This window comes from Chryseobacterium sp. UYP7, assembly GCF_056279225.1.
In genome coordinates, this window is record NZ_JBWBQW010000002.1 from 115,344 (window position 1) to 173,014 (window position 57,671).

At 34.9% G+C, this 57,671-nt stretch carries 56 protein-coding genes and 1 pseudogene (2 of these 57 cut by a window edge); 35 read left to right on the top strand and 22 right to left on the bottom strand.

Features of this window, described 5'->3' with window-relative positions:
* From ACZ9HT_RS04750 to ACZ9HT_RS04765, 4 genes are all read right to left on the bottom strand, one after another.
* Positions 1-1,421 carry the 5' portion of a TonB-dependent receptor domain-containing protein gene (locus ACZ9HT_RS04750; protein WP_476039313.1) on the bottom strand. 898 nt of this gene lie to the left of the window's left edge, so the window shows 1,421 of its 2,319 coding nt (coding positions 1-1,421); it begins with the start codon at positions 1,419-1,421; the stop codon falls past the left edge of the window.
* 898 nt (positions 1,422-2,319) lie between these two features.
* On the bottom strand, positions 2,320-3,444 hold the full coding sequence (glf, locus tag ACZ9HT_RS04755; protein WP_476039314.1) for a UDP-galactopyranose mutase: 1,125 nt from the start codon (positions 3,442-3,444) through the stop codon (positions 2,320-2,322).
* Positions 3,441-4,517 carry a glycosyltransferase gene (locus tag ACZ9HT_RS04760; protein WP_476039315.1) on the bottom strand — a complete coding sequence of 359 codons (1,077 nt, stop codon included), beginning with the start codon at positions 4,515-4,517 and terminating at the stop codon, positions 3,441-3,443. Before ACZ9HT_RS04760 ends, glf begins: the two co-directional genes overlap by 4 nt.
* Before the next feature lie 610 nt (positions 4,518-5,127).
* A complete protein-coding gene (locus ACZ9HT_RS04765) occupies positions 5,128-6,141 on the bottom strand; it encodes a helix-turn-helix domain-containing protein (protein WP_476039316.1) in 1,014 nt (337 codons plus the stop codon).
* A 110-nt stretch (positions 6,142-6,251) separates the two neighbouring features.
* Between ACZ9HT_RS04765 and ACZ9HT_RS04770 the strand changes: the two genes are divergently transcribed.
* Positions 6,252-6,899: an SOS response-associated peptidase gene (locus ACZ9HT_RS04770; RefSeq protein WP_476039317.1), complete on the top strand. Its 648-nt coding sequence runs from the start codon at positions 6,252-6,254 to the stop codon at positions 6,897-6,899.
* A 730-nt stretch (positions 6,900-7,629) separates the two neighbouring features.
* On the opposite strand, the gene ACZ9HT_RS04775 is transcribed toward ACZ9HT_RS04770, so the two are convergent.
* The 3 genes from ACZ9HT_RS04775 to ACZ9HT_RS04785 form a co-directional block, all read right to left on the bottom strand.
* On the bottom strand, positions 7,630-10,746 hold the full coding sequence (locus tag ACZ9HT_RS04775; RefSeq protein WP_476039318.1) for a PAS domain-containing sensor histidine kinase: 3,117 nt from the start codon (positions 10,744-10,746) through the stop codon (positions 7,630-7,632).
* Between the two features lie 89 nt (positions 10,747-10,835).
* Entirely contained in the window at positions 10,836-11,246 is a 411-nt protein-coding gene (locus tag ACZ9HT_RS04780) for a response regulator (protein WP_476039319.1), read from the bottom strand.
* A gap of 44 nt (positions 11,247-11,290) precedes the next feature.
* On the bottom strand, positions 11,291-12,046 hold the full coding sequence (locus ACZ9HT_RS04785; RefSeq protein ID WP_476039320.1) for a LytR/AlgR family response regulator transcription factor: 756 nt from the start codon (positions 12,044-12,046) through the stop codon (positions 11,291-11,293).
* A 1,029-nt stretch (positions 12,047-13,075) separates the two neighbouring features.
* On the opposite strand from ACZ9HT_RS04785, the gene ACZ9HT_RS04790 reads away from it, so the two are divergent.
* The 4 genes from ACZ9HT_RS04790 (at position 13,076) to ACZ9HT_RS04805 (ending at position 18,090) form a co-directional block, all read left to right on the top strand.
* Positions 13,076-13,594, top strand: a complete 519-nt coding sequence (locus ACZ9HT_RS04790) for a YceI family protein (RefSeq protein WP_476039866.1) — start codon at positions 13,076-13,078, stop codon at positions 13,592-13,594.
* 722 nt (positions 13,595-14,316) lie between these two features.
* Positions 14,317-14,838, top strand: a complete 522-nt coding sequence (locus ACZ9HT_RS04795) for a (2Fe-2S)-binding protein (protein WP_476039321.1) — start codon at positions 14,317-14,319, stop codon at positions 14,836-14,838.
* Positions 14,831-15,847: an FAD binding domain-containing protein gene (locus ACZ9HT_RS04800; RefSeq protein ID WP_476039322.1), complete on the top strand. Its 1,017-nt coding sequence runs from the start codon at positions 14,831-14,833 to the stop codon at positions 15,845-15,847. Before ACZ9HT_RS04795 ends, ACZ9HT_RS04800 begins: the two co-directional genes overlap by 8 nt.
* 5 nt (positions 15,848-15,852) lie before the next feature.
* Positions 15,853-18,090: a xanthine dehydrogenase family protein molybdopterin-binding subunit gene (locus ACZ9HT_RS04805; protein ID WP_476039323.1), complete on the top strand. Its 2,238-nt coding sequence runs from the start codon at positions 15,853-15,855 to the stop codon at positions 18,088-18,090.
* Between the two features lie 84 nt (positions 18,091-18,174).
* Here the strand turns inward: ACZ9HT_RS04805 and moaA are convergent, their stop codons facing one another.
* From moaA to ACZ9HT_RS04850, 9 genes are read right to left on the bottom strand one after another with little or no spacing between them, the layout of a single operon-like run.
* Positions 18,175-19,179 carry a GTP 3',8-cyclase MoaA gene (moaA, locus tag ACZ9HT_RS04810; protein WP_476039324.1) on the bottom strand — a complete coding sequence of 335 codons (1,005 nt, stop codon included), beginning with the start codon at positions 19,177-19,179 and terminating at the stop codon, positions 18,175-18,177.
* Positions 19,180-20,085, bottom strand: a complete 906-nt coding sequence (gene moaCB / locus ACZ9HT_RS04815; RefSeq protein WP_476039325.1) for a bifunctional molybdenum cofactor biosynthesis protein MoaC/MoaB — start codon at positions 20,083-20,085, stop codon at positions 19,180-19,182. It lies immediately after the preceding gene.
* Entirely contained in the window at positions 20,086-20,526 is a 441-nt protein-coding gene (locus tag ACZ9HT_RS04820; RefSeq protein WP_476039326.1) for a molybdenum cofactor biosynthesis protein MoaE, read from the bottom strand.
* Positions 20,489-21,547: a ThiF family adenylyltransferase gene (locus ACZ9HT_RS04825; protein WP_476039327.1), complete on the bottom strand. Its 1,059-nt coding sequence runs from the start codon at positions 21,545-21,547 to the stop codon at positions 20,489-20,491. Before ACZ9HT_RS04825 ends, ACZ9HT_RS04820 begins: the two co-directional genes overlap by 38 nt.
* Before the next feature lie 6 nt (positions 21,548-21,553).
* Positions 21,554-21,784 (bottom strand): MoaD/ThiS family protein, encoded by a 231-nt coding sequence (locus tag ACZ9HT_RS04830; protein ID WP_476039328.1) that lies wholly within the window; start codon positions 21,782-21,784, stop codon positions 21,554-21,556.
* Between the two features lie 6 nt (positions 21,785-21,790).
* Positions 21,791-22,540, bottom strand: a complete 750-nt coding sequence (locus tag ACZ9HT_RS04835; RefSeq protein ID WP_476039329.1) for a sulfite exporter TauE/SafE family protein — start codon at positions 22,538-22,540, stop codon at positions 21,791-21,793.
* A gap of 4 nt (positions 22,541-22,544) precedes the next feature.
* Entirely contained in the window at positions 22,545-23,717 is a 1,173-nt protein-coding gene (locus tag ACZ9HT_RS04840; protein ID WP_476039330.1) for a molybdopterin molybdotransferase MoeA, read from the bottom strand.
* Positions 23,714-24,289 carry a nucleotidyltransferase family protein gene (locus ACZ9HT_RS04845; RefSeq protein ID WP_476039331.1) on the bottom strand — a complete coding sequence of 192 codons (576 nt, stop codon included), beginning with the start codon at positions 24,287-24,289 and terminating at the stop codon, positions 23,714-23,716. Before ACZ9HT_RS04845 ends, ACZ9HT_RS04840 begins: the two co-directional genes overlap by 4 nt.
* Positions 24,286-25,308, bottom strand: a complete 1,023-nt coding sequence (locus ACZ9HT_RS04850; protein ID WP_476039332.1) for an XdhC family protein — start codon at positions 25,306-25,308, stop codon at positions 24,286-24,288. Before ACZ9HT_RS04850 ends, ACZ9HT_RS04845 begins: the two co-directional genes overlap by 4 nt.
* 255 nt (positions 25,309-25,563) lie before the next feature.
* Between ACZ9HT_RS04850 and ACZ9HT_RS04855 the strand changes: the two genes are divergently transcribed.
* From ACZ9HT_RS04855 to ACZ9HT_RS04945, 19 genes and pseudogenes are all read left to right on the top strand, one after another.
* Positions 25,564-26,388 (top strand): 2Fe-2S iron-sulfur cluster-binding protein, encoded by an 825-nt coding sequence (locus ACZ9HT_RS04855; protein WP_476039333.1) that lies wholly within the window; start codon positions 25,564-25,566, stop codon positions 26,386-26,388.
* Positions 26,385-27,377 carry an FAD binding domain-containing protein gene (locus ACZ9HT_RS04860; protein ID WP_476039334.1) on the top strand — a complete coding sequence of 331 codons (993 nt, stop codon included), beginning with the start codon at positions 26,385-26,387 and terminating at the stop codon, positions 27,375-27,377. Before ACZ9HT_RS04855 ends, ACZ9HT_RS04860 begins: the two co-directional genes overlap by 4 nt.
* A gap of 119 nt (positions 27,378-27,496) precedes the next feature.
* The gene (locus tag ACZ9HT_RS04865; protein WP_476039335.1) at positions 27,497-29,788 is read left to right on the top strand and encodes a xanthine dehydrogenase family protein molybdopterin-binding subunit; all 2,292 of its coding nucleotides are present in this window, start codon (positions 27,497-27,499) and stop codon (positions 29,786-29,788) included.
* Positions 29,789-30,398: 610 nt separating this feature from the next.
* A complete protein-coding gene (locus tag ACZ9HT_RS04870) occupies positions 30,399-30,803 on the top strand; it encodes a DoxX family protein (protein ID WP_476039336.1) in 405 nt (134 codons plus the stop codon).
* A complete protein-coding gene (locus ACZ9HT_RS04875) occupies positions 30,796-31,374 on the top strand; it encodes a TetR/AcrR family transcriptional regulator (protein WP_476039337.1) in 579 nt (192 codons plus the stop codon). The genes ACZ9HT_RS04870 and ACZ9HT_RS04875 overlap by 8 nt, the downstream gene beginning before the upstream one ends.
* Before the next feature lie 183 nt (positions 31,375-31,557).
* A pseudogene (locus tag ACZ9HT_RS04880) lies at positions 31,558-31,653 on the top strand (organic hydroperoxide resistance protein); the annotation flags it as partial.
* A gap of 11 nt (positions 31,654-31,664) precedes the next feature.
* A complete protein-coding gene (locus ACZ9HT_RS04885; protein ID WP_476039338.1) occupies positions 31,665-32,660 on the top strand; it encodes an NADP-dependent oxidoreductase in 996 nt (331 codons plus the stop codon).
* 27 nt (positions 32,661-32,687) lie between these two features.
* Positions 32,688-33,821, top strand: a complete 1,134-nt coding sequence (locus ACZ9HT_RS04890) for an NADH-dependent flavin oxidoreductase (RefSeq protein WP_476039339.1) — start codon at positions 32,688-32,690, stop codon at positions 33,819-33,821.
* 26 nt (positions 33,822-33,847) lie between these two features.
* Positions 33,848-35,008 (top strand): iron-containing alcohol dehydrogenase, encoded by a 1,161-nt coding sequence (locus ACZ9HT_RS04895; protein WP_476039340.1) that lies wholly within the window; start codon positions 33,848-33,850, stop codon positions 35,006-35,008.
* A gap of 18 nt (positions 35,009-35,026) precedes the next feature.
* Entirely contained in the window at positions 35,027-36,010 is a 984-nt protein-coding gene (locus ACZ9HT_RS04900) for an aldo/keto reductase (RefSeq protein ID WP_476039341.1), read from the top strand.
* A gap of 33 nt (positions 36,011-36,043) precedes the next feature.
* Positions 36,044-36,730, top strand: a complete 687-nt coding sequence (locus ACZ9HT_RS04905) for a type 1 glutamine amidotransferase domain-containing protein (protein WP_476039342.1) — start codon at positions 36,044-36,046, stop codon at positions 36,728-36,730.
* 117 nt (positions 36,731-36,847) lie between these two features.
* Complete coding sequence (locus tag ACZ9HT_RS04910; RefSeq protein WP_476039343.1) at positions 36,848-37,135, top strand: putative quinol monooxygenase; 288 nt, start codon at positions 36,848-36,850, stop codon at positions 37,133-37,135.
* Positions 37,136-37,463: 328 nt separating this feature from the next.
* Positions 37,464-38,102: an SDR family oxidoreductase gene (locus ACZ9HT_RS04915; protein ID WP_476039344.1), complete on the top strand. Its 639-nt coding sequence runs from the start codon at positions 37,464-37,466 to the stop codon at positions 38,100-38,102.
* Positions 38,103-38,330: 228 nt separating this feature from the next.
* The gene (locus tag ACZ9HT_RS04920; RefSeq protein WP_476039345.1) at positions 38,331-38,774 is read left to right on the top strand and encodes a DMT family transporter; all 444 of its coding nucleotides are present in this window, start codon (positions 38,331-38,333) and stop codon (positions 38,772-38,774) included.
* Positions 38,775-38,913: 139 nt separating this feature from the next.
* Complete coding sequence (locus tag ACZ9HT_RS04925; RefSeq protein ID WP_476039346.1) at positions 38,914-39,501, top strand: Crp/Fnr family transcriptional regulator; 588 nt, start codon at positions 38,914-38,916, stop codon at positions 39,499-39,501.
* A gap of 85 nt (positions 39,502-39,586) precedes the next feature.
* Positions 39,587-40,393 (top strand): SDR family oxidoreductase, encoded by an 807-nt coding sequence (locus tag ACZ9HT_RS04930; RefSeq protein WP_476039347.1) that lies wholly within the window; start codon positions 39,587-39,589, stop codon positions 40,391-40,393.
* Between the two features lie 22 nt (positions 40,394-40,415).
* Positions 40,416-41,792, top strand: coding sequence for an aldehyde dehydrogenase (locus ACZ9HT_RS04935; protein ID WP_476039348.1), 1,377 nt, complete (start codon positions 40,416-40,418; stop codon positions 41,790-41,792).
* A 37-nt stretch (positions 41,793-41,829) separates the two neighbouring features.
* Positions 41,830-42,663, top strand: a complete 834-nt coding sequence (locus ACZ9HT_RS04940; RefSeq protein WP_476039349.1) for an alpha/beta hydrolase — start codon at positions 41,830-41,832, stop codon at positions 42,661-42,663.
* A gap of 13 nt (positions 42,664-42,676) precedes the next feature.
* On the top strand, positions 42,677-43,432 hold the full coding sequence (locus ACZ9HT_RS04945; protein ID WP_476039350.1) for an acyl-[acyl-carrier-protein] thioesterase: 756 nt from the start codon (positions 42,677-42,679) through the stop codon (positions 43,430-43,432).
* Positions 43,433-43,547: 115 nt separating this feature from the next.
* Here ACZ9HT_RS04945 and ACZ9HT_RS04950 read toward each other — a convergent pair whose 3' ends face one another.
* Positions 43,548-43,718: a hypothetical protein gene (locus ACZ9HT_RS04950; protein WP_476039351.1), complete on the bottom strand. Its 171-nt coding sequence runs from the start codon at positions 43,716-43,718 to the stop codon at positions 43,548-43,550.
* Positions 43,719-43,759: 41 nt separating this feature from the next.
* Positions 43,760-43,888, bottom strand: a complete 129-nt coding sequence (locus tag ACZ9HT_RS04955; RefSeq protein ID WP_476039352.1) for a hypothetical protein — start codon at positions 43,886-43,888, stop codon at positions 43,760-43,762.
* Between the two features lie 324 nt (positions 43,889-44,212).
* Here ACZ9HT_RS04955 and ACZ9HT_RS04960 point away from each other — a divergent pair, with 324 nt between their 5' ends.
* The gene (locus ACZ9HT_RS04960; protein ID WP_476039353.1) at positions 44,213-45,274 is read left to right on the top strand and encodes a DUF2855 family protein; all 1,062 of its coding nucleotides are present in this window, start codon (positions 44,213-44,215) and stop codon (positions 45,272-45,274) included.
* A gap of 79 nt (positions 45,275-45,353) precedes the next feature.
* On the opposite strand, the gene ACZ9HT_RS04965 is transcribed toward ACZ9HT_RS04960, so the two are convergent.
* From ACZ9HT_RS04965 to ACZ9HT_RS04980, 4 genes are all read right to left on the bottom strand, one after another.
* Positions 45,354-46,493, bottom strand: coding sequence for a catalase family protein (locus ACZ9HT_RS04965; RefSeq protein WP_476039354.1), 1,140 nt, complete (start codon positions 46,491-46,493; stop codon positions 45,354-45,356).
* 16 nt (positions 46,494-46,509) lie between these two features.
* Positions 46,510-47,859: a Dyp-type peroxidase gene (locus ACZ9HT_RS04970; RefSeq protein ID WP_476039355.1), complete on the bottom strand. Its 1,350-nt coding sequence runs from the start codon at positions 47,857-47,859 to the stop codon at positions 46,510-46,512.
* Between the two features lie 8 nt (positions 47,860-47,867).
* Complete coding sequence (locus tag ACZ9HT_RS04975) at positions 47,868-48,419, bottom strand: hypothetical protein (RefSeq protein WP_476039356.1); 552 nt, start codon at positions 48,417-48,419, stop codon at positions 47,868-47,870.
* 573 nt (positions 48,420-48,992) lie between these two features.
* A complete protein-coding gene (locus ACZ9HT_RS04980; protein ID WP_476039357.1) occupies positions 48,993-49,361 on the bottom strand; it encodes a winged helix-turn-helix transcriptional regulator in 369 nt (122 codons plus the stop codon).
* A 118-nt stretch (positions 49,362-49,479) separates the two neighbouring features.
* On the opposite strand from ACZ9HT_RS04980, the gene ACZ9HT_RS04985 reads away from it, so the two are divergent.
* The 10 genes from ACZ9HT_RS04985 to ACZ9HT_RS05030 all read left to right on the top strand — a co-directional run.
* Positions 49,480-50,031, top strand: coding sequence for a YceI family protein (locus ACZ9HT_RS04985; protein ID WP_476039358.1), 552 nt, complete (start codon positions 49,480-49,482; stop codon positions 50,029-50,031).
* Positions 50,032-50,141: 110 nt separating this feature from the next.
* Positions 50,142-50,633: a VOC family protein gene (locus tag ACZ9HT_RS04990; protein WP_476039359.1), complete on the top strand. Its 492-nt coding sequence runs from the start codon at positions 50,142-50,144 to the stop codon at positions 50,631-50,633.
* Between the two features lie 87 nt (positions 50,634-50,720).
* Positions 50,721-51,083 (top strand): helix-turn-helix domain-containing protein, encoded by a 363-nt coding sequence (locus ACZ9HT_RS04995; protein ID WP_476039360.1) that lies wholly within the window; start codon positions 50,721-50,723, stop codon positions 51,081-51,083.
* Between the two features lie 78 nt (positions 51,084-51,161).
* Entirely contained in the window at positions 51,162-51,917 is a 756-nt protein-coding gene (locus ACZ9HT_RS05000; RefSeq protein WP_476039361.1) for an SDR family oxidoreductase, read from the top strand.
* A gap of 122 nt (positions 51,918-52,039) precedes the next feature.
* Positions 52,040-52,822: an SDR family oxidoreductase gene (locus tag ACZ9HT_RS05005; protein WP_476039362.1), complete on the top strand. Its 783-nt coding sequence runs from the start codon at positions 52,040-52,042 to the stop codon at positions 52,820-52,822.
* Positions 52,822-53,733 carry a helix-turn-helix domain-containing protein gene (locus ACZ9HT_RS05010; RefSeq protein ID WP_476039363.1) on the top strand — a complete coding sequence of 304 codons (912 nt, stop codon included), beginning with the start codon at positions 52,822-52,824 and terminating at the stop codon, positions 53,731-53,733. Before ACZ9HT_RS05005 ends, ACZ9HT_RS05010 begins: the two co-directional genes overlap by 1 nt.
* An 845-nt stretch (positions 53,734-54,578) precedes the next feature.
* Positions 54,579-55,685, top strand: a complete 1,107-nt coding sequence (locus tag ACZ9HT_RS05015; protein WP_476039364.1) for a site-specific integrase — start codon at positions 54,579-54,581, stop codon at positions 55,683-55,685.
* Positions 55,663-56,913 (top strand): hypothetical protein, encoded by a 1,251-nt coding sequence (locus ACZ9HT_RS05020; protein WP_476039365.1) that lies wholly within the window; start codon positions 55,663-55,665, stop codon positions 56,911-56,913. Before ACZ9HT_RS05015 ends, ACZ9HT_RS05020 begins: the two co-directional genes overlap by 23 nt.
* A 138-nt stretch (positions 56,914-57,051) precedes the next feature.
* Positions 57,052-57,291 carry a helix-turn-helix transcriptional regulator gene (locus ACZ9HT_RS05025; RefSeq protein WP_476039366.1) on the top strand — a complete coding sequence of 80 codons (240 nt, stop codon included), beginning with the start codon at positions 57,052-57,054 and terminating at the stop codon, positions 57,289-57,291.
* Positions 57,291-57,671: the 5' portion of a hypothetical protein gene (locus tag ACZ9HT_RS05030; RefSeq protein WP_476039367.1), read on the top strand. Its footprint extends 147 nt past the window's final position; the window shows 381 of its 528 coding nt (coding positions 1-381); it begins with the start codon at positions 57,291-57,293; the stop codon falls past the right edge of the window. Before ACZ9HT_RS05025 ends, ACZ9HT_RS05030 begins: the two co-directional genes overlap by 1 nt.

Genomic DNA, 57,671 nt, shown 5'->3' on the forward strand with positions numbered 1-57,671 from the left:
TCGCCTGAAAATTCTGCGTAGGAAGCCCAGTTTTCTTCATTGAAAAAGTATTTGAAATATTCAGACGAATTTACGTTTCTGTAATCTGTGAAATTATCGGTAACAGCGTCTGCTTTTGTAAAACTCCCTCCAATACCTAATTGGTAATTTTCTGTAATTTTCTTCTCAATATCAACTCTTCCGGAAAAAGCATTCACTGAATATTTTTGTTTTCTAAACTGGCTGAAAATAAATCCAGCATTATCAACATTATTATAAAAGTCAAAATCTACATTATTGCTTTCTCGTGTATATTGCAAACCTGTAAAAATAGTAGCATTAATAGACTTAAGTTGCTTGTTATAATTAAAAATAGAATTGATCGTGGCTCTTTTTCTGTCCTGAGGATTTAGTGTTAATATTTGCGATTTTAGTCCGTTTACTTCGTAGTTGGTTACCGTGTTATTATCACCTTTATCCGGTCTTAAATTTCCATTTATTGTAAATGTTAAATTATCTCCGTCATTCAATTCTTGATATAACCTGGCTCCCAAAATAACTTGCGGACGACTGGTAATTGATGTAATGATGTAGTCTGAATTGATATTTCTGCTGGGAACCGAATAATCGAAACCATTGCTTTCCCAATGTTGCATTTGATTGTAGGATGCATTTAATTTCCACTCTGTTTTATTTTTTTTCTGTTGAAAGTTGGCTGAAAAATTATTGGTGAAACGTTTGTTAAAAACAGCGGCTTCATTTAGCGTCAATTTATAGCCTTCTTTTTTGCTGTTTTTTAATATTATTTTGATTACCGCTTTCCCTTCTGCTTCATATTTTACTGATGGGTTCCTTATTATTTCTACAGATTTAATTTCATCAACAGATACAGCAGATAACACATTAAAATCAACTTTTTGATTATCTATATATAATAGCGGAATACCTTTCCCCACCATTGACAAACCTTCTCCATTTGCATCTACATAAATAAACGGCAATTTACCCAATAAATCTTTGGATGTTGCCACCTTACTTAAAGAGGAATTTGCAACGTCTATAGCAATATTTCCGTTTTGAATCTTAAAAGGATTTCTTGCGCGCGAAATTTTAATTTCTTCGATATTAGAAACCTTTTCATTCAGCATTATACTTAAACTAAGATCTGACGAAAGTTGAAAAGGGGGTTCATTTTGCGTAATACCACTTGATACGATCTGTAAATGATATTGAGCGGCTTTGAGTTGTGAAAATTCAAAATTACCATCTTGGCCAATTGTAGTCTTTACAAGTTCATTATTTGCTGTAAAAAGATAGACTTGTGCTGATGCAATATTATTTTGTTTACCGTCAGTTATGTTACCATTTATTTTAAAATTTTCTTGTTGCGCAAAAACATGTAGACTTAAAAATAAAGTGAAAAGTTTGATTAATTTAGACATTGTTGAAAATGAAATCTTTTATTGGAAATTATTTTTTGCTTTAAAGGAAGACAATTAACAGCGGTACATTATTACATCCGACTCTGGCTTTTTTTTGGTGCGGTTGCAGGTAACTCTCAAATATACGCACATTCCCGATTTAATTATAAGATCTTTTTTACCTTAATCCAGCAAAATATCTAAATGTAAATACTTAAAATGATTTCTTATTCTCTGCATTTCGATCAATGAACAACCAATATTTCTTAGGCCAATGCGCGTTAAACAATTGAGAAAGTTCCGTATCAGTTTATCGGTAGCATGCGCGTCACTGAATTTAACAACTTCGTTCACAATCGTTTAGCAGACTATTTTTTTGAAGCTTCGATTTAAAGCAAATTACTCTGAATCTGCTTGAAAGATCTTAAGTTAACTTTACGCCTCTTTTTTATTAAATTTGATAAAAACGATTTTGGAACAAGAGATGATAACCAATTGTTTCCACAAAAATATATCGCAAAACCATTTAGATTTGCGATATTATTGTGTTAGGCTGAGAATAGTGTTTTCGAAAGTACATCGAAGTTATTGCATAATAAAAACATTTTTACAACAATTTTCGGTCATTAAGCTCAAACAAAGATGTAAAAATATATTACAATTCTATCAACTACTATCTGATGCCGCAGACTAAATCTTCTATCATACCTATCAACCTTACTACTGCGTTTCTACAACGTACTAACAAATTTCTTCCCGTACGGGAGAGATTCCCTATTTCGAGAGCAAACTGGAATACTATCTAGTTTTATAATATGATCCATTAATCAAAATAGATTGATACTTTCTCCGTATCGGTTGATATGATCTGCACCTTAAAACCCAGCCATAAAAAGGTATAAAACGGATTGCATATTTGCTAACTTTCGGACTTATCTGGTTCAAGTTCGTCAAATAAATCCAGAGCATTTCGAAAGGCCTGATCCATATTGAAGTATTTATAGTTGGCCAGTCTTCCCACGAAATAAACATCCTTCAGTTGATCTGCTTCCTCTTTGTACTGCGCATAAATTTCCTGATTTTTCTGATTGGGAACTGGGTAATAAGGCTCGCCTTCATCAACCGTAAATTCTTTCACAATGCTGGTTTTCGAAGACTGCTGATTTCCAAAATGTTTGTATTCTACAATTCGGGTAAAATCAACATCCCGTCCCGGATAATTAACCACAGAGTTTTCCTGAAAATACTCTTGATCCAGATATTCGCGCACAAAATTGATCGACCTGTATTCCAGTTTTTCTTTTAATTTTTCACTAAAGGCGAAGAAACGATCGATCGGACCCGTGTAAAAAAGTTTATCATGTCCTTCTAACTGATCTTGAATTTCAAAAAAATCCGTGTTGAGCAGAATCTGAATATTTGGATGATCCAAAATCCTTTCGAAAAGTTTAGTGTAACCCCCTTTTGGTAAGGCTTGATGAGTATCAGAAAAATAACGGTCATCATAATTATCTCGAACTGGAATTCTTTCTAAAACAGACGCGTGCAATTCTTCAGGATATTTATCCCATTGTTTTTTCGTGTAATGTTTGAACATTTTATCATACAATACCTCTCCTACTCTATTTAAAACTGCTTCTTCTCCATTTTTTGGAGAATCAAAAGGAATCCGATTATTTTGAAGCCATTTCTGCATTTCATTTTCATTCGTAATATTTTCATCGAATAAAGTGTTTACGGTAGTAATGTTCACCGGAATCGGGACTGTTTTATCGTCAACTCTCGCAATCACTTTATGTTGCCACGGATACCATTTAGAAAACTGGTTCACATATTTCCAAACTCCTTCGTCATTGGTATGAAAAAGATGCGCTCCATATTTTGATGTTAATATTCCGTTCTCGTCATAATAATCAAAACAGTTTCCCGCAATGTGATCTCTCTTTTCGATCATTAAAACATTTTTACCAATGGAGGCATATCTTTCAGCCAAAACAGCACCAGAAATTCCGGCACCGATAATTAAAATATCATAATTCTTCATACTAAAATCTCACTTATTATAGCGTTCATCTTTTTTGCAGTAATGTCCCAGGAAGTTTTATTAAGGATTTCGTCATACTTCTCTTTAAGATTTTGATCTGAATTTTTTACTGCTTGTGAAAAATCATTTTCATCTTCGATCAATAATACGCAGTCGCTGTAATCACGAACAACATCAGTAATTTTCGTGGAGATTATTGGTTTGTAAGCACACATATATTCTAAGGTTTTTGTGGGACTTATAAATTTGGTAGAATCATTTAAAGCGAAAGGCATCATGGCAAAGTCAAAATGATTAAGATAGTTTGGCAACTCATCATAAGTTTTCATTCCTAAATAGAAGATGTTTTCTGCTTGCGGTAATTCATGTTCTTCAATCTTGCAGATCGGTCCGATCATAATGAAGGAGTAATCCGGTAGCTTTGCTGCAGACTTCCGAAGCAAATCCAAGTCAATTCTTTCGTCAATAACTCCGTAATAACCTATTATTGGAGTTGGAATATTTTTCAGATCCACCGGAATTTCTTCAGCATTACTTTTAGCAAAATGTTCAATATCAACCGAACTCGGGAAACAGAAAACGTTGTGATGTTTTAATTTTTTCGCTTCATAAAGAGATTTTCCGCCGGTATAAACTACATCTGCCGCTGAAAGTAAATTATTTTCCTGCTGGATCAATTTTTGGGAAGCTCCTTTAAAAAGAGACAGTTCATCCATACAATCATAAACAATCGTTTCAAAGTCGAAAACCTCCAAAACATCGACAAAAGCCGCAGAATAAAACCATCCAACCGGATAAATTTTATTTTTTAAAATGGATTTTAAATAGATCCCTAACTCATCAAGATGATCAATTTGAGGCTGTAAAATATGCAAAGAGGCCGATAACTCTTTAATTTTAAGAAACTGATCGTCGGTTCTTCCAATCGGTTCTTCCACAACTAAAACCTTATATTTTTGTGAAAGTCGAGAGATTAGATGTTGCGGTCTTTGATAAACAAAGTCCCACCGCAGATGACAAAATACGATCATATCATACTCGGCAAGTTCCTTTTTGCTGTTAAATTTATACATAGTTTTTTTCTAATATTTTTAATTTAGTAAAATTACATATTAACGCAGGAAAAATTAGCGCTATGAAAATTATTAAAGATGCATATCCATTTATATGATCTGAATTTTGTTCAATATACTTTTGGAAATTGATGAAGGTTTAGGAAAAATTTTGAATAATAATCCAGGTCTTATTCCAGTAAATTACCACAACCGATTAAGGGAAGTATTTCTGCAGACGGCGATTTAAAAAATTATAATTCCCTAAAAAAATAACTTTTGATCAAAGATGTGCAGTCTTTAAGAATCTCCAATAAATGACCAGCTAATATTAAAGTGAGATAAATTATCTGATATCCTTAGTGGCGTCAGAAATGAATTCTTCAGCAAAAATTAAATAAGAATTGTGCGATTTATATGATAGCTGCAATAATCGCATTGAAACATGGTTTTGTAAGTACAGAATCTGAGGATAATATGTTGTCAAAATGATTTACACTGATCGCACGAAGTCTATTTCATCAGTGTTATAATGATAAATATTTTTATCTAATGCTCACCGCTAAATAATAGAAAGTATTCCTGCAATCTGGAATGGTTAAAAAAAATGATATCAAATTTTAATTATTTTCTACGAGAAAGTTTTCTTAAAATTTTTTGGGGTAATGCCGTACTTTTTTTTGTAAATTTTAGAGAAATAGCTGCTACTTTCTAAACCAACTGCAGCGACAACATCCCTTACATTATATTCTTTATTTCGAAGTAGAATATTCGCCTGCTCTAAACGAATATTTGTCACAAACTCATTAATTGTCGTATTAAATAAATACTTAAAACCTGTTTGAAGTTTATTCGGATTCAGCCCGGTTTGAGTGGATAAATTTTTAACGGATAGATCTCCAGCAATATTATCTTTAATAAATTCTGCAGCTTTTTCTACTCTCTTCAATTCCTGAACTCTTAGAATTGTTCTTTCTTCACTGTGCAATTTATCATCATCAAACTGAACCAATTGATTTACAAGCATTTGAATGGTAACAGATTTTAAATTAAGCTTTCGACCTAAAATGAAATCTTTGTACTCCTCTACTTTACTCAATATATCTTTAAAATATATTCCACAATTATCTACATGATAAAATTGTTTTTTACCTTCTACATCTGTTAAGACTTTTTGAAGTTTTGAATTCCAATTTCCCACCTCGCACTTTTCCATGCTCGTAAATGCTTTTCTGTCAATTTCTACACTCACTACTTCGTGCTGAATACCTTTTTCAAACTCAATGATATGGCCATTTTTACGTTCACTCGCTACAATTGCGCATCTAAATTCTCCTATTGAATTCTTTTTGTGTTCGTTCGCAAATTCATGGGATAACGGACCAAGTAATGAATAGATAAATTTCACAGGATGAATCTCGTCCAAAGTAAATTCCAAGCGAATATCCTCCTTAAAAATTGCTTTGTAAATGATTAGACCTAAACCATTTTCGAAGTTAATTCCCCGAATTTGTCCTTCACCAATATGGTTAGGAACATTCAAATAATATTCGCTACAGTCGTTGTAGTATTTCACATCAAATGATTTTGCCAAACTTATAATGACGTCTTTTAATGGAATGGAATTAACTGGAAAAGTAAACATGATGAAATAGTTTTTTGTAAAACTATGCAAAACCTTTGTAAAAGATGTTAATAATGATCGATGTACTTACAGAAAATGATTATACTTGTGATTGTAATTAAACTTATTTTATGTGCTACTACATTTCAAACAATCTCACTAAAAAAGAAATCAAGGATTCTTTTGGTGTGCAGTATAATGCTCCAGACTTCAAAGGTTCAGGATTTCTGAATGGATTCTCGTATCCTAAAACACCTATCATTATGGATGAAAATCCTGATGAAGCTATATTGGGAGATTGGGGATTAATACCTTTTTGGTCAAAAGATAGAAAAGTTCAGAAAATGACTTTAAATGCAAGAATAGAAACTTTAGCAGAAAAGCCAAGTTTTAAAAATTCAGTTTCTAACAGATGCTTAGTTTTGGTTAATGGTTTTTATGAATGGAAGTGGTTGGATTCTAAAGGAAAGAGCAAGGAGAAATATTTCATCCAGTTAGATAATAATAATGAACCTTTTGCTCTGGGTGGAATTTATAATATCTGGACTGGTAAAAATACCAATGAAACCCTTACAAGCTTTTCAATTGTTACCTCTAATGCCAATGAGTTAATGGCAGAGATTCACAATACAAAGGACAGAATGCCTTTGGTTCTATCTAAGGAAGCAGAAGAAGCCTGGTTATCTGACAGGTCTACAGATAATTTTGCTTTCCCAAATTATAATCCGCAGTTAGTTGCTGTGAATTTAGATGCTGCAAATCCTACAACTCTTTTTTAGGATCAAATATTTGTGGTAAATAATTTATAAAAACCATTTGTCTTCAAGTGGTTTCCTCATTATGTTGCATCAGTCACAAAACTTGGGGAGAAATTAAAATGAAGGATTATTTTTGTTAAGTTCTTCAAATTATTGCTGCCAGAATTCTTAATCAATCATTTCGAAATCTCGAAATTCGAAGAAGAAAAATAAACAGGAGAGAGATTTTCATTTAAAACGTTGATTGTGTTTCCCAAATATAGATAATTACGGCTTTCGTACCAGGTCTTAAATTGTAGAAAGTCCAATAAAAAATTATTGAAGATATCCCGAAATATCTGGAAAACAGGTAATAAGAACCATCATATATGGAGATTTTAGAGAGATTTCACGGAGAGACAAATGCAAATTAAGGCTTTTGCACGATCAGTACGGCGTAAAAAATTATTGGTTAACCATTCCATGCGAAACGCATGGTTTTGGTAATTTAAAGGGTCCGACTGGACAATTACTAATGAATTCTGTAGAGCGGTTTTTTAAGTCGGTAATGCAAATGGTCAAGTAGTTTATAATTTGTCCTCCGGAATGACGCACAGCCAAATGAAGAGTATAACTTCCTAGTTTAGAAACAGTGAATTTTCATAATAAACGATCTTGTTATTGGCTTTGCCGGATTTTCGTTTTCAGAGTGGAAGGATGAGAAGCGTACGAAGCATTACATTGTTGAGTTCTGGAATTAAAATATTTGGTATCATCTTAAGTTTTTTAGCGTAATAACGAAAGATGTTCCCTTATTTAATTCAGATTCGATTGCGATAGTTCCTTGTAAAATTTCGATCGTATCCTTCACAATATATAACCCAATACCGGAACCTACTTTTTTACTGTTAAGACGGTAAAACATATCAAAGATTTTAGTGTGATATTTTTCATCTATTCCAACGCCGTTATCTGAAATGGTCAGTTTAAGTATTTTGTAATCGGAAGAGCTACTGATTTTAATAAAATTATTTGTTCCTTCTTCTTTATGATATTTTATGGCATTTGATATTAAATTTTCAATAACGGTATTTAATCTTATTTGATCCGTATAAAATGCTTGCCGCTGATTGATATCAACGATGAATTCTATATTCTTTGCATCTGGATTCCCTCTATAAGATCTGACAATTTCATCAATGTTTTTTTGTAAATCTATTTTTTGTACTTCCACTGGAAGACGATTGTTTCTGGAGTAGTTTAGTATGTTTTTAATGAAATTATCCAAACGGTGAACACTTTCTCGAATCATTAGAATATGTTTGATCGTTTCAGGTTCGTTACTTTCCTCTTCTATAAAATTAATTATTCCCAATATAGAGGTGAGCGGAGAACGCAAATCATGAGATACACTATAAACAAAGCGGTCTAATTCTGTATTTGTTTTTATTAGTTTCTTGTTCTGCAGATCAAGATCAATTTCGGCTTTTTTTCTTTCCGTAATATCGAACTGGGTGGTGACATGTTGATAGGGTTTTCCTTTTATATCTAAAAATGGAGTTATAGTCGTGTCTACCCAATATTCGGAACCGTCTTTGGCTCTATTTTTCAGCTCTCCTTTCCAGGTTTTACCTTTGGTGATGGTTTCCCAGATACTTTGCATAAATTCTTTCGAGTGATGACCAGAGCTAAAAATTTGATGATCCAGACCAACTAATTCTTCCTTTGTGTATTTTGAAATGGCACAAAAGTTATCATTGACATGAGTGATAATTCCCTTTTGATCAGTGATGGCTACAATACAGGATTCATCAATAGCATATTTGAAATCAGATAATTCTTTATTTACAGTCAGTAATTCCTCCTGTCTGTTTTGAGTGAGCTTAATTTGGCTACTAAGCTCACTGTTATAGCGTTCTATTTTTTTTCGTGACACAACCTGCTCTGTAACATCGTTTCCAAAGAAGAAAATACCATCTATGTTTCCATCAGGATCCTTATGTGCTTGATATATGAAATTCAGATAAACCTCATCTAATATTCCATTTCCATTAAAATCAAATTGAAAAAGCATTTCGCTTGCTGAAAAGGTTTCACCGGTTTGATAAACATGGTCTAAGAGCTCGTATATTCCCTGAGATTCAAGTTCCGGGAACACTTCTTTTACTGTTTTCCCAATTACTTCACTTTTATCAGTTTTAGAGATTATTTTTAGATAAGGAGGATTGGCCAATTCATAGATGTGATCTGGTCCTTTTAAAATGCCCATTCCAGAAGGAGAGTTCTCGTAGAGATCATGAAAACGTTTCTTTTCCTGTTGAATGGTTTTCTCTAATTTTTTTCTGTCAGTTATATCTTTCGCAATGCATAATGCTAATTGAAGTTCCGTATCCCATCTGGCTGACCAAAGGTTACTGACAATAGAACCGTTTTTATGGATGTATCGATTTTCAAAGAAATTGGTTTCCGAACCTTGTTTTACATTAGACTCTTCTTTTACTGATTTCTCTTGGTCTTCTTTAAAAATTAAATTTAAAAAGGACGTACCTTTTAATTCCTGTGGGGTATATCCCCATATTTTCAGCGAAGCGGCATTTACATCAACAAATTTCCCATCATCATCAATTGTACAGATGACATCCATTGAAGCATCTAAAGTTTTATTATGCCGATCGACCGTTTTTTTTAATAAATGGGCTGTAGTATCTAATTTTTCTTGATATTTTAAACGCTCAGAGAGGTCACGAATCGATACAGAAACCCTTTCCCTTGCAAAAGAATCGGTAAATTTAGAAGCATAAATAAAAGCCAAAAATTTACTTCCGTCTTTGCGAATTAAATTAGCTTCTCCTTTTGCGCTACCTTTAGCAATGAGTTCCTGCATTAAAGAATCAATTCGGTGGTCAGTTTTATCGATAATGGTGTCGCTGCCTTTACTAATGATCTCTTCTTCGGTCATTTTAAACATCTCACACGCGGCAGGGTTAGTTCGGATAATTTGGCCATCTATCTGAGATAGTATTATTCCGTTGAGACTGTTATCGAACATCGCACGGTAATCGGCTTCTTTTTCTGCCAACTCAGTTTCTATTTTTTTGCGCGTGCTGACATCACTCAATTTAAATATAATACCTTTCAAATTGGGATTGCTCAACTGGTTATTACCAGTTCCTTCAAACCAGCAATACTTCCCATTTTTTAATTTCAATCTAAAAGAAATTGAAATGATTTGTCCATGTTTGCTTTTTAGTTCATCTAAAAAGTCATGAACTAAGTCCCTGTCTTGAGGATGAATTATTTCAAAAATGTCATATCCATGTATCTCTTTAGGGCTATATCCTGTGATCTCTTCTATTATGGGATTTCTATAAATGGGATTTAAATTTTCATCAAGAACGGTGTAAATTACTTCGGTATTTTCTACCAATGCTCTAAATAAATACTCTTTTTTTTCTAATTCTTTAATGCGATCTTGGAGCTTATCTTCAGTATTTCGAGGACAATTTTTAGATCCAAATTTTTCTAAAGCCAATTTTATACTGGAAGGAAGTTCTTCTATTTGGTCTTTCAGAACAAAATCAGCCAAACCATTCCTGAAGAAATAGATCAATGATTCTTCTTTAGCGGCATTAGATATAAATATAAAAGGCGTTCGGGGAGCCAGTTCTTTGGCCAAATTAAATATTGATCTTCCTTCAAAGTCCGGAAAATTGGTGTTAGATAATATAATATCTGGATCTTGTTTCTGAATATATTGCTTTAAACCCTCTTTAGTGTCCGTAACCTCTAGAATATAATTACTGTATTCTTTTTCCAGGATCTGACGAATTATTTCAATATGATCTGAAAAAGCGTCAACCAGTAGTATTTTAATTAATTTAGAGGCCATTATTTTATTGTGAAGTTATTGAGATCAGAAAAATGATCTTCAAATTTTTAATATTTTAGAAGAGATCCACCAAAATAAGAGAAGAACTTTTAAAAAGATAAAATTTCATCAAAAACACTTTTGGTAATTGGTTTAACGGCAAATAAAGAGATAGATCGATCTTGTTTTGCCCTAAAAATATCGCGATCATCAATCGTAGAAGAGACCATAATGATTTTACAATGATCGGTTAAGGTTGGTGATAACAACTTATAATTTTCTAAAAATTCAAATCCATCCATAATCGGCATGTAAATATCAACAAAGATGATCTGTGGTATTAAATCTTTATTTTCTTGATTTTCTGACAAATATTCCAGTGCAGTTGAAGCATTGTTATATTCTAAAATATGTTTTGAAAAGTTGTTATTAGTAATTAATTTTGCACCAATATAAAGATCGAATTCATTGTCATCTATGATCATAACTTTATCAAACGAGGGCTGCATTAGATCTTCCATAATATCTGTCTTTTTAGATTGGATTTTATTATTTTTAATGATAGTTATAGCTTGATAAATTTAATAAACTCTTCTTGTCTTCGTTTAGCAACTGGAAGCGATGTTCCATTTATAAGTTCACAACTATAACCGTCCTTTTTTACTATTTTTGTAATATGTTTGATATTAACGACATATGAATGATGGATTCTGAAAAAATAATTAGGATCCATCAAAGATGCATATTCGCCAAGATTTCTGCTGGATAAGATCTTTTTACCGTTTACCAGAAAAAAATCAGTGTATTTGCCTTCTGCTTTACAAAAAATAATATCATCCATCCTAACTAGTTCAATTTTATCCATTGAAGAAATAGCGATGTATTCTTTGTTTTGATACATGTTGGTCAAAGCATTTACCTCACTTACCTTCTGTTTCTGAAAACATAATTCCATTCCGATCTGTTTAATCGCTTTATAAACTGAAAGAATGATGTCATCAAAGTTAAGAGGTTTAACTAAAAAATCAATTGCATTTAGCTTGAACGCTTTTAAAGCATAAAGTTCGTTTGACGATATGAAAATAAATTTTGGAAGATTAAAATCTAAATCATTGATGTAATTGAACAAGCTTTCATTCTTGGATGAAATATCTATGAATATGACATTAGGTTTATGTAATTTAATTAAATCCAAACTTTTCTCAACCGAAGAGCCATGCCCCACAATTTTCAAAATCATATGATTATCCTCCACAAATGAATTTAATATTTGAGTAGTTTCATCATCATCATTTACAATTACCGCAGTGAGTTGTTTCATTTATATATATATAAATCGAGAATGTATGTTAGAAATCAAAAAATATTTTTACGAAAAATTATATTCAATCAATTACTTTTGTTGGAAGGGTCTCAGAAATCTTAATATTCTCTGCGCCATATACGTCAATGTAATCTGTTTAATTTTATTTCCTTAAAATTTGCTCCCGATGCTCACTTTCGATTTCAAAAATCAGCAACCATAATTAGATACAAATAGAAATCCTGGCGCATTTGTACATAATATACCTATTTCTTTTACTAAAATAATGCCAATTACGTCATCTTTAGGTAAAATGCGTAAATTCTGGGGTAAAGAAATAAATTAGCATTACCCAATTTTTGCCGAAAAAAAACGTGAAATAAAAAAATTATTTAGATCAAAAAAGCCACAACATTTTAAAATGTATTTTAAATTTTATAGAGAGGTATTTTAAATGCGCACCCGCGTTCTTTTTACGATCATCATTTTTTCATAGATCTTTTCCGTAATTCCAATGGTTTTCTAAAATTAAATTTATTCATTGAAATAAAAAAATCTCCTTTACAGAAAGTAAAGGAGATCAACACAAATGATGAAAAAAATTATAGGGGAAGTAAACACTTCCTTTATGTTTATAAATGTAAAGCTTATAAACCGCGAGAGTCAGATTGTGTCATACAGTTATTAATTGTCCATCTTTTAAAATAAGTGTAGGTTTCAAGATAATAAGTGGTAAAAAGAGAATTAATGTAACCGTTATTTTAGTTTAAAAATTCAATTGACATCACAGAAAGTTCCCTCAAAGTAAAAATAAACTTACTATTTTGTTTTTGGAAGAAATAAAAAAACGTTCAATGTTGTAAAAGTCAAAACACCGTTTCATCCAATTACATAAAAAAACACCTACTTCATTAGCTTGCAAATATAAATTTTTATGCTTTTCATTCCTTCACGATATGAAAATTAATTGAAGTAAAAAAGCCACCCTTAAAAATAAAAAACCTCAGTTATGTGGTAAATTAAAGTTTATCTTTCGCAAGAAATTTTATCGTATCAGAAAAATCTCGGTCACGAAGTTCGCAACCTCGCAAAGCCGCAAAACGTTCATTCAAACAATTTGAAGGCACTATAGTTACAAAAGGAGATGATTTTAATTATGCGAGAGTAAATTTTAAAATTGACGTAAAAAGTATTGATACCAATCAAGTACAACGTGATGAGCATTTAAAAAATGGAGATTTTTTTGAAACAGATTCTTATCCAGAGATCACTTTTGAGTCCACATCATTTTTAAACACAAACGGTAGTGATTACAAAATGATCGGCAATTTAACGATGAAAGGAATAACAAGATCAGTTGAATCAAACGTAGAGTACGGAGGTTCAGAAGATAATGGACATGGTATCTTAATACATGGCTTTGAAATAACCGGAGTACTTAATCGTATAGAATTTGGAATGACTTGGAATAAATTGACTGATACAGGCGGTTTAGGATTAGGTGAAAACGTGAAACTAATTGCAAACGTGCAAGTTGCGAAATTAGCTGAAGAAACAGTTAATTAAAGTATAACTTCATGATTCTTCAATAAATAAATTTTTTAACAATAGACTGAAAAAACCTTGTTCAACTAATAATTTGGACAAGGTTTTTTAATTTGTAGCACAACAACAGAGAATGCAAGAAGATTATAAATGTTTTTATTCGACCTCGCAATAGTTGTAAGCTTTATAAAAATTTTAGTTAAAGTGCCATATCCATTTATGGACAAACTTGACTTTATCCACCATAAATTTAAGTTGAGCAGCCTGATTTAATCGCATTTTTAACTATCTATCAAGACGATCGTCGGATATTGATATTTAAAGATGATATTGATAGAAATAAAGACGAATTGCTTAGAGATATAGAAGCAATTGGTAGAAAGTATTTATCTATAGATATATTACTACAGGACGTTGCTATTTAAATACACTAATTACTCATAAATTCAAAGAGGGAAGAGTTTTTTTAGCTAGAGATGAGGCACAAATAATTGACTTTTTTTTATTGCAACCGCAGATCCGCAATTATTTTTAGATCTTCTAATATTTCATTTCCCGTATGTCTGGACAGGTTATTAATAACTAAAATAGTTTAAGAATTCAGAGATCATTATTAGTAATTTAAAATAATGCCACCTCAAATTTTGTAACAGCAAGATTTATTTTTTTTAATTAACTTTATAATAATTAAACTAAAATGACATCTCTCTCCGATCTTCATCTGTCTTAAAAAATTAAAAAGTATGCAAAACGACGAAATAACAAAAGCCAAACCAGACATTCCTGACATAAAAAGGATGGAGATTTCTCTCACCATAAATAAACAGGAAAAAAAATTGAAAGTTTTGCCCTGGGTTAGTCTTTTAGATGCCCTGCGCGACCACTGCGATCTGACCGGAACAAAAAAAGGTTGTGATCATGGGCAATGTGGTGCGTGTACTGTGATAGTAGATGGAGTAAGAATTTTGTCCTGTTTAACTTTTGCCGTGATGAAAAATGGTTCGGAGGTCACGACCATTGAGGGAATTGCCAATGAGAATCAACTTCATCCTTTGCAAAAAGCATTTATCGAGCACGATGCCTTTCAATGCGGTTATTGCACGCCGGGACAAATTTGTAGTGCCGTTGCAATGGTTAAAGAAGGTCACGCCGAAACCCGTGAAGAAGTGAAAGAATTAATGAGTGGAAATCTGTGCCGATGCGGTGCAAATACCAATATTATTGACGCGATAATGGAATTTAAAGAAACAGTAAACCATGAATAACTTTAAATATCAAAAAGTTTTTACCATAGAAGAAGCCATCGAAGAAATTAAAATGGACGATTCCACCAAATTTATCGCAGGTGGAACCAACCTGATCGACCTTTGGCGCTATGATTTAGAACATCCGAAATCACTTATTGACATTAATGGTCTTTCAGAAATAAGCAGCATTCAAAAAGAAAATAAAGGATTGTTATTAGGTGCCCTGGCTACAAATTCGCAAACTGCTTACGATCCTTTGGTCTTAAAAAATTACCCCTTACTTTCAAAAGCAATTTTGGCAGGCGCATCGGCCCAAATCAGAAACAGTGCAACAAATGGCGGTAATTTATTGCAAAAAACCAGATGTTATTATTTTTACGATGCTGCATCACCCTGTAATAAAAGAAATCCAGGATCGGGATGTCCCGCCATTGAAGGTCTTAACAGGATGCACGCAGTAATTGGTTGTAGTGATAAATGCATCGCTGTTTTTCCTTCGGATATGTGTATTGCTCTGGCGGCTTTGGAGGCAGTTGTTCAGATAGAAGGTCCAAAAGGAAAGCGGGAAATTAATTTTCAGGATTTTCATCGTTTGCCGGGAGATACGCCGGAATTGGATAATAATTTAGGAGAGAACGAATTAATAACAGGTATTTTATTACCCGAAGAAGGTTTTGCTCAAAATTATTCTTATTTAAAACTTCGGGACCGTAATTCTTATGCATTTGCAATGGTGAGTGTGGCAACGGGATTAAAATTAAAGGAAGGAAAAATCACAAAAGCACGGATCGCCTTAGGCGGAATTGCCCCAAAACCCTGGCGTGTGAAAGAAGCTGAAGAATTTTTAACTGATAAAGTTCCGACTAAAGAAAATTTTAGAGCTGCTGCAGAGATGATTTTACAAGGTGCTAAAGGTTTTGAATACAACAATTTTAAAATTGAACTTGCCAAACGGGCGATCGTAAGAAACTGCATGATGGCACTTGACCCAGAATCCCATAGACCCGGTGCAAAACCCTCATTATAAACCTCATGGAAAAAACAAAACAAATAGGGAAACCTATCAATAGAATAGAAGGCGAGCTAAAAGTGACGGGCTCTGCAAAATACGCGGGAGAGTACAATGTTCCTGATCTGCTTCAAAGTTATATCGTCAACAGCACCATTACCAAAGGAAAAATTTTATCAATAGATGATTCTGAAGCGTTAAAAGTTGATGGCGTTATCAAAATTTTCACGCACGAAAACCGACCGGATCTTACCTGGTTTGATATGATGTATTCTGATATGGATGCGCCGCCGGGAACACCATTTAAACCTTTATATGACGGAAAAATAGTCTACAATGGTCAACCCATTGGTTTAGTGGTTGCAGAAACATTTGAAGCCGCACGATACGCTGCTTCTTTGTTAAAAGTAACTTACGAAAAAGAAGATTTTGAAACGGAACTGTCAACCAATCTGGAAAAGAGACGCGACCCGAAAAAAGGGTTGGCTACTTATCTAAAACCTCTTCCACCCGAACCGAAAGGAAATTTTGCGGAAGCATTTGACACCGCTGCAGCAAAGTATTCCGGTGAGTTTGTGCACGGAACTGAAAATCATAATCCCATCGAACTTTTTGCCACTACCACAGTTTATGAAGGTAAAAGTAAAGTGACGGTTTACGATAAAACTCAGGGAACAAGCAATTGTCAGATCTATATCGCAAATGTATTTGGACTTCATTTTAAGGATGTGAGAGTTATTTCCCCCTTTGTGGGCGGTGCTTTTGGAGCTGGTTTAAGACCGCAATACCAAATGTTTTTGAGTGTAATGGCTGCTTTGGAACTAAAGAGAAATGTACGCGTAACGATGGACAGAGCGCAGATGTTCACTTTTGGTCACCGCCCGCAAACTATACAAAATACAAGTTTCGGCGCAGATGAAAATGGAATGGTCACTGCGATCAAGCACAACGCTTTTGCAGAAACTTCCCAATTTGAAGATTATGCAGAAGTAGTCGTGAACTGGGCGAATGTTCTGTATCCGGCAAAAAATGTTGAATTAGAATATCAACTTGTGCCGTTGGATGTTTCCTCACCTATGGATATGCGTGCGCCAGGCGGAAGTACCGGAATACACGCAATAGAAGCAACCATGGATGAGTTGTCTTATCAGTTAAAAATCGACCCACTGGAATTCCGTAAGTTGAATTATTCTGAGCGGGACGTGAGTAAAGACAAACCTTTTTCCAGTAAAGAATTAATGCAGTGTTATTTACAAGGTGCAGAAAAGTTTAAATGGTCCGAACGTGATCCTGTACCACGCTCCACTAGACGGGGAAACCGTTTGGTAGGAACCGGGATGAGCACTGGAATTTGGGAAGTAATGGCACTTCCTGCAAAAGCAAAAGCAAAATTTGATAAAAACGGAAAATTGACAGTAACAAGTGCGGTGACGGATATTGGAACGGGAACAAAAACGGTGATGACGCAGATCGCCGCCGATGAGTTAGGCTTAGAAATTTCCGACGTCACTTTCGATCATGGAGACAGTAAAATGCCGCTCGCCCCAATTCAGGGCGGATCTTATACCACAGGCGTGATCGGTTCAGCCGTAAAAGGAGCATGTACGGCTTTAAGGGAAAAACTATTTAAAATAGCAAAGAAATTAGAAAATTCTCCGTTTAAATCTGTCGGTTTTGATGAGGTTGGTTTTGGCAAAGGTTTTATTTATTTAAAAAATGAGTCTTCTAAAACGATCTCTATAAAACAAATCATAGCAGCAAATGGGGGAAAATCTATTACAGCTTCCAAAACAGATGTTCCTAATTTTTTGAAATTAAAAAATTACACCAAAATGGCTCACAGCGCGGCTTTTGTGGAGGTGGACGTGGATGAAGAATTAGGAATTGTAAATGTGACCCGTGCTGTAACAGCTGTTGCCGCTGGAAGAATAATTAACCCAAAAACGGCGCGCAGTCAGATTTTGGGCGGAATGATCTGGGGAATTAGCAAAGCTTTGCGGGAAGAAACTTTAACAGACCATAGATCAGGCAGACATGTTAACACAAATCTTGGTGAATACCACATTCCCGTTCACGCAGATATTCACGATCTGGACTGTATTTTCGTAGATGAAAAAGACGAGATCATCAATGAACTGGGTGTTAAAGGTGTGGGTGAGATCGGTCTGTGTTCTATGTCTCCAGCCATTGCAAACGCTATTTACCATGCGACCGGAAAAAGACTAAATAAATTTCCGATCCACATGGATGATCTAATGTAGATCTGCATTCATTTTAAAATTAAAGCGGCAAAATTTGTAGAAAATTTGCCGCTTCTTTATTTCAATGATAATAATGGTTTTTACTTAACCTCCGATCGTGATCATGCTTCTATTATTGTGATTGCTCATATCTTCAAAATCTTCCAGATTATTCATTCCCGCACGAACGGCTTTTTTCTTATTAACTGCCATAGAAATTAAATTTTCAATATTCTCTTCATTTCTAAAAGCGGACAGCAGATCGGTTTCAGAAGTAGAAAATAGACAGTTTTTAATTTTGCCATTTGCTGTTAAACGAATTCGGTTACAAACATCGCAAAAAGGATTTGTTACGGAAGAAATGATTCCAAAACTTCCCGCGTAGTCTTTTATTTTAAAATTTCTGGCGGTAAAATTCTGTTCATTTTTTAATGGAATAATTTGATCTGAAGAATACTTGTTGTCTACTTTATCAAGTATCTCTTTAAAACTGACCAGTTTAGATTTGTCCCAACTGTTGCCACTAAAAGGCATAAATTCGATAAATCTAATATTAATGGGGTGCAATTTTGTGAATTTTATAAAATCAATAATTTCATTCTCGTTAAATTCTTTTAGCAAGACCACATTAACTTTTACATTAAAACCGTCTTTTATCAATAATAAAATATTTTGAAAAGCTTTATCAAACTGATCCCGTTTAGTAATGGTATTAAATTTTTCCAGATTCAAAGTGTCTAAACTGACATTGATATCCTTTAAATTATATTTTTTAAAATTGTCAATATGACGGTCAACTAAGATCGCATTTGTGGTGATCGAAATTTGAACAGGCAATTGCGATAATCCAGCTAAAATTTCGGGAAAATCCTTTCTTAAAAGTGGCTCACCACCGGTCAGTCTTATTTTATTAACCCCATTTTTTACAAATAATTTTGCAATTGAAACCACTTCCGCCGCCGTCATTAAGTTTTCTTTTGGCGTCAGTTCTACACCATGTTCCGGCATGCAATACGTGCAGCGCAGATTGCACTTTTCTATCAGCGAGATCCGCAAATAATTGTGTTGACGTCCAAAAGTGTCGGTTAATATTTCAGTCGTTTTATTCATTTAATGTCTTTCGCCTTTCATGATTTTAAAACTGTGAAAAAGTGCGGGAAATACAGCATCTAAACTTTCATCAACACCTTTACTGGAACCGGGAAGTGACAGAACCAGAGTGTCACCAATTGTTCCCACGATACTTCTGGAAAGCATTGCAAACGGCATTCTGTCCTGTCCGTATCTTCTGATCGTTTCTTCCGCGCCTAATAATCTTTTATCCAAAAGCGGCAGAACTGCTTCCGGCGTATTATCTCTCGGTGATAATCCCGTTCCACCAGTTATTATAATTATGTCATTGATCTGAACTAGATCATTTACAGTATTTTGTATTTTTTCCAGATCATCCGGAATAATATTTATTTTCGAAGTTTCCAGTCCAAATTTCTGCATTTTTTCCTGGATCACTTTGCCGGATCTTTCAATCCCTTCTCCCTCAGATAAACTGTCTGAGCAGACTAAAATTCCTACTTTTAAGTTTGAAATATCAGCAATGGGGAAAGAACTCTTTCCGCCGGTTTTCTCTAAAAGTTTAATGGTACTTATTTCAATACCTTTGTCGATCGGCTTTAGCATGTCATAAATATTTAGCGCCACAACGCTTGCGCCATGCATAGCTTCAACTTCTACACCGGTTTTGTAGATGGTTTTCACCGTGACTTTTATAATGATCTCAAGATCATTAATTTCATATGCAACGCCCGTAAATTCAATTGGCATGGGATGACAATCGGGTAATAATTCAGGCGTTTTTTTTACCGCTAATAATCCTGCGGCTTTACTCATTTCAAAAATATTTCCCTTTGGAACTTCATTATTTTCAATGGCTTTTATGGTCTCCAACTTACTTACTTTTACCGTCGCCTGCGCCGTTGCAGTGCGTAAAGTGTTTGATTTATGCGTAATATCTACCATTTAAATATTCTTTTTCCATTGAAAGGTTTCATCTTCAAAGATCTCTTTGCCAAAGATAGGCACTTCAGTTTTCACACGGTTCACAATATATTCGGTCGCTTCATAAACTTCCGGTCGGTGCGCCGCAGAAACAAAAACGAAAAGACAAATCTCGCCGACGTTCACACGACCTAAACTGTGGTAAATGTGCATGCAGGTTAAATTAAATTTCTCAAAAGTTTCTTCCCGGATGATCTCTAATTTTTTATCAGCCATTTCCTGATAGCACGTAAAATCCAGTGCTGCGACTTTTTTTCCTTCAATACTATCTTCGCGGACTTGTCCTAGAAAAATATTATGGGCGCCAATATCGGTTTTTGTCTGGTGTTTCTGGATGGCTTCGGCAATAAATGTCGGGGTTATTTCACCCTGCAAAAAGACCTGCTTTGTTTTCTTTATCATTAATTTCTGGTGCATTTTCCTTTAAACAATAAACTTTATTAAAGTTTTTCTGACTTAATATTTTTGCCGCGGCTTCACTTCGTTTTCCACTTTGGCAAAAAATAAAAATAGGTTTTTCAGTTGGAATTTTATCTAAATTTTCCTCTAAATCGACGAGTGGAATTTGAAGGTAATTTTCAAATGAAAGTTTTGGTTCTTCTTCCGCATTTCTAACATCTAAAAAAGTGCCGTTTAATTCTTTAGCCTCTTCATACGAGATTGTTTCAATTTTATGGGAATATTCATTTAAAAAAAATTCTTCACTGATATAATTATTTTCTCTCTTTTCGTATTTAAATAAATGCTGTTCATTATTTAAAGTATCAACTAAAAGCATTTTGTCCGTTAATAATTTCCCGATATTTAAAAAATATTTAAAAACTTCATTCGCCTCATAAATTCCTGCCATTGCTACCGTTACAGGCATTACACCAGCTTCGGCACAACTCTGAAAATCTTTTGGCGGATTAGGATAAAGACATCGGTAGGTGCCACTGTTTTTAAAATTAAAAGTTGCGATTTGAAACTGAAATCGATACACCGACGCATGAACAAAAGGTTTTCCTGTTAAAACACAGGCATCATTTATCAAATACCGAATATTAATATTATCGGTTGCATCAACAATAATGTCAAATTCTTTGAAAATTTTTAAGGCATTTTGAGCATTTAAAAATTCATCGTAATTTTTAATTGAAATATCGGGAAACTGAATTCTTAATTTTTCGGTTGCGGTCTTTGATTTTAATTGATTTAAATCTTTTTCAGAAAAGAGAATTTGGCGGTGTAGATTGCTTTTAGAAACGACATCGCCATCAATAATACCAATTTTTCCAATTCCGGAAGACGTTAAATAAGGTAAAACTGCATTTCCCAAACCACCGGCTCCAACAACCAAAACTGAAGCATTAGTCAGTTTTTCCTGACCTTTTTCACCGATCTGCGGTAAAGTAATTTGTCGTAAATATCTGCTGTCTTCCATAATTATTTATCCTCCCGCAAACGCAGAAAGAACTGCAATTTCGTCTGTTTCAAGTAAGCTTTTATCAACCGAAGTTTCTGTAATTGAATGATTTATTGCAATGTGATAGTCACGTTCATTTAGTTGATAGTTGTCTTTCAGAAAAATGATTAAAGAATTTACACTTAAAATGTCTTTTAAGTCTTCTGCTGTTTTATTTGTTTTTTCAGCAATTTCGCCGAAGTAAAAAATCTTCATATTTTTTTAAACTAAAAATAATTTTACGGCTGCAATCGTCAGAACTCCGGCTAAGACGTATTTCAGCGTATTCATATTAAATTTTTGGCTGCCATAAAGCGCGCCCAAACTTCCGCCAATCAACGCCACAGGAATTAAATACCAGGTTTCAACCGGAATTTTGCCGCCGTTCATTGTAAAACCCACAATTCCGGAAAGTGAATTTACAAAAATAAAAAGTGCCGAAACCGCTGCGGCCTGTTTCATATTCCCCCACCCCAGAAGTATGATCACCGGACTTAAAATAATGCCACCACCAATACCTATCATTCCGGAAAATAATCCGATTGCGCCACCTATAAACAATGATAAATACAGATTATTTTCTTTAAATTCAGTTTTAGGTTTTCCAAAAATATTCAGCATTCTTAGAATTGCAAGGACGAGAAAAGCGCCTAAGATCTGTTTGTATAACACGGGATCTATCTTTAAAAAACCACCAATAAATGCCAACGGAACGGAAGTGATTGCAAACGGATAAAATAATTTCCATTTAAAATGGTTGTTTTTTTTAAAAAACCAAAATGAAATAGCCGATACAAATATGTTGAGCAATAATGCGGAGGGCTTCATCACTAAAATCGGAAAGGAAAAAAGAGCCATTAACGCTAAATAACCGCTTGCACCACCGTGACCAACGCTTGCATAGAGAAATGCAACCACGGCTAAAATGACCAGAAACAATATCAATAATTGCGTTTCTAAAAATATATCCACTTTTTTAATCGAGTTTTAAATAGGTAACTGATTCTCCTTTTTTAATTAATTTCACATCTCCCGGAATCATTAATAAAGCATTTGAAACGGCAAAAGCTCTCAGCATTGATGAAGCCTGTCCGGAAAATTCTGTTGCAATATCATTTTCTACATTTCCTTTCAAAAATAAAGTCTTCCCGAAATTATTTTTGATATCGTCGTTTGCCATCGCTTTTAATTTAGGTAAATGAAATTCTTTAAAACCCATTTTTGCTTTTAAAAGTGGCCAGGCGTAAACGTAAAAACAAGTTAAACTCGAAGCCGGATTCCCAGGTAAGGCGAAAATCATTTTATCTTCTTTTTTACCAAACCAAAGTGGTTTTCCGGGTTTTTGGTTGATCTTGTAAAATAATTGCTGGGCGCCATTTTCATTTAAAGCTTCTTCAACAAAATCATAATCTCCCACAGAAATTCCGCCTGAAATTAAAATAATATCGTTATTATTTAATAATTTTTTGAGAGAATTCGTAGTTTCTTCTAAGGTGTCTATTGCAAATAAAATTTCAATTTCTTCGATGCCAAGACGTTTCAAACCTAATCTTAAAGTTATAGAATTGCTGTCATAAATTTCGCCTTGCTCTAAAACTTCATCACTTCCTTTAATTTCATTTCCGGTAATTAAAATGCCCACTTTTGGTCTTTTGTAAACCTTAATATTTTTTATGCCAATTCCGGCTAAAAATCCAACTGCGGCTTCATTTAAAAAAGTGTCTTTTTCTAAAGCGATGTCGCCAGTTTTTATTTGTTCACCTTCCAAACGAACGTTACTGCCTTTCGACGGCGGATTTTCAATGATAATTTCATCTGCAATTCTGGAAACATGCTCCTGCATAACCACCGTATCTGCTTCATCCGGAATGCGCGCGCCGGTAAAAATTCGGATCGCTTCGCCCTTTTTTAATTTGATGTTTTTAGAACTTCCGGTTTGCACTTCCCCAACGACTTTGTAAGATCTGTCATCAGAAAAAATGTAAGCATAACCGTCCATTGACGATTGCTTGAAAGGTGGCATATTTAAAGGAGAAAGTACATTTTCAGCTAAAATATAACTGTAAGAATCTACAATGCCTTTACTGATCGATTCGAGAGGGTTACAATAATTTTCTACCTCGGCAAGTGCTTCTGAAACTGAGATCATTGAATTAAATTTTTATAGTCTTCAGGCGTGTCAATATCGGTAAGATCAACTTTCATCTCAATTCCTTTAACATTGATCAATTTATTATTAAGCAGTTCTACTGCGCCCTTTTCACCCTGCAATTTAAGTAAATCTTGAAAATATTTCCGGGGAAAAATTGCGGGAACACCATTTTTATTTAAATATTTTGAAGCAAAAATAGATTCAGGATCTTTTTTAAAACTAGAAATTAAGGCATTTAAATAATCTGAAGTTATATTCGGTTGGTCTCCGAGCATTATCAAAACAGCGTCAAATAAATCTTGTAAATTTTCAATTCCATAATAAATGCTGGAACTTAGTCCTTTTTCAAAATTTAAATTCTCAATTATAGTAACATCATAATTCTTAATACTGGATCTGATTTTTTCTGCATTTGCACCTAAAACGCAAAAAACTTTTTCAACATCCGCTCTCAAAGCATTTTCGATACTCACGCCTAAAAGTATTTTGCCTCCAACCGGTAATAATTGTTTCGCAGTTTTCATTCGAGAAGAAGTTCCCGCAGCGAGAATTATAAGTGCAATTCTCATTTTTCAGAATGAATTTTTCCGATTTTATTTTGCATTTCGATCAAGTCAGTTTTTCTTGTAACCACTAAAATTTCCGAAAGAATAGAAAGTGCAATTTCTTCTGGTGTTATTGCGCCAATATTTAAACCGGCCGGACTGTGAATTTTATCTAAAAACTCTTCATTTAATTCTGGGTTAAATTCTATTAATTCATTCAGGATCAATTCCCGGCGTTTTTTAGAACCGAGAATTCCGATGTATTGAAGATCTAAAAATTGTAATTTTAAAAGATATTTAAGATCCTGTGCATAATTGTGCGTCATTAAAACAACTGCAGTTTGATCATCTAAATTAAAATCAGCGATCTCAGGTGTTTGGGCAGAAATATATTTTGCGCCCGGAAAATCTGATAATTGTTTTGGGTCTTTTACTGAGGTGATAACTTCGACCTCCCAACCCAAAAAACTGGCCATCGTGCAGAGTTTTACAGCGTCGTGCTCGGCACCAATGATTATTAATTTAAATGGTGGTTTTAAATTTTGAGTAAAAATATCTAAATTATTTACATTATCTAAAGTAAAACTATCGTTAAATTTAAAAGTGGAATTATCATCAAAAGTGATCTGGCTTCCAAAGTTTCCAACTTCATCATCTTGCTTCGCAAAAAACGAGTCGATATTAAAACCTTTTCGTCGATTTAAAACGTCTTGAAATTTCACATTAAGGTCATCAGAAATTGTAAAAGATTCAATTAAAATATATAAAATACCTTCGCAACCTAATCTGTAACGGCCATCATAGGTAATTATTTTTGGTTCGCCGGTTCTAAATACGCTTTCTGCACGGTTTTTTATTTCCTTTTCTACACAACCTCCACTTACGGCACCCGTCATTTTTCCGTCTTCTGAGATCAGCATTCGAACACCAGGTTTCCGATAAGATGAACCTTTTAAAAATACCACTGTGGCCAAAACATTTTTTAATCCTTTAACCTGATTAGTGCGGGCATCAGAAAAAATATTTTTTAATTCGTGTGTCATAAAATTTAGCGGGATACTTTTGAAAGTGAAATTAATAAAATTAGTAATCGCAGAGATTAAGTAAATCAAATTTAGTTAATTTGTATTAATTTGAACAATTAATTTCTAAATGGAACCAAGAGATTTTAACAATGAATTTTTCGATTTCCATTTTTAACTTAAAAATTAATAAAATAATCCTACCAGTTATTTTTTTTTAGTAATTTAGTCAATGAAATAAGAGTCCTTATTTCTATTCAATTTTAAGTTTTCCTTATGAAGAAAGATATAAACCCATCTGGTCTCACGCAGGCTGAACAAAAATTACTGGAAGAAATATTAGCAGAAGATGCTTCGGAAATTACTCCTTTGGGGGAAAGTCGCAGGCATTTTATAAAAGTGATGATGGCTGCCGGTGCCGGATTGATGGCGCTTCAGATGGTCGGTGGCGCTCAGGCAATATCGAAGGGCTTTGCTGAAATAGAACCAACTTCACTGGAAAATCCTTTAAAAGTTAATTTTTCTGTAAACGGTATAAATAAATCGTTAACTATTGATTCCAGAATGACTTTGCTTGATGCGTTGCGCGAGCGTTTGCAGTTGACAGGTTCCAAGAAAGGCTGTGATCATGGGCAATGTGGCGCATGTACAGTGATTGTAGATGATCACCGTGTTTTGTCGTGTTTAACTTTGGCGGCAACTCTTGAAGGAAGTTTAGTAACCACAGTAGAAGGTTTTGCAAAAAATGATGTTCTTCATCCGATCCAATCGGCATTCGTGAAACACGATGGTTTCCAGTGCGGGTATTGCACGCCGGGACAGATCTGTTCGTCTGTCGCTTTGTTAGATGAAATTAAAAGAGGTGATGTTAGTTTTGTAACGCCTGATGTAAAAAACATGAAACCTGAAATTTCTGATGACGAGATCAGAGAAAGAATGTCTGGAAATATTTGCCGGTGCGGCGCCTATCCAAATATTATAGCTGCGATACGCGAAGTTTATGGTGGTAAAGAAGTTGAACAGTTTTGGCAATTTTTAGATGACAGACAAAATGTGTCCTTAAATAGTGAAGAAAATTTAAAAGAAGAAGTTACAATATGAGAGCCTTTAAATATTCCCGGGCAGCAGGACCGCAAGATGCCATTAAATCAGTCTCAACAAACCTTAAAGCCCAGTATTTAGCAGGAGGCACCAATCTTTTAGATTTAATGAAGGAAGATGTAGAGCAACCGGACGAACTGGTAGATATCACGCGTTTGTCTTTATCTGATGTTACTGAAAACGGAAATGTCATTTCGATCGGAGGACTCGGTAAAAATACCGCGACGGCGAATCATCCATTGATCAGAAATAATTTCCCGATGCTTACACAGGCGATATTGGCCGGTGCTTCTGCACAGATCCGAAATATGGCGACCAATGGTGGAAATTTAAATCAGCGAACACGATGTTCCTACTTTTATGAAACTTCGATGCCTTGCAATAAAAGAGAACCAGGATCTGGGTGTGGCGCTCTCGAAGGTGTGAATAGAATGCATGCTGTATTTGGCTGGTCGAAAAGTTGTATCGCGGTCAATCCTTCCGATATGTGTATTCCATTGGTGGCGCTTAATGCAGTTGTAAAAATTCAGGGATTAAATGGCGAAATGCGAAGTTTGCCATTTTCAGAATACCACCGTTTACCGGGAGATGATCCTCAAAAGGACAATAATCTAAATCATGGAGAATTAATAACGTCCATCGAAATCCCTAAAAATAATTTTGTAGATAATTCTTGTTATTTAAAAATCAGAGACCGTTCCAGTTATGCATTTGCATTAATTTCTGTAGCTGCGGCGCTTGAACTTGACGGAAATACAGTTAAGGATGTTCGTTTAGCCATGGGCGGTGTTGCACACAAACCGTGGCGTGCTTTGACCGCTGAGAAATTTTTAAAAGGAAAAACGGCCAATATGGCTAACTTTAAAGAAGCCGCCGAAGCTGAAATGAGATCAGCAAAAGCCTTTGAATATAATAAGTTTAAAATTGAAATGGGTAAAAAAGCCATCGTGAGAGCCTTATCACAGGCAATGGCAGGTGGAAAAGTTTAGTTTTAACTAAATTTCATTAAGTATTCATTCTTCTTTTAATTAAAATCATTTTTGAATTTTCTTAATTAATTAAAATTAATTTCAGAAAAAATGCATCAGATCAAATAAATAAGTCAATCATGAAAAAAGAATCCGTAATTGGAAAACCTCTAGACAGAATTGACGGACCACTAAAAGTAAGTGGAACGGCAAAATATGCGGCGGAATTCAATCAAAAAAATATGGCTTACGCTTTTCCCGTTCGTTCTACCATCGCTAATGGTTCTATATCAAATATTGATACCGCTGAGGCAAAAAAAGCCCCCGGAGTTATTAAAATATTAACTTACGAGAATGCGCCTAAATTAGCTGCGGCAAGCGGTGAAGAAAAGAATAAAAGCGGTGCAAGTATGGGCGAAAATATATCGCCAATGCAAGATAATTTGATCCATTACTGGGGACAGTATATTGCATTGATAATTGCCGAAACTTACGAAGAAGCCATTGCCGCCGCCGCGATGGTGAAGGTTTCTTATAAAAAAGAAAAACCGGTCATTAATTTAGAAAAAGCATTACCGGATGGCTTTAGACCGGAAAAAGCAAATGGACAGCCAGCGCAAATTAATCCAGGACAAGCACAGGCTATCATTGATGCCGCGCCGGTAAAAGTGGACCATACCTATACTACAGCTACAGAAAATCACCATCCGATGGAACCTCACGCTACGGTCGCGGTTTGGAAAGGTGATGATAAAGTAACTTTATACAATGCAACGCAAGGCGTTATGGGCATGCGTGCGACGGTTGCCTATTTTTTTAAATTGAAGCCGGAAAACGTGCAGATCATTAATCCCTTCGTTGGTGGAGGATTTGGGTGCAAAGGTTCAGAATGGGGACACGGACTTATGGCAACTATGGCGGCTAAAAGCATAAAAAGACCTGTAAAATTGGTCATTACGCGTCAGATGATGCAGACCAATGTGGGAAGACGAAGTGAAACCCAACAAAAAGTGGCTTTGGCAAGTTCAAAAGATGGGAAATTACAGGCCATACGTCATGAAAATGGAACTTATGCAAACCTCTCCGCTTTCTTCGAGCCCAGTGGAAAACAATCCGCTGTTTTGTATGCTTCGCCTATGCGCGAGATCACGTACAAGGTTGCGAACGTCAATATTGGGACACCCACATTTATGCGTGCTCCCGGAGAAACACCTGGTTGTTTTGCATTAGAAACGGCAATGGATGAATTGGCACATGAATTAAAAATGGATCCGATCGAACTGCGTAAAATTAATCATACGGCAGTTGATCCTATGAAAAAACATCCTTTTTCCAGTGAATATTTACTGGATTGCTATAAAATGGGTGCAGAAAAATTCGGTTGGAACAAGAGAAATATGATACCCGGACAAACACGGATCGGAAATCAATTAGTGGGTTATGGAATGGCAACAGCTACATATCCGGCAATTAGAAGTGCAGCTTCCGCAAAAGTTCAGTTAAAAAGTGATGGCTCTGTCATTGTAATGTGTGCCACACAAGATATTGGTACCGGCACTTACACCATTATGGCACAAACAGCAGCTGATGCTCTTGGCGTAAAAGTAGAAAATATTACAGTAAAATTAGGAGATTCAAGTTTACCTCCAGCTCCAGTTTCTGGGGGTTCTACAACTACCGCCAGTGTAAATCCCGCCGTTTATGAAGCGGCAGAAAAATTAAGAAACGATTTATTGTTATTAGCAAGAGCAGATAATAAATCTCCCTTGTACGGAAAATCAAATGAGGAAATAAACTTTTCAAATGGTGCTTTCTCTTTGAAAAGTGACGAAGCAATAAGAGATAGTTATATTGCCATTTTGCAACGTAATAAAAAAACGGTTATGGAAGGTTGTGTTACAGCCATGCCTGCTTCGGGAAGTGGATTGGGTTCGCAAAAAGCGGTCTGTAGTTTAGCAGAAATTGATACAGATGAAAATTCCGATGATAATACTTATTCATTTCATTCTTTCGGCGCACAGTTCGCGGAAGTATGGGTAGATGAAGATTTTGGAACAGTGCGGGTGAAAAGATTTGTAAGTGTTCAGGATGCAGGAACAATAATGAATGAAAAAACAGCGCGTTCTCAGATCATCGGTGGCGTTATATATGGTTTCGGATCAGCGTTAATGGAGGAAACGCTCTACGATGAACGGTATGGCAATCCGGTTACACGCACGCTGGCAGATTATCACGTTCCGGTAAATTTAGATGTGCCGCCGATTGATGTTTATTTTATAGGCAAAAAAGATCCGCACATTTCGCCGATCGGCGCCCGTGGAATTGGCGAGATCGGTATCACAGGAGTTTCTGCAGCAATAGGAAATGCTATTTTTAATGCGACGGGAAGAAGATTACGTGATCTACCTTTTACGCCTGATAAGCTGGTTTAAATTCCATAAATATTTTTAATTATTATCAGAATTAAATCTCAAGATCTGTATTAAAATTTTGATGGGTTGAACTATGGAAATACGGTATGCGTAGTTAGGAATTATTTTCTTTAAAAACTTTTTATCACGGCAATTTAATTTTAAAATTGATAAAAATTAGATTTTCTTCTAATGATCATTTTGTTAAAGCATCGTCCCTCACATCGAAGTAAAAAAAAATAAACTTCAAAATAGCTGATTTATTTAGAAATAATACCGTACTTATCATGCTTTAGTGGTCTTCGATTTGATCGCGCAATTCAGTTAACTTACATTTCATATCTCAGATTGAATTAAGAGTTTTTCTTATTGGCCACTTATTTACTTTTTCAACCTATTTGCCTAATAGCTATTTTGCAAGAACTACAGCACCAGTCATGTATATTGACTTTTTCTGAACAAGATCGTTTTTGAATACAGTAATTAATATTTTCAAATAAATCTAATTGCTTAGAAAATTTACTTCGAAATTACAGTCGTAAATCTTAAAATACTGTTAAAGTAACAAAATATAAATGAACGTTCATTCTTTTTTGTATATTTGCATTGTAAAAATAAATAAGTGATGTAAATGAAAAAGTTATTTTGGAACATTATAAAAATTATTCTTGCGCTCTTCATGATCTATGGTGGAGTACAGCATTTTATAAAACCGGATTTTTATATGCCGTTTGTCCCTTCCTTTTTACCGTATCCAGTGGCGGTGATCTATGTTTCCGGCATTATTGAAGTTGCTTTGGGTTTCACATTGTTATTAAATAAAAAATACGCTAAATGGGGAGCTTTGGGCATTCTGGTCTTAATGATCATATTTTTACCGATCCACATCTGGGACGTGTTTTCCGAAACTCCAGCGATTGGTAGTCATAAGGCCGCCTTGATCAGACTACCGACCCAATTGGTACTAATTGCTTTGTCATGGAAAGTCTATAGCAAATTATCTATTAAAAAAAATAATGAATATCCAAATGATTAAGAAAGAAAAAATATCGGATAAAAAAAATGCTTTGCTGAACGCTACTCTAACGTTGGTAAATGATCATGGTTTTCATGATGCTCCAATGTCCAAAATTGCAAAACTTGCGGGAGTGGCACCGGCCACCATCTATCTTTATTTTGAAAACAAACAGGATCTGATCAATACCCTTTACCTTGAGGTAAAGGCTTCTTTTAATAAATTTGCTTTTAATGGCTACCTTGAGGATATGCCTGTTAAAAAAGGTTTTGAAACAATTTGGTACAATATTGCGGACTATAAATTGAATCAAATAAAAGAAGCTTCATTTTTATCGCAATGTGATAATACGCCTATGATAGACGAAGAGATCAGGAAAGAAGGATTAAAACATTTGCAACCCCTACTTGATTTATGGGAAAAAGGAAAAGAGGAAGGTATTATAAAGCCTCTTTCAATCTTTGTTCTCTACGCTTATGCAATATACCCTTTGTCCTTTCTCATGGCTATGCAGGATAGAAACCTGTACACTTTGGACAAAAAAGTCCTAGATGAAACTTTTCGAGCTGCTTGGGATGCCATAAAATTGTGATATTTTTTTGTCTAAAATAAAGAATGAACGTTCGTTAATAATATAAAGATTTAAAAATTAAAAATATAAAATGATGAAAAAATTATATACAACTAATGCAACTGCAACTGGCGGCCGTGAAGGACGTACCAAATCAGATGATGGGGTATTGATCTTAAAATAGAGATCCCTGAAATAGAACGGGAATCCGCACAAAAATTACTTGAAACAGCGCATCAAGTTTGTCCTTATTCCAATGCGACAAGGGGCAACATAGAAGTCAATTTAAATTTATTATAAAACCTAAGAAAATGAACAAAGCAATCTTTTTAAACAGTCGTCCAATTGGAAAACCACAAGAATCGGATTTTAAATTTGTAAATGAAGACAAGCCGGAGATTACCAATGGTGAAATTCTTTTGAAAACAAAATTCGTTTCCGTTGATCCTTATTTGAGAGGACGAATGAGCGATGCCAAGTCGTATGTGCAACCCTTCAAATTAAATGAACCAATTTCCTCCGGAATTATAGCAGAAGTTATTGAGTCTAAAAATGATTCCTTTAAAAAAGGGGATTTTGTGTCTGGCTCTTTGGACTGGAAAGAATATCAAACGTCAAAAGGAGAGAATCTATTAAAAGTAGATGAGACCAAAGCCGCGCTATCTGCCTATTTGGGCGTTTTGGGAATGACCGGATTAACGGCTTACTTCGGCTTAACTGAAATAGGAAAACCTAAAAAAGGAGAAACCGTAGTTGTCTCTGGCGCAGCTGGTGCCGTTGGGAGTATTGTTGGTCAAATCGCAAAAATATTAGGTTGTCGTGTTGTAGGCATCGCAGGTACAGATGAAAAAGTAGCGATGCTAAAATCAAAATTTGGGTTTGATGAGGCTATCAACTATAATACTGTTAAGGATATGACCAAGGCAATTGCAGATGCTTGTCCAAATGGAGTTGATGTTTATTTCGATAATGTGGGAGGCGATATATCCGATAGTGTTCATGTCAACATTAATAGGTTGGGGAGAATTATTGTTTGTGGAGCCATTTCGGCCTACAATGAAACCGCTGTTCCAACAGGGCCTAGGGTTGAACATTTTTTGATCAGGAAAAGTGCACTTATGCAAGGTTTTATTGTTGGAAATTATGCAGAGAAGTTCCCTGAAGGAATGCAACAATTATCAAAATGGTTAAAGGAGGACAAACTCACTTATTCAGAAACTATTGTAGAAGGTTTTGATGCCATCCCGCAAGCGTTTATTGACCTTTTTGAAGGTAAAAACAAAGGAAAGATGATTGTGAAGATATAACTGCAATCCCATTTAAATATTTAAAAAATGAACTCAAATTATAAATACCTACTCTCTCCTCTTACTTTTCCTGTCTCCGGCATTGCTATAACGAGTAGAATAGTATTAGCACCCATGACAACCTTTTCGGGTAATGATGATGGAACTACTACAGATGCCGAAGTAGCATATTACCGTGAACGAAATCAATCAGCCGGGCTGTTGATTACCGCCTGTGCCTATGTAATTAGACATGGAAAAGGTTTTCATGGTCAGATAGGTGCCGATTCTGATGAATTGATTCCAAGCTTGAAAAGAATAGCTGATGCCTTAAAAGCGAACGGCAACAAAGCTGTACTTCAGTTATATCACGGCGGAAGGATGTCGCCTCCCGAAGAACTCGTTGACGGACAATCGTTAAGTGCCAGTGCTGTTGCCGCCGAGAGAGAAGGTGCTCAAGTTCCACGAGAAATGACAACAACCGAAATAGAAGAAACTATTGTGGCTTTTGGAGAAGCTACACGCAGAGCAATAGAAGCTGGTTTCGATGGGGTGGAAATACATGGAGCGAACACTTATTTATTACAGCAATTTTTCTCACCTCATTCCAATCGTAGAACAGATAAATGGGGTGGAGATTTGACGAAGAGAATGACTTTTCCACTAGCAGTAGTTGATGCAGTAATAAAAGCGGCGGCACTTTCATCGCATCCATTTCTTGTTGGATACCGTCTTTCGCCCGAAGAACTGGAAAACCCAGGTATCACAATGGAAGATACACTTCATTTGGTGGAAGCACTTTCGCGGAAACAATTAGACTATTTACACATTTCAGTGATGGATTTTTGGGCAGGTTCAATGCGGGATAAAAATGATACGGCAGCTCGGGCCGAACTAATTGCAGCCAAAGTGGGTCATATCATTCCTGTTATTGGTGTAGGAAGTCTTCACACACCAGAAGAAGTAGAAAGAGTTCTTGCGGGCAACATTCCACTGGTAGCCATGGCCAGAGAACTTTTAATGGAACCGCATTGGTTAACTAAAGTCAAGAACAATGCAGTTGACCAAATTAGAACCGAACTGGATGTAAATACTCAAGATCTATTAAAGATACCCACTCCTCTTTGGAGCGCACTTATTTCAAGAACAGGTTGGTTGCCTTTGAAAAATAACCAAAACTAATTATCTAATATTTAAAACAAAGTAACATGAACAATTTTAAATTTAAAAATCCAACAAAAATACTATTTGGCAAAGGTCAAATAGAAAATCTATCAAAAGAGATTCCCGAAAACGCAAAAATATTGTTGCTATACGGAGGCGGAAGCATCAAAAAAAACGAAATCTACGATCAGGTAAAAAAAGCACTTTCAGCTTATGAAGTTGTGGAATTTGGAGGAATTCCGGCGAATCCAGAATATAGTATTTTAATGCAAGCCCTACAAGTTATAAAAGAGGAGGGCATTAATTTCTTATTGGCCGTTGGTGGAGGATCCGTTATCGATGGTACAAAATTTTTATCTGCCGCAGCACTTTACAAAGGCGATAGTCCTTGGAATTTATTAACCGAGAATAAACCTACTACCGAGGGAATGCCCTTTGGAACTGTCTTAACCTTACCGGCTACAGGTTCTGAAATGAATTCTGGAGCGGTTATCACTAGAAAAGAAACTAAGGAGAAATTGGCCATGGGCGGACCAGGTCTTTTCCCATTGTTCTCGATCCTTGATCCCGAAGTCGTTCAATCTATTCCCCAACGCCAGTTGGCCAATGGGATCACAGATGCTTATACACACGTTCTGGAGCAATATATGACCTATCCTACGGGTGCATTGTTGCAAGATCGCTTTGCAGAAAGTATTTTACAAACCTTGGTTGAAGTGGCACCAGCCATTTTAAAAGACCCATCAGATTATTCTGCTGCATCAAACTTTATGTGGAGCTGTACGATGGCGCTGAACGGACTGATCCAACAAGGCGTTCCCGGCGACTGGGCTGTACATATGATGGGACACGAATTAACGGCACTGTATGGCATCGATCATGCAAGAACATTGGCTATTGTGGCTCCAAGCCACTACCGTTATAACTTTGACTCTAAAAAAGAAAAGCTCGCACAATATGCAGAACGTATCTGGAACATTGTCGATGGAACAGTGGAGGAAAAAGCCAAAGCAGGAATTGAAAAAACTGAAGAATTTTTTCACTCATTAGGAATCAAAACGAAGCTTTCAGAATACACGGATAACTATTCGGAGACGGGAAGCATTGTCTCAAAACGTTTTACAGATCGTGGCTGGACCGGACTTGGAGAACACAAAACTCTTAGCCCTTCTGATGCGGAAAAAATAATAGAAATGAGTTATTAACATTATAACCTAGGAAAGATGAAAACAAGAACAATTGGAAAAAGTGACCTAAAAGTATTTCCCATAGGCCTGGGAGCCATGGGGATGTCGGAATTCTATGGGGATACGGATGAAAAACAAAGTATTAAAACCTTGCACAAAGCATTGGATATTGGGGTCAACTTTATCGACACCGCCGATGTTTATGGAATAGGGGATAATGAAGAATTATTACGGAAAGCCTATAGCGATCGCTGGAACGATGTGGTACTAGCGACAAAGTTTGGCTTTGTAAGGGATAAGAACAACCCAGAAGTAAGGCAACTTAATGGCTCTCCGGAGTATGTGAAAAGTGCGTGTGAAGCAAGTTTAAAACGATTGGGCCGAGAGGCGATCGATCTGTATTACCTGCATCGTGTGGATCCCAATACGCCTATTGAGGAAACAGTTGGGGCAATGGCAGAATTGGTGAAAGAAGGAAAAGTTAGATATATAGGACTTTCGGAAGTTTCGGGCGATACGCTAAGGCTTGCCCATAAAGTTCATCCTATAACTGCGGTACAAACCGAGTATTCCATCTGGTCACGTGATGTGGAGCAAACCACAATGTCCGTTATAGAAGAATTGGGGATCTCATTAGTGCCATACAGTCCTTTGGGTAGAGGTTTTCTATCAGGAACCATCAAGAATACCTCAGAATTATCCGAGAATGATTTCCGACATACTGTGCCCCGTTTTCAAAAAGAAAATTTTGAAAGTAACAAAACACTTTTAAGCCGAATTGAGCAGTTAGCTGACAAGAAGAACGTAACACCTGCACAATTGTCCTTAGCTTGGTTATTACACAAAGGAGAAAATATAATCCCTATTCCCGGTACCAAGCATGAGAAATACTTGATCGAAAATGCGAAAGCTGTTGACGTTGAACTTACCCAAGAGGAGATGCAGTATTTGGATGATACCTACAGCACAGTGGCTGGAGAACGCTACAATGCTAATGGTATGAAATTTACAAATCTTTAATAAAAACTTTAAAAGTAGATAAAAATGATAAAAATGAAAATATTAATTGTGTTAACCTCTCATGCATTATTGGGAAATACTGGTGAGAAAACCGGATTTTGGATAGAAGAATTTGCAACGCCTTATTATTATTTAGTAGATAATGGCGCCAGCGTTACTTTGGCCTCACCTGATGGAGGTCAGCCTCCTATCGATCCTACCAGTGATAAGCCGGAAAATCAGACAGAATCCACCAAACGGTTTAAAAATGATGAGTCATTACAGGAAAAACTGAGCAAAACGCATAAACTTTCCGAGGTGTCTGCAAACGAATATGACGCAGTATTCTATCCAGGTGGTCACGGGCCTTTATGGGATTTGGCAGAGAGTGAAGTTTCGGCAAGGTTGATCGAGAATTTTTATAATGCCGGTAAACCTGTTGCCTTTGTATGCCATGCCCCTGCAGCTCTGAAAAATGTAAAAAATATTTCGGGGGAACCACTTGTAAAAGGAAAAAAAGTAACTGGATTTACAAATTCAGAGGAAAAACTGGTTGGTCTTACCGATGTTGTCCCTTTTCTTGTTGAAGACATGTTGAAGGAAAAAGGAGGTATATATAGCAAATCAAAAGATTTTGAGGCCTATGCTTTGGAAGATGGATTGCTCATTACAGGACAAAACCCAGCCTCATCGCAAAAAGTTGCTGAATTATTATTAAACAAATTGGAATCTAAAAAATAGGTTTTCTGGTCATTCTCTGATATAATTATCAGCAGTTTCTTCCTTCCTCATCAGTAAAGAGGAAGGAAGATTGGCTAGGATACACACTCATTAACAAATTAAAAAGAATATTTATTTATGATAAAAGTAGTGGCCAAAAATTTTGCTAAAGAAAATGAAATAGACAAAATTTTAGAACTGGCAAAGGAATTAGTAGCAAAAACAGTGAAAGAAGTAGGTTGTATCAAGTATGAAATGTACCAAAATACAAAAGAGCCAGCAGAGCTAATAATGTTAGAAGAATGGGAAACTGAAGAAGATCTAACCAATCACATGTCTTCAGAACATTTTAAAAGAATTGTTCCTCAGATGGCCGAGTATCTGAAAAAAAAGGCAGAAATCGACATATACCAAAAAGTCATTTAAGCATTTAATGGAATGAAAAAAGATATGCTGCTGCAGACGAATAAATATATAAATAGCGCTCTGCAAATTTTCATTTCACATCTATTATTTATTAAAAAACATAGAATTACCCGATAGATATAGGTCACATTTGACTGCGGGAGTCTGCTTTTTTCTAAAAGTGACCTACCGTTCTATTATTTAATCAATTGGAGGCTAAAAATCAGCTTTTATGATCGCAGGAAAATTTGTTCTAAAGTGATCTTCCACTTTTGAAAATATCAAACCAAATTGGCCTAAATAATATGAAAGGGGAAAACCTAAGAAGTAACTATTAAAAACAAAAGAAATGAATAACGAGAAAAAAAATGTATTGGTAGCTGGTGCTAATGGCACCACAGGAAAGATCATTATTGACATACTTCAAAGATCAGATGCGTATAAGCCGGTTGCCATGGTTCGGAAACAAGAGCAAAAAGAGCGATTTGAAAATGAACATGTTACCACGGTACTCGCCGATCTGGAAGAGGACTCGAGCCAAGTGGTCATTCAAATTGACAAGATTATTTTCGCCGCAGGGTCAAAAGGCAAAAATGTAGTTGGTGTAGACCAAGAAGGAGCCAAACGATTGATCGATGCGGCAAAGGAAGCCGGGATCGAAAAATTTGTGATGTTAAGTTCTATGGGAGCGGATGATCCTTCTCAAAATAAAGATCTTGAAGCCTACTTGAAAGCAAAACAAAATGCAGATGAACATTTGCGGGCGAGTGGATTGGATTATGTTGTCGTTCGTCCGGGAGCGTTGACGAATGAAGATGGTAAAGGTAAAATTGAACTCAGTCCCAAATTGAACAAAAGCGGCATTATTTCAAGAGCTGATGTTGCAAAAACCTTAGTTGAAGTATTGAATGACGACATTATGCAAAATCAAACTTTTGAAATTCTGGAAGGCAAAATTCCCTTAGAAGAAGCGGTTCGATCAAATTAAAGATATTTACGATGTGCTGAGGAGTTCAAAGGATCGAAAGAATATAAAATTGCAGATAAGTAGGCAATATTTTTAGAAAAACCATCACCAAATCCCTAGGAATATGGCTTTGGAGTCATTGATGATGAAAACTTAGCGAGAGAAAAATATAGTGTTAGAAAATCCTTCTTAATTCATATAGCTATAAGAAGATAACATTACAAACTTTAAACTTTTTACTTAAACAAAATGGAAAAATTTATTTGGATCATAATGGCATTTATTGCTGGTACATTTCTTCCGATACAGTCCGGCATGAATAACAAACTGGCTAAGACTGGCGGTAGTCCTATCCATGCCTCAATGATATCATTTGCCATAGGTTTATTGGCATTAGTAATTTACATTCTTGTAACTTCTCAAAATGTATCTTGGAGAGGCATAAAAGATGCTCCTACATATGCATGGTTGGGTGGATTATTGGGTGCTTTTTATGTCACGATCATTGTACTTGCCTTTCCTAAGATCGGACCTGGATTAACTTTCGGATTAGTAGTTACAGGACAATTGTTAATATCCATGTTGATGGAGCACTTTCACATTATGGGAGCACAACATATACCGATCACTATAGGCAGAGTTATGGGTATGCTACTAATTATTGGCGGAGTAATAGTCATGAAGAATTTTTGAAAAAATTTGAAATGCCATTTCGGATGACAAATTATAAAATTAATAGTTGAGAAAGGTTATATTCAATGTTTGAAGATTGTTTAAGCCCTCTTTAAATTATCTAGTTATGGATTAACCGAAGAAATATTAATTAATAAGAATGAATACTGATTACAAAAATATACATCTCATTATTTCAAGTTATATTGAAATGGATGATGATGAATGGATCGATTATTCTTCTGATTTTCAAGTAAAGAAAATTAAAAAGAAGAGTTTGCTTCTTGAAGAAGGTCATGTTTGTAAGAATGTGTTTTTTGTGGAGAGTGGCTTATTAAGAATTTTCTTTATAGATAAAGAAGGGGAAGAAAAAACCTTCCATTTTTCCTTAGAAAACACTTTTGCTAGTGACTATGAAAGTTTATTGAGAGGTATTCCTTCAAATTATTCTATTCAAGCTTTGGAAGATACGCAAGTTGTTATAATGTCGCTTGAAATGCTACAAAAAGGCTACATAAAACTTAGAAATGGCGAAAAATTAGGAAGACTCCTTGCAGAAGATTATTTTTTTATTTTCAGTGACAAAATACAATCTATTTACACGCAATCACCCCTTGAAAGATATAACAATTTAACGATCAGGTTTCCTAATATATTTCAGAGAGTTCCTCAACACTTAATTGCCTCTTATTTAAATATTAGTTCCGTTCATCTAAGTCGTTTGAAAAATGCCGATAAATCGGAATGATCAAAAGTGATAACATATGTTATTGCTGATTATCTGTTGGGCTTCTAAATTTGTATCTGAAATTATACTTTAAAAAATTATAGAGATGAAAGAATTGGACGGAAAAATAGCATTAATAACTGGTGGCGCATCTGGTATTGGAAAAATCATGACCCGCTTGTTATTGGAACGGAAAGCCAAAGTAATCATTTGGGATATAGATCAATCGAAAATAGATGAAACAATCGCAGAATTTTCTGCCAAAGGTAATATCTATGGATTTAAGGTTGACGTTTCTAACCTCAGCCAAATTCAAGAAACAGCTAAAGCTGTAAAACAACAAATAGGTACTGTAGATGTGCTTATAAATAATGCTGGTATTGTTGTAGGTAAATATTTCCATGAACATTCCACTGTTGATATTCAAAAAACAATGGAGATCAATGCCAATGCTCCCATGTTTGTAACCTTGGAATTTTTAAAAGATATGCTCACACAAAACTCTGGTCATATCTGTAATATCGCTTCTTCAGGAGGAATAATTTCAAACCCAAAAATGTCGGTGTACGCCGCTAGTAAATGGTCGGTTATTGGTTGGTCAGACAGTTTACGTATTGAAATGAACCAACTCAATAAGAAGGTTAATGTAACGACCATTATGCCCTATTATATAAATACAGGAATGTTTGACGGTGTGAGGTCAAAAATTCCAATTTTGGAACCAGAAGCTGCGGCACTTACAATTGTTAAAGCCATAGAGCAAAATAAAAAAATGATAACCATACCCGGGTATTTATATAGACTTACAAGATTTGGCCAGGCTGTTATGTCAATAAATTTATTTGACTGGTTTGCAGGCAGTGTGCTTGGCATTTATAAAACTATGGAACATTTTACAGGCCACAAGAAATAATATACTTCTTAAATTTATTCCCATGAAAGATACATCAGAAGATATAATTGTTCAGCATATAGAAAATCAGAGAGCTTTTTTCTCAACTCAGAAAACAAAGGATGTTGGTTATAGAATAACACAATTACGTAAGTTAAAACAAGCTATTCTTAAAAATCAAAAAAAAATTGAGAATGCATTGTGGGAAGATTTACATAAATCGCCTGAAGAAGCGTATCTAACAGAAATCAGCATAGTTACGGGCGAAATTGATAACCATATAAAGCATTTGAAAAAATGGTCAAGACCCAAAAGCGTTTCAACTCCTATTCATCTATTGCCTTCATCGAGTAAAGTAATTTATGAACCCTTAGGTGTGGCTTTAATTGTTGCACCTTGGAACTATCCGTTCCAGTTGCTTATTAATTCGTTGGTAGGTTCTATTTCTTCGGGGTGTTGCAGTATATTAAAACCCTCGCCAGATACGCCAACTGTTGCCAAAGCGATGGAGGATATGATTGCAGAGAATTTTGATTCTAATTATATTAGTGTAGTTCAAGGGGGTCGGGAAACCAACACCATTTTATTCTCCCAACGCTTCGATATTATTTTCTTTACTGGTAGTCCTAAAGTTGGTAAAGTGGTGATGAGAGCTGCTGCCGATCACTTAACACCAGTAGTTTTAGAATTGGGAGGTAAAAGCCCTTGTATTGTGGATGCCGATGCTAATATTGACGTTGCCGCCAAACGCATTACTTGGGGGAAACTAGTAAACGCTGGGCAAACTTGTATCGCACCCGATTATCTTTTTGCACACCAATCTATTAAAGATGAATTGTTGGATAAAATTGCCTCGAATATTAAACTGATGTATGGAGAAAACATTAAAGAAAGCCGTTTTTATCCTCGTATTGTAAACGAACAGGCAGTTGACAGATTGGCGGGTTTACTAAACCAAGGTAAAATACATACGGGAGGCGAAGTAGATAGCAAAGAAAAGTTTATTGAACCTACCATTATTGATAATGTAGATGCAAATTTCCTGATAATGCAAGAGGAGATCTTTGGCCCCATATTACCTGTAATGACTTTTAGCCATATAGACGAAACTATAGATTACATTAATGAAAATGAAAAACCTCTGGCGTTCTATTATTTTGGTGAAAACAAGAATGCAAAAGACATTTTGGCTAAAACAACCTCAGGAGGAGCTTGTATCAATGATACGCTAATGCACATAACCAATCATAATTTACCCTTTGGTGGTGTTGGTAATAGTGGAATGGGGAAATATCACGGAAAGGAAAGCTTTTTAGCCTTTAGCAATAAAAGAGCAGTTGTTACTACACCTACCTGGATTGATTTGCCTATGAAATATGCGCCTTTTAAGTATTTTAATTTAATAAAGAAAATTATTTGAGTTACTGAAACACAAAATATATTTAATAAATAATAACATGATTAAACTATTTAAAATTATAACCCTTGTCTTTTGTATCTTTTTATTTGCCAGTTGCGCTTCTAAAAAAATAGGAAACCTTTCTTATCTTAAAAGCGCTAAAGCTTTAGTGGAATCTTATCCAGAATTAAATGTGTACCAGCCTAAAAAATCTAAAAACAACCCAGTCGTTATTTTTATTCACGGTGGTTATTGGGATCAAGGGAATAAAGATATTTACGGATTTCTGGGTCGCAATTTTGCTAAAAAGGATATTGTAACTGTTATCCCTAACTACACTTTAAGCCCTGATGGTAATTATGATACCATGGCAAAAGAGGTTGCCACAGCTATTCAATGGACTTATGATAATATTGATAAATACAATGGGAATCCCGATCAAATATTTCTAATGGGACATTCAGCAGGAGGGCACTTAATTGCTCTTGTTGCTACTAATCCCAAATATTTGAAAAACACAGATTTGATTAAAGGCGTTATACTTAATGATGCGGCTGGACTGGATATTTATTCCGAATTAAAAGAAAATCCTCCAACCAAATTTCATCATTATAATACGACTTGGACAGCGGATGTAAACAACTGGAAAGATGCATCGCCTATTTATTTTTTATCTGAAAAAACACCACCTTTTTATATTTACGTGGGCAGCAAAACCTTTTCTTCGATAATTTCCCAAAATAAAGACTTTGTCAAAAAATTGAATAAATATCAACCCACTGTAAAGATAAATTTTCTCCCAAAAAAACATATACCGATGATGAGCCAATACTTATTTCCGTGGAACAAGCATTACAAAGAAATTATTGAATTTATAGACCTGCATAAATAAGGGAAAGTATAAAATGAATAAAAACCGTTTCGATAAGCAATTTGAATTAAGATATTTTGAAATGAATGAATTTGGTGTGGCATCGCCAACCACCATCTTAACGCTTTTGGAAGAAACGGCTGCTGACCATTGTTATTCTATAAACCATAGTTTATATCAATTAGCAGAACAGAATATTGGTTGGGTTTTAATTTCTGGGTTTATGCAAATGGAGCGATATCCAAGTTATAAAGAAAAGATTACCATTAGAACTTGGCTGTCAAAATATTCAACCATTAAAGGTTTTAGAGAAAATATAATATATGATGAACAAAATAATATTATAGGAAGAGCCAAAGGCTTATGGATTTTCTTTGATATTGTTAAAAGAAGACCAGTTCAAATATTTGATGATATAATTTTAAAATGGTCTTTCTGTAATGAAGAAAGTATTGATTACAATATCTCTAAAAAAATTAAGGCAGTTGAAAATTCAGATTATGAACTGGAATTTAAAGTCAATAAATATGATACTGATATGATTAAGCATGTAAATAACATTAGATATTTACAATGGGTAGTTGAGTCAGTTCCTGAGGAAATTATTAATAATTATTATTTGTATTCTATAGACGGTAGATTTATTGCAGAAGCTCATTATGGTCAAACAATCATTTGCTGTACTAAAATGGACACAATGGAAAAATCATTCATACACTCCATAAAAATTGAAGGAACCGATAAAGTTTGTGCAACAGCAAAGACGATTTGGAAGAAAATAAAAACATAAATGCACAAAGTATAATTTTCTGCCGAATTACAAAAAAAACACAGGATGGTTAATAAAATTGTAATCCATATTGGGTGTATCTTTTTCATCATCGATCATTTTTTGACCGGGAACATCAAAAAGTTTTAATGGCTAATCCCTGTGCAAAACCTAGTTTCTTATCGATCATTACCCGCGCGGAACCGTTGGAAAAACGGATCGCGGCTTCATATTTTTTGGGTGTCGCATAAAATCCCTGGGCATATTCTTTCGGTAAGTTATCAAGCACCGTAAATTCCGCCTTCAAGGCAGCATAGCCTTTTGCATGAGCATCAGGGGTGTTGTAAATTAAATTATTTTCTCTTTAGATTCATGAACATAGGCGGCGATATCAGCGGTTATCTCCTCAACTTGCTTATCAAATTCTGCAGAAATGTCTTCTACCACAGAGGCGTATTTAATAAATTCTTTTTTCATCTTTAATTTTTTATTTTATTTTAATTCAGAGATCCATTTAAGAGCCGTGAGACTAGGTATAAAGCAATAATCACCACCTCCTAATCATTTTAGATGTACAATGGATCAAAATAAAACCAAAAAGGATAAGGTTGATTTTGTTTTGCAACGATGGAGGAAAACGGTCAGGAATTTCGTGAGTTTAGCGTTTAATAAAACGCTCAAAATATAAAAATTGGCGTTTAAAACAGATGTCGAAATATTCTTTAAAATATTTTATATCTTGGCAAAGAATTAAAGTCTTTAAATAACCGTCAATATCCATTTAATAATAAATATAGCAAAATGTATCAACTCATAGTAAATAGAACAAATTTCCATGATTTCAGAATTTTTAATAATACGTTCGATGATTTAGAAGATGGGCAAATCCTAGTAAAAATAAACCAATTTGCTTTTACTTCTAATAATATTACTTATGCTGCTACAGGAGAGATGCTTGGTTATTGGGAGTTTTTTCCTGTTTCAAAAACAGAAGGAATTATTCCTGTTTGGGGATTTTCAGACGTGATTGCCTCTAAATCAAAGGGGGTTTTAGTGGGAGAACGCCTATTTGGTTATTATCCAATGGCCTCTCATGTAGTGATGCAACCTACTGAAATTGAAAATGGGAACTTCACAGAGGGTATGCCTCATAGAGTTGGATTGCCACAGATTTACAATAGTTATAGTAATACAAAATCAGATCCTGGCTATTCAGTGCAAGGAGAAGCTTTCCAAAGTATATTCCGCCCCTTATTTACAGCTTCCTTCCTAATTGATGATTTGTTTTTTGATAACAATTTTTTCGATAGCAAAAATATCATATTGACCTCCGCATCCAGTAAAACAGCTATCGGTTTAGCTTTCTTATTGCATAAAAGAAAAGCAGATCATGATATAAAGATCATCGGCTTGACTTCTGAAGGGAATATGGATTTCGTTTCGGAATTAGGATTTTATGATGAAGTGATTTCCTATACTAATATTGAGGATATTGATGTTGAAAAGACTGCCATCGTTGATTTCTCTGGAAACGGGAATACACAATCTGTGTTACAAAAAAAATTGGGAGATCATTTAATTTATAATTGCATAGTTGGAATGGTAGATTGGCAGAATAATGGAGAAGCCACTGGTAATGGCACTTTCTTTTCTGCGCCTGACCAAGCTGAAAAACGGATTAAGGAATGGGGACCGCAAGTATTTCAACAAAATTTAACGGACTCATGGGTGCGTTTAACCGCGAACGCTAAAAATTGGATTTCAGTTAAAAAGACTACGAGTACAGAAGACTTAAGTGAGTTGTATTTAGAGATGTTGGATGGGAAAATTGATCCTTCAGTTGCGCATATTGTTAAAATATAGGTTTTTTTAATGAACTTAAAAAGAGGAGTATATAAACAACAATAGTAGTCAAAGCCATAGGGTGGTACTTTGGTTGATTCTATAAATTATAAAATTCCGGATCAAAGGCTTCATCTAAGTTTTTAGGCTCTGCTCTCTTTTTATGGTTTAACTCATGTCTTAATTTAGAAGCCGTTTGGTAAGCGCGTAATCTTGTACGCTGCAGATTACCAATTGGCTTATGCTCTTCCGTGGTATGAAATGGCGTAAATGATAGGTTTTCCATAATCTGAAAATTCCCGTCTTCTGGCACCACCTGTTGCGGAATATAGAGTTTAGCAACCGTTACAAACGGCGAATCTTCCTCTTTCCATTCTTCAGTAAGTTCTTCAACTGGCATTTTTTTCAGGTCGTTACAAAGTTGGATCTGGATATCAAATTCAAAATCGTGTTTTGTAATTTCACCAATAATTGCCGGTTTAAAGGCTTGATCGATTTTCTGTGGATCAACCTCTGGTGTTATAATTTTGCTTAAAAAATCAGCATTAGGATGTGCCCGCACTTTGGCAATATAATCTCCATGTCTTACCGCGCCCATACTCCAAAAATCATACAGAAAAGGGTTTTTTGGTTCAATATCCTGAAAGCCTAAAATTGCTTTCAATTCCTTTAAACTTTCTCTGCCGGGAAATGCTTTTCCCATTTCCGTTGCCCACATATAAGCGAATTCAGCTTTTCCAAAAATACCTTTTTCAAAATAATCATTCATTTTAAGAAAAAGTTTGCCGATGAAGGTATAGTCTTCTGCCGAATTACAAAAGAACACAGGATGGTTAATAAAGTTGTAATCCATGTTGGGTGCATCTTTTTCATCATCGGTCATTTTTTGACCTGGAACATCAAAAATTTTGATGGCTAATCCCTGTGCAAAACCTAGTTTCTTATCAATCATTACTCGCGAGGAACCATTGGAGAAACGGATTGCAGCTTCATATTTTTTGGGTGTTGCATAAAATCCCTGTGCATATTCCTTTGGTAAGTTATCAAGCACCGTAAATTCAGCCTTCAAGGCAGCATAGCCTTTCGCATGAGCATCACGGGTGTTATAAGTTAGTTTGTTTTTCTCTTTAGATTCATGAACATAGGCGGCGATATCAGCGGTTATTTCGTCAACTTGCTTATCAAATTCTGCAGGAATGTCTTCAACCACAGAGGCGTATTTAATAAATTCTTTTTTCATCTTAAATTTTTTATTTTTATTTTAATTCAGAGATCCATTTTAGAGCCGTGAGACTTGGTAAAAAGCAATAGTCACCACCTTTCATAATATTATAAGTTTGCAAACCGTGGTATCTATCAACCATCGGATCAGATGGTTTTGTAAATAATCCGTCTTCTTGAACACCGATCATGGGATCTTTTTCTTCGCCAAGGCTGATGAAGTTTGAGTCATTCGCCCACTGTTTCAAAAGAAATTCTAAAGTGCCCATTGCATCGGCACTGATTCCCATAAAAAATTGGCCACGTTCTTTACCATCATTTTCCGTAATTTCCGGTGGTACAATATCACCAAATGAAACACTTTTTCTGATGATACGGTGTAAGCGAATGTCTTGAAGCACTGAATTTCTGGCATCTCGCGGATTCATACGACGCATGTGAGAACTAAAGGGACACTTTTTACCGTACTCATCATTTTTAAAACTGAAATCATTATTTTTTTCTGGATCTTCACCAATATCCGGGTTGTCCTCCTCCGGACTCAAGGGAAGTGGTGCGCCGCTTTTCCAGCGACCAACCATTTTTGCCGCAAGTAATTCTCCTTCTTTGGGCGAATTTGTATTTTCTTTAATGAATTGGTTAAATTCTGCAACCTGACTTTGATATTTTCTAAAGATCAAAAAAGAACCGTTTTTGCCCAATGCATCAGGTTGTGGATAAGGTTTTACAGTGCCGGCTTCCCCGGGATAACCTAAAAGAAATTCTCCTGCCTTAATGGGTTTGTCATACTGCGGATAACCGTCGATACCACTTCCCTCTATTTCTGGGTTACTGATGCCATCCCGAAAACCAAAAACATTTTTAACTTCTTCTGTAGCTCCAAAATCCTGACTGAAAATGGTTTCAATACCTTTATTCTCTTTGACTTCTTTTGTCAGTTCTGCCAATTTTTTCTTCCAGGATTCTTCATTATTAGAAAGAACGGCTGCGGCAACATGAATAGCATTTCCCTTTAAATTTTCTTCCCAATTTTTAGGATCATTAATACCAATATCATTCGTCAAATTAGCTCTTACAGCCATTCCTTGCTTAAAAGATTCCGGGAAACTGTCTAAAGATTCCTGCGGTAAACCCAAAGCTTTTAAGCCTTCATAAGTAAAACTGAGGGTTACAGATGCATCCTGATTGGTATGCCAATCTTCTGCATCGCTGACCAAGGGTATAATTTGCTTCAGTAATTTCTTGCCTTCGTCTTGCGACTTAATGGTGAAAATTGCAATTGTCCCGAAATAGGGAACAGGGCGGTTTCTTAAGATAATAGACTGTATATCTTTAAGATCCAGTTTAACTTTGTCCCTATTAAAAATTCTTGATAATAAGCTCATAATTAAGGTTATTTTATAGAAGCTTCGTCAATTGCTTTGTTAATGCCTTTTACCAATTTGTCTTGTCGAATTATATCATTTACCGTTAAATGTGGAACGCCTACGTACCACCCAGAAGCTGTAATTTGATGATCTAAAATAAATTGTTTTACGCCTGGATCTGCAATGCCTGGCCATCCTTCTACATTTCCGAAAATAATATCCATCAATTGCGGAATTTTAGTAGCAAAATCATTAATGTAAGGATCCCAGTCGCCATCGTAAGCCGTACAAAAAAGAATTTTGGTATCGTTTTCTAAAAATACAATTCGAAGGTCATGCAAGGTTCCAACATTAGTAGCGCCACTTAAATCACCATTTGTTATTTCTAAAATTTTCCGTAACACTTCGGCGCCATCTTTTTTTAGGGGAGCAATTACGGTAAGTTCTGATACTTTACCAGATTTTTTTCCTTTTTCACCGGCGGAAGTTACTGAATGATCGAAACCGTCCTTACTTCCTTCTTTAAAATTAGCCATTAGTAATTTGGCTTTCAATGCAATGTCTTCAATTGTATTCATAATAGTTTGGTTTTAAATATGTTACTCTAAATTTACGATTAAATATTTTAAAGGAAGAGTTAGATTAATGTTTTGCTGGAAAATTTAGTATAGTTTAACTATTTATGAGATAGCAAATTAAGACCTTTGTACGATCTGATCAGGTCAATATTTTGTGACTTTTGTGGTTTAAAATTACTTCCTTAATTTTTTGGTTAAATTTTTCAGATTAGCATTAAATAGAAATTAATAAATAATTCAAAATGTTGAAAATAAAACTGCTCTTTTTAGTCTATTCTTTTAATAATTCAAACCAAAGAAAAAATCAAAAAATCAAACTTAAAAAATCGATTCATGTCGGTGGAAATAGCGGTGGGGATTTATTAAATGTAATTCCGACCAATCATTTATATACGCCAGTCATTCTTATCAGGTTGAATTCATTAATCAGGAAACTTCAATGTCTTAAGGAATTATTTAAAAGTAAATTAATCTTTTCCAAGACGACTTTGCTAATGTCATTGGATTGTATTCTTATTTAAAGAAACAATATTTAATTCCTCTTACTTATTATCCAAATTTTATTTTTTCCCGTCAACTTTTAGAAACTGTTTTGTCAATTTGGTGGCGTACAATTTCTTTCCGGAAATGAACGCCCCAATCCAATATTTCGTCCAGCATTTTATTCGTCGTTTTTCCCAATTCCGTTAACGAATATTCTACCGTCACCGGCATACTGTCATACAAGGTACGCGTGATGATTTTATTTGTTTCCAGCGCTTTTAATTCTTGAGAGAGCATTTTTGGGGAAATATCTGCAATGTCCCGCTGTATTTCACCAAATCTTTTGCTACCGTGAACAAGAGAAATAATGATCGGCAAACGCCATTTTCCCTGGATGACTTCCAAAGTATCTCTAATAATTAATAATTTATGCTGACAAACTTGCTCTTTTTGACTCATAATTCATCGGATTTTAGTATCACTTACTTCAAGGTAACTACTTACCTTTAGGTAACAACTATATTTTAGATAGCAAATTTACGTAATTTTGCTCTATAAATATAAATAAATAGTAATTATGAGTAATTTAAAAATCTGGGCAATTGACCCAATGCATTCCGAAGTCCTTTTTAAAATCAGACATCTGGTAATTTCTACCGTGACGGGTTCTTTCAAAAAATTTGAAGGAAAATTTGTGACGGAAGGAGATCAATTTAGTAATGCAAAAGTTAGTTTCAAAATAGATGTAAAAAGTGTAGATACTGGCCAACCTGCTCGTGATGAGCATTTGCGAAACGAAGATTTTTTTGAATCTGAAAGTTTTCCTGAAATAAATTTTGAATCTACTGCATTCTCTAAAATTGATAATGAAAATTATAATATTAAAGGAAATCTGACAATGAAAGGTGTCACAAAACCTGTAGAATTGAACGCAGAATATGGCGGTTCTGAAGATAACGGACACGGTGTTTTGAAACACGGTTTCGCCATCACAGGAACCATCAACAGAATGGAATTCGGTATGACCTGGAATAAATTAACGGATACCGGCGGTTTGGGATTAGGTGAAAAAATAAAACTGGAAGCCAATATTCAACTTGCGGAAAAAGTTGAGGAAGCAACAATTTAAATTCTATAGTAAAAAAATGCACGTTCATTTTGGATGTGCATTTTTAATTTTATCAACTGGTTTTATTTGTTAAAATTTATGCCGTAAAAGACATCAAAAAAAAATTATATATGCAAAAAAAATATACAGTTCCCGCAAATACAAGGATCGGACATATTCATTTAAAAGTGTCAGATTTAGAAAGGTCACTTGCATTTTATCAGGATCTTCTCGGCTTTGAACTTATTTCAAAATATGGAAGTCAGGCCGCGTTCGTTTCGGCAGGCGGTTATCACCATCACATTGGTTTAAATACGTGGCACAGCAAAGGACTTCCGCCAGCACCGGAAAATAGTGTGGGTTTATTTCACACGGCGATCGTTTACCCGGAAAGAAAAGATCTTGCGTTTATTTTGAACCGTTTAAGTGAGGCAAGATATCCACTTTCCGGCGCAAGTGATCACGGCGTTTCCGAAGCGCTTTATTTAAACGATCCCGATGGAAATGGTGTGGAACTTTATTGGGACAGACCACGGGAAATGTGGCCACATAATGCTGACGGAAGTCTGGAAATTTATACAAAAGCAATCGATTTAAATGATCTGCTTTCGGAACTTAATTAATTTTAGATATCTTATTAAAAGGAAGAATTTGCTGTGGTTTACAGTAAACAATTTTTTAATCGAATTAAATAGGAAATTTAAAACAAAATGAAAACACGTCCCAAAGAAATTACCTCTCATTTTCTAAAAATTATTGATGAAAATCTTCAGGATTTGATTAGCGGTAGAGCGGAAAATTATCTTGATATTCACACTATCGCGGAGATGTTATTTATTCATCCAACGCATTTAAGCAATACGGTAAAAGAAATGACCGGAAAATCACCTTGTGATATTTGTAATGAAAAAACCATTAATTTATCTAAAAAAATGTTGCACAATCCAGAGTTCACTATCGCTGAAATTGCAGAAAAATTGACCTACGATCCTTCAAATTTTACAAAATATTTTAAAAAACAATCGGGTCAAACGCCATCGCAATACAGAAATTCTTTAGACAAACTTTTTTAAAATTCTGAAACGGTCACCATATTAGCGGCATTTTATTGCTGTAATTTTGAACTTTTATAATTAATCAAATAAATAAAAATGAGTAAAATAGCAATAGTAACCGGCGGAAGCCGTGGACTAGGAAGAGACATGGCAATTAATATTGCTAAAAAAGGCATAGACGTCGTATTAACTTACCACAGTCAAAAAGACAAAGCGTACGAAGTGGTACAGGAAATAAAAAGTCTGGGACAAAAAGCGATTGCACTGCAGTTAGACACAAGCGACGTAAAATCTTTTGATGGTTTTTTCGAGACATTAAAAAGCGACATGCAAAACGAATTCGGGACAGATAAATTTGATTTTCTGATCAATAATGCCGGAACTGCGCTTCATTCACCTCTTACAGAAACTACAGAAAAACAGTTTGATGATACCGTAAATATTCACTTTAAAGGCGTCTTTTTCTTATCGCAAAAAGCCTTAAATTTAATGAATGACGGCGGCGGGATCGTAAATATCTCTTCCGGATTGGCGCGTTTTTCTTATGTCGGATTATCGGTTTATGGCGCTTTGAAAGGTGCCGTGGAAGTGCTGACAAGATATACAGCGAAAGAATTAGGACCACGAAGAATAAATGCAAATGTAGTCGCACCGGGAGCAATTGAAACAGATTTCGGTGGTGGTGGAACTAGAGATAATAAAGAATCAAATACCGCCATAGCCGCAGCAACACCCCTTGGAAGAGCGGGTTTGCCGACAGATATCGGCCCAATTGTCGCCTTTTTATGTACCGATGATGCAAAGTGGATCAATGGGCAAAGAATTGAAGCAAGTGGCGGAATGCTCTTATAAAAAAAAGTTTTTTATTAGATAATACAAAACATTACCCGCTTTTGGTTTGACGAAACAAGGATTTCAATACTTTTAATTATTGGTGAAAACTGACCTTTGTACCGAACAAAATAAGTAAAACAATGGAATTAAAAAACACAACAATCCTTTTGACCGGCGGAACAAGCGGCATTGGATTGGAATTTGTAAAACAATTGCAAGATCTTGGAGTAACCGATTTAATTATTACCGGACGCACGCAACAAAAGTTAGAGGAAGTAAAAGCCAATTTTCCAAATGTGCACATTTTTAAGAGTGATGTGAGTAAAACTGAAGAGATCACCAAACTCTTTGCCGATGTTACAATGAAATTCCCCGCGTTAAATGTCATTATTAATAACGCAGGAATTATGCGTAATTTAGATCTGCAGGATGAGTCTATGGATCTAGAAAATATCACAAGAGAAATTGACATTGATCTGAACGGACCGATCCGAATGGTGCAGCAGTTTTTACCGCATCTTAAACAGCAAAGAACGGCGGCTATAATTAATGTTTCATCCGGTTTGGCTTTTATACCATTTCCCGCATCACCGGTTTACAGCGCTGCGAAAGCCGGACTTCACGCTTACACGAAAGTGCTTCGTCTGCAATTGAAAAAAACGAATATAAAAGTAATAGAACTGGCGCCGCCGGGAACTGAAACGCCGCTTATGGATAATTTTCGAGATACTGGGGACAGCAGCCAGAACATGGAAGTGGGAAAAATGGTGCGGCTTGCAATTGAAGGAATTCAAAAAGGTAAAACAGAAATAACGCCCGGACTTGCAAAAATATTAAAGATCTTTGGCAGAGTTGCACCAAAATTCTTTCTTAACTTTATGGCCAAGAGTATTGAAAAAGCGAGATCTAAAAATAAAATGTAATGACACCGATTCACATTAAAACTATTTCAGATTTTCACCAGGTCGTTGGTTTGCCACCGCCGGAACATCCGCTGATAAGCGTAATTGACTATTCAAAAATTAAAAATTCTGCTGAAAACGATCCAATTCCTGTAGTGTTCAGTTTTTATTCAATTTCCGTTAAAAGAGATCTGGATCTTAAAATGTTTTATGGACAACAAGAATATGATTTTAATGAAGGTGTAATGTTTTTTATGGCACCGGGACAAGTTTTGCGTGTGGAAGTAGTTACGGACGAGGCTTTAAAGCATTCAGGTTTTCTTTTACTTGTCCATCCGGATTTTCTTTGGAATACAACATTGGCTAATAAAATTAAAAAATATAATTTTTTCCATTATTCCGTAAATGAGTCTTTATTTTTGTCGCAAAAAGAAGAACTGACGATCAATGGAATTGTTAGTAATATTGAGCAGGAATACCGATCTAATATTGATAAATTTAGCCTTGATATTATTATTTCCCAACTGGAAGTTCTTTTAAATTATGCTGAGCGTTTTTACCAAAGACAGTTTCTTACCCGACGGAAAACCAATCATAAGATCCTCGACAGTCTGGAAAGTGTTTTGGAAGATCATTATCAAGCCGAAAATCAGGGGTCAGTTGGATTACCTTCAGTAAAGTTTGTCGCAGAAAAATTAAATCTATCGCCGGATTATTTAAGTGAAGTTTTAAAAACTTTGACAGGGCAAAACACCCAGCAACATATTCATGCAAAATTAATTGAAAAAGCCAAAGAAAAACTTTCAACCACCGATTTGACGGTAAATGAAATTGCTTACGAATTGGGTTTTGAACATCCGCAATCTTTTAGTAAATTATTTAAGACGAAAACGGAAATGACGCCGATCAGTTTTCGTGAAAGTTTTAATTAAAGTGAAATTAAAATGAATTCGCCCAATCATTAAACAACTATTGTATTTGCTTATCAAAAAGTGAGACTTGAACGCAAAGTGCTTTACATGATTGCAGACCTTTGCAAAGCAAATAATAAAAATAGAAAAATGAAAATTACACTTACAAGTTCACTAGGACCATCGGGAAACCTTTAGCACAAAAATTAGTAAAATAGGAAACGAAGTAACTGTTATCACAAGTTCTGCGGAAAGACAAAAAGACATCGAAGCAATGGGCGCTTTTGCTGCATTTGGCTCATTAGAAGATGCAGATATTTTTAACTGCAACTTTTAAAAATGCAGACATTGTGTATATGATGGAACCATCTTTCAATTTCTTCCCAAGTTTTGTGACTGATCCCGATTAAACTCATTTAGTTCTTTTTAACGAGCATTTTCTATGGTCAAAAATCTTGGCTGCTTTCCACTAAACACCCTTTATGCAAAATTTTTTCAACTCCTCACCAATTATCATTTATTCTATTGCAAAAAATATTTGAAGAATCATATTAAAAAATGCAAATGAATAACTCAACTTTAACTGAGAAAATATACGCTAATATTAAAATGCGGACAAATTTCGGACAGATTATAACCTCTAAAAACACAAAACGCTGATAATCTTATGATTATCAGCGTTTAAAGTACCCGGTGCCGGTACTTTCAAATAAACCATAAAACCATAAAACCATTAATAATCAGTTATTTATATTTAACAAATCTTCTTTTTTTCCTTTATTTTCTTATCTTTGCCCTAAGTTTGTTACTTATTTGTTACTCTTAGAATCAGGTCTAACAACCTATTTAAAGGTGTTTAGATAAATGTGAAGGATAAAAAATATAGTAACAATTCAGTAACAAAAAATGTAAATGATATGGCGGTTTATTTAAGAGAAAGAAAATTACAAGGGAATAAAAAACGATACTATCTTGATATCTATCATAACAAGGTCCGGCATTATGAATTTCTATTTATTGTCAATCCTGAAGATAATAAAGAGGAAAAGAAAAAACTAGCAAAAACTATTGCCAGACAAAGAGAAGAGGAATTACAAGCAAAAGGAACTTCCTATGTACCTCAACACAAAAGGAATATTACTTTACACTCCTATTTTGACAATTACATTTTAAATTATGATAAAGCGGATTACAAGATGATTAAAGCAGTAACCGTAAAGCTAAAAGAATATCTTCCTAAAAGTAATTTTTTGCTTGGCGATCTGTCGGCAAATCATTTTTATGGATTCATGGATTATTTAAATTACAAATCTGGATTGAAAGGTGAATCTCCTCAGTCCTACTTCAGACGATTTAAAAAAGTTATTAACGAAGCAGAAAGAGACGGTTTCATTAAAGATGATGTATATAAAAATGTAACGTTTAAAGGCATTCAAGACAGTGGCGACGCCACTCTAAAGAAACAGGTCTTAAGTGAGGAAGAGCTAAAAACCTTGTTTGAAACAGAGTGTGGAAACGCTGAACTAAAAAGAGCATTTCTTTTTTGTTGCTACTGTGGTCTAGGATATGCAGAAATCAAAATTTTGAGTTGGGCACATATTATTAATAATAGGTTGAGAATAAAAAGAGTAAAAACCGGAACTTTAGTTGATTTATCCTTAAGTCAAACTGCCATTGATTTAATTGGCAAAAGGGGTGGCTTATCAGATCTTATTTTTGATTTTAAAAGAAAAGGAAAATTTATTTCTGAAACTAGTAATAATAAAACATTAAAAAATTGGATTTCTAAAGCATTGATTAATAAACACCTAACCTTCTATTGTGCTCGGCACACTTTTGCTACCCGGTTGTTAATAAAAGGTGCAAATCTAAAAACCGTCAGTGATGCTTTAGCACACAAGAGCACTAATCATACGGTTAAATATCTAAATCATGTAAATTCCCTGAAGGATGAAGCCACCACAAACTTATAGTACCTGTAAGACCCTGTTTGAACATCGGATGGAAGTTTATTTTCAGAGAGAATCAAAATTTAAAATCTCCGCACAATATACTATTTATGAGAATGCTTATAAAATATATCTATTGAATCTTGTAAATAATAGTATGACAGAATCATCTAAGCATTTTCTCAAATTAATCTCAAAATTATTTCTACATTACGATTGGCAAGAATTGTTCAAAACCGAACTTACAAAATCGAGTAAAAAATTACTAAAACTTCATAAAAAAAGTGATTTTGATATAAACCCAACTCTTTATGACTATCTAAATAAAAACATACAAGTAGATGTTAGAATAGGTGCACGGCTAGAAATAGGTTACCTTGAATTTGAGAAGCAGATGGGAATAAAAGAAAGTTTCCCTTACTTCTGTGATCAAGCAGACCTAGGTAATCATTTGACTATGATTACACCTCACATTGAAAACTGTAGAAAGTCAGGAAAAAATTGGTTGAAATATGAAGTTTTTATTGCTGTAATACATAAACTTTTATCCAACGCAGATAATTTCAACAAGGGGAATATTGAGGATGAAAATGAATTTCCAAGCAAAAATATCCTAACAATAAGCAGTTTTGATGAAGTAAATTCCCAGGATGAAAAACCATCTATAATGGCGCCGTCTATAAACCAAGATTTGCCAGGGTTTTTAATTTTAACAAAAATATTTTCTCTGTTCTATTACATTTTCTTTCTTAAAACAAAACTTACAGATCAAAAATTTGATTTGAAAGAATTAGAAGCATTCTTCTATCTAAAGGATCCGGGAAATGAAAAATATTATTCCTATGGCGAGAAAGCACTACTTACCTATAAATGGAAGCCAAATAAAGACGGGGATTTTAAACCAATTTATGATAGACTAAAAAATAAAATTGTGAACCCAAATTATAATGATTTCAAAAAAATATTTTCTGGCATCAGCACTTCTGAGGTTCTTCCCATAAAGATCAAATTTACACCATCTGAACTAATATATTTTATTCAAACCTTAATGGACTTATCCTACATCGATTCAAAAGGAAGCTTCAGCTATCAGAGGCTTATGAAATGTTTTGTGGATCAAAATGGCTCCGGCTTTAAATCAGATTCTTTAAAGTCAGTCAAAAGTCAGTTGCTAAATGACTCTAAAGAAAACACGTCTACAATTTTAAGTCAAATGAAAAGAAAAGAAATTGAAAATATAATTTTTCCTTAGAGAAGTCATTGACAGACAAAATCCTAAACCCTTACCAATAGTTAAGGGTTTTTTTTTGCTACACTTTTTATGTTTGCACCAGTTATAACAGACAAAGCAATGCATTGCTATTTTATTTAACCTTTAAATTTTTATAAAATGGCAGAAAAAGAGATTTTGACATTAGAAGAATTTAGTTTGTATTCCGGATATAGTAAAAGCCATATCTACAAACTCACCCACCTCAATAAGATACCACATTACAAGCCAGGTGGAAAAACCATCTTTTTCAAATTAGAAGAGATAAAAGAATGGTTATTGAGCAATCGAATTAGTTCAGCAGGCGAACTTGAACAGCAGGCAAGTACATTTATATTAAACAAAAAAAACAAGAAATAATGGATCCACGAGTATATTACAAATTAGAATTTCTGCCAAACCACGTTAAGATTCGAAACAAGATCAAAGTTGGAGCAAGCACTATGCGATACGATTGCACCTTCGCACATGGCCGATACAAAGGTATAGAGCCATTCACAAATAAAAAAGGGATGTTTTACTTGAACCTAATGGAAACAAAACAGATAATCAAAGCATCTGAATCACGAATGGCAGAGTTTTTCTTAAGCGGATCGGGACTAAATTTTACAAGTATGTTTTTTGAGAATATCAGCGAGCCAAACATCTGTTACGGATATCCTAATGGGAATCCACAACTGTACAACGGCGATATTAACCCGATGTTTGAATTTAGGAATGATCTCTATATTATTATAGTG

Coding starts and splice junctions, on each gene's coding strand:
- moaA (WP_476039324.1), bottom strand. CDS start 19,179: ATGAATAAAACGACTGAAATATTAACCGACACTTTTGGACGTCAACAC.
- ACZ9HT_RS04785 (WP_476039320.1), bottom strand. CDS start 12,046: ATGAAACAACTCACTGCGGTAATTGTAAATGATGATGATGAAACTACT.
- ACZ9HT_RS04845 (WP_476039331.1), bottom strand. CDS start 24,289: ATGAGAATTGCACTTATAATTCTCGCTGCGGGAACTTCTTCTCGAATG.
- ACZ9HT_RS04890 (WP_476039339.1), top strand. CDS start 32,688: ATGAACTCAAATTATAAATACCTACTCTCTCCTCTTACTTTTCCTGTC.
- ACZ9HT_RS05000 (WP_476039361.1), top strand. CDS start 51,162: ATGAGTAAAATAGCAATAGTAACCGGCGGAAGCCGTGGACTAGGAAGA.
- ACZ9HT_RS04875 (WP_476039337.1), top strand. CDS start 30,796: ATGATTAAGAAAGAAAAAATATCGGATAAAAAAAATGCTTTGCTGAAC.
- ACZ9HT_RS04990 (WP_476039359.1), top strand. CDS start 50,142: ATGCAAAAAAAATATACAGTTCCCGCAAATACAAGGATCGGACATATT.
- ACZ9HT_RS04865 (WP_476039335.1), top strand. CDS start 27,497: ATGAAAAAAGAATCCGTAATTGGAAAACCTCTAGACAGAATTGACGGA.
- ACZ9HT_RS04930 (WP_476039347.1), top strand. CDS start 39,587: ATGAAAGAATTGGACGGAAAAATAGCATTAATAACTGGTGGCGCATCT.
- ACZ9HT_RS04820 (WP_476039326.1), bottom strand. CDS start 20,526: ATGATAAAGAAAACAAAGCAGGTCTTTTTGCAGGGTGAAATAACCCCG.
- ACZ9HT_RS04805 (WP_476039323.1), top strand. CDS start 15,853: ATGGAAAAAACAAAACAAATAGGGAAACCTATCAATAGAATAGAAGGC.
- ACZ9HT_RS04980 (WP_476039357.1), bottom strand. CDS start 49,361: ATGAGTCAAAAAGAGCAAGTTTGTCAGCATAAATTATTAATTATTAGA.
- ACZ9HT_RS04940 (WP_476039349.1), top strand. CDS start 41,830: ATGATTAAACTATTTAAAATTATAACCCTTGTCTTTTGTATCTTTTTA.
- ACZ9HT_RS04960 (WP_476039353.1), top strand. CDS start 44,213: ATGTATCAACTCATAGTAAATAGAACAAATTTCCATGATTTCAGAATT.
- moaCB (WP_476039325.1), bottom strand. CDS start 20,085: ATGGTAGATATTACGCATAAATCAAACACTTTACGCACTGCAACGGCG.
- ACZ9HT_RS04855 (WP_476039333.1), top strand. CDS start 25,564: ATGAAGAAAGATATAAACCCATCTGGTCTCACGCAGGCTGAACAAAAA.
- ACZ9HT_RS04955 (WP_476039352.1), bottom strand. CDS start 43,888: ATGAAAAAAGAATTTATTAAATACGCCTCTGTGGTAGAAGACATTTCT.
- ACZ9HT_RS05005 (WP_476039362.1), top strand. CDS start 52,040: ATGGAATTAAAAAACACAACAATCCTTTTGACCGGCGGAACAAGCGGC.
- glf (WP_476039314.1), bottom strand. CDS start 3,444: ATGAAGAATTATGATATTTTAATTATCGGTGCCGGAATTTCTGGTGCT.
- ACZ9HT_RS04965 (WP_476039354.1), bottom strand. CDS start 46,493: ATGAAAAAAGAATTTATTAAATACGCCTCTGTGGTTGAAGACATTCCT.
- ACZ9HT_RS04925 (WP_476039346.1), top strand. CDS start 38,914: ATGAATACTGATTACAAAAATATACATCTCATTATTTCAAGTTATATT.
- ACZ9HT_RS05020 (WP_476039365.1), top strand. CDS start 55,663: ATGAAGCCACCACAAACTTATAGTACCTGTAAGACCCTGTTTGAACAT.
- ACZ9HT_RS04795 (WP_476039321.1), top strand. CDS start 14,317: ATGCAAAACGACGAAATAACAAAAGCCAAACCAGACATTCCTGACATA.
- ACZ9HT_RS04920 (WP_476039345.1), top strand. CDS start 38,331: ATGGAAAAATTTATTTGGATCATAATGGCATTTATTGCTGGTACATTT.
- ACZ9HT_RS04895 (WP_476039340.1), top strand. CDS start 33,848: ATGAACAATTTTAAATTTAAAAATCCAACAAAAATACTATTTGGCAAA.
- ACZ9HT_RS04985 (WP_476039358.1), top strand. CDS start 49,480: ATGAGTAATTTAAAAATCTGGGCAATTGACCCAATGCATTCCGAAGTC.
- ACZ9HT_RS04975 (WP_476039356.1), bottom strand. CDS start 48,419: ATGAATACAATTGAAGACATTGCATTGAAAGCCAAATTACTAATGGCT.
- ACZ9HT_RS05010 (WP_476039363.1), top strand. CDS start 52,822: ATGACACCGATTCACATTAAAACTATTTCAGATTTTCACCAGGTCGTT.
- ACZ9HT_RS04870 (WP_476039336.1), top strand. CDS start 30,399: ATGAAAAAGTTATTTTGGAACATTATAAAAATTATTCTTGCGCTCTTC.
- ACZ9HT_RS04850 (WP_476039332.1), bottom strand. CDS start 25,308: ATGACACACGAATTAAAAAATATTTTTTCTGATGCCCGCACTAATCAG.
- ACZ9HT_RS04860 (WP_476039334.1), top strand. CDS start 26,385: ATGAGAGCCTTTAAATATTCCCGGGCAGCAGGACCGCAAGATGCCATT.
- ACZ9HT_RS05025 (WP_476039366.1), top strand. CDS start 57,052: ATGGCAGAAAAAGAGATTTTGACATTAGAAGAATTTAGTTTGTATTCC.
- ACZ9HT_RS04840 (WP_476039330.1), bottom strand. CDS start 23,717: ATGATCTCAGTTTCAGAAGCACTTGCCGAGGTAGAAAATTATTGTAAC.
- ACZ9HT_RS04885 (WP_476039338.1), top strand. CDS start 31,665: ATGAACAAAGCAATCTTTTTAAACAGTCGTCCAATTGGAAAACCACAA.
- ACZ9HT_RS04945 (WP_476039350.1), top strand. CDS start 42,677: ATGAATAAAAACCGTTTCGATAAGCAATTTGAATTAAGATATTTTGAA.
- ACZ9HT_RS04765 (WP_476039316.1), bottom strand. CDS start 6,141: ATGTTTACTTTTCCAGTTAATTCCATTCCATTAAAAGACGTCATTATA.
- ACZ9HT_RS04770 (WP_476039317.1), top strand. CDS start 6,252: ATGTGCTACTACATTTCAAACAATCTCACTAAAAAAGAAATCAAGGAT.
- ACZ9HT_RS04775 (WP_476039318.1), bottom strand. CDS start 10,746: ATGGCCTCTAAATTAATTAAAATACTACTGGTTGACGCTTTTTCAGAT.
- ACZ9HT_RS04900 (WP_476039341.1), top strand. CDS start 35,027: ATGAAAACAAGAACAATTGGAAAAAGTGACCTAAAAGTATTTCCCATA.
- ACZ9HT_RS04800 (WP_476039322.1), top strand. CDS start 14,831: ATGAATAACTTTAAATATCAAAAAGTTTTTACCATAGAAGAAGCCATC.
- ACZ9HT_RS04935 (WP_476039348.1), top strand. CDS start 40,416: ATGAAAGATACATCAGAAGATATAATTGTTCAGCATATAGAAAATCAG.
- ACZ9HT_RS04905 (WP_476039342.1), top strand. CDS start 36,044: ATGAAAATATTAATTGTGTTAACCTCTCATGCATTATTGGGAAATACT.
- ACZ9HT_RS04825 (WP_476039327.1), bottom strand. CDS start 21,547: ATGGAAGACAGCAGATATTTACGACAAATTACTTTACCGCAGATCGGT.
- ACZ9HT_RS04910 (WP_476039343.1), top strand. CDS start 36,848: ATGATAAAAGTAGTGGCCAAAAATTTTGCTAAAGAAAATGAAATAGAC.
- ACZ9HT_RS04970 (WP_476039355.1), bottom strand. CDS start 47,859: ATGAGCTTATTATCAAGAATTTTTAATAGGGACAAAGTTAAACTGGAT.
- ACZ9HT_RS04995 (WP_476039360.1), top strand. CDS start 50,721: ATGAAAACACGTCCCAAAGAAATTACCTCTCATTTTCTAAAAATTATT.
- ACZ9HT_RS04830 (WP_476039328.1), bottom strand. CDS start 21,784: ATGAAGATTTTTTACTTCGGCGAAATTGCTGAAAAAACAAATAAAACA.
- ACZ9HT_RS04760 (WP_476039315.1), bottom strand. CDS start 4,517: ATGTATAAATTTAACAGCAAAAAGGAACTTGCCGAGTATGATATGATC.
- ACZ9HT_RS04915 (WP_476039344.1), top strand. CDS start 37,464: ATGAATAACGAGAAAAAAAATGTATTGGTAGCTGGTGCTAATGGCACC.
- ACZ9HT_RS04780 (WP_476039319.1), bottom strand. CDS start 11,246: ATGGAAGATCTAATGCAGCCCTCGTTTGATAAAGTTATGATCATAGAT.